The organism is Tepidanaerobacter syntrophicus (assembly GCF_001485475.2).
Classification (GTDB): domain Bacteria; phylum Bacillota; class Thermosediminibacteria; order Thermosediminibacterales; family Tepidanaerobacteraceae; genus Tepidanaerobacter; species Tepidanaerobacter syntrophicus.
Genome location: NZ_DF977001.1, coordinates 288358 through 346028 on the forward strand (window position 1 = coordinate 288358; position 57671 = coordinate 346028).

General features: G+C 36.2%; 58 protein-coding genes, 1 other RNA gene, 1 pseudogene and 1 riboswitch (2 of these 61 only partly in view). Of the genes and pseudogenes, 12 read left to right on the forward strand and 48 right to left on the reverse strand.

Annotation, left to right across the window (positions count from 1 at the left end; translation table 11 throughout):
- The 6 genes from TSYNT_RS06325 to acpS all read right to left on the reverse strand — a co-directional run.
- Positions 1-838 carry the 5' portion of an HD-GYP domain-containing protein gene (locus tag TSYNT_RS06325; protein WP_059032651.1) on the reverse strand. It extends 362 nt beyond the left edge of the window, so only the first 838 of its 1200 coding nucleotides appear in the window; it begins with the start codon at positions 836-838; its stop codon lies beyond the left edge, outside the window.
- A gap of 96 nt (positions 839-934) precedes the next feature.
- A complete protein-coding gene (locus TSYNT_RS06330; RefSeq protein ID WP_083497676.1) occupies positions 935-1318 on the reverse strand; it encodes a type II toxin-antitoxin system PemK/MazF family toxin in 384 nt (127 codons plus the stop codon).
- On the reverse strand, positions 1290-1565 hold the full coding sequence (locus TSYNT_RS06335; protein WP_059032653.1) for a CopG family ribbon-helix-helix protein: 276 nt from the start codon (positions 1563-1565) through the stop codon (positions 1290-1292). Before TSYNT_RS06335 ends, TSYNT_RS06330 begins: the two co-directional genes overlap by 29 nt.
- A 114-nt stretch (positions 1566-1679) precedes the next feature.
- Entirely contained in the window at positions 1680-2864 is a 1185-nt protein-coding gene (gene alr / locus TSYNT_RS06340) for an alanine racemase (RefSeq protein ID WP_059032654.1), read from the reverse strand.
- On the reverse strand, positions 2857-4440 hold the full coding sequence (locus TSYNT_RS06345; RefSeq protein WP_059032655.1) for a bifunctional ADP-dependent NAD(P)H-hydrate dehydratase/NAD(P)H-hydrate epimerase: 1584 nt from the start codon (positions 4438-4440) through the stop codon (positions 2857-2859). The genes alr and TSYNT_RS06345 overlap by 8 nt, the downstream gene beginning before the upstream one ends.
- On the reverse strand, positions 4379-4810 hold the full coding sequence (acpS, locus tag TSYNT_RS06350; protein WP_059032656.1) for a holo-ACP synthase: 432 nt from the start codon (positions 4808-4810) through the stop codon (positions 4379-4381). The genes TSYNT_RS06345 and acpS overlap by 62 nt, the downstream gene beginning before the upstream one ends.
- A gap of 193 nt (positions 4811-5003) precedes the next feature.
- Between acpS and TSYNT_RS06355 the strand changes: the two genes are divergently transcribed.
- A complete protein-coding gene (locus tag TSYNT_RS06355; RefSeq protein ID WP_059032657.1) occupies positions 5004-5444 on the forward strand; it encodes an Hsp20/alpha crystallin family protein in 441 nt (146 codons plus the stop codon).
- A gap of 75 nt (positions 5445-5519) precedes the next feature.
- Here the strand turns inward: TSYNT_RS06355 and ilvA are convergent, their stop codons facing one another.
- The 9 genes from ilvA to TSYNT_RS06400 all read right to left on the reverse strand — a co-directional run bounded on the left by ilvA (position 5520) and on the right by TSYNT_RS06400 (position 15760).
- Positions 5520-6734 (reverse strand): threonine ammonia-lyase, encoded by a 1215-nt coding sequence (gene ilvA, locus TSYNT_RS06360; RefSeq protein ID WP_083497677.1) that lies wholly within the window; start codon positions 6732-6734, stop codon positions 5520-5522.
- Positions 6735-6933: 199 nt separating this feature from the next.
- Positions 6934-7578 carry an energy-coupled thiamine transporter ThiT gene (gene thiT / locus TSYNT_RS06365; RefSeq protein ID WP_059032658.1) on the reverse strand — a complete coding sequence of 215 codons (645 nt, stop codon included), beginning with the start codon at positions 7576-7578 and terminating at the stop codon, positions 6934-6936.
- Positions 7579-7666: 88 nt separating this feature from the next.
- A riboswitch (TPP riboswitch) is annotated at positions 7667-7768 on the reverse strand.
- A 63-nt stretch (positions 7769-7831) separates the two neighbouring features.
- A complete protein-coding gene (locus TSYNT_RS06370) occupies positions 7832-9202 on the reverse strand; it encodes a GlmL-related ornithine degradation protein (RefSeq protein ID WP_114272606.1) in 1371 nt (456 codons plus the stop codon).
- Positions 9203-9259: 57 nt separating this feature from the next.
- Positions 9260-11455, reverse strand: a complete 2196-nt coding sequence (gene oraE, locus TSYNT_RS06375; RefSeq protein WP_059032659.1) for a D-ornithine 4,5-aminomutase subunit OraE — start codon at positions 11453-11455, stop codon at positions 9260-9262.
- A gap of 2 nt (positions 11456-11457) precedes the next feature.
- Positions 11458-11862, reverse strand: coding sequence for an ornithine aminomutase subunit alpha (locus TSYNT_RS06380; protein WP_059032660.1), 405 nt, complete (start codon positions 11860-11862; stop codon positions 11458-11460).
- A gap of 22 nt (positions 11863-11884) precedes the next feature.
- Positions 11885-13297, reverse strand: coding sequence for a 2-amino-4-oxopentanoate thiolase subunit OrtB (gene ortB / locus TSYNT_RS06385; protein WP_202859734.1), 1413 nt, complete (start codon positions 13295-13297; stop codon positions 11885-11887).
- On the reverse strand, positions 13290-13595 hold the full coding sequence (ortA, locus tag TSYNT_RS06390; protein WP_059032886.1) for a 2-amino-4-oxopentanoate thiolase subunit OrtA: 306 nt from the start codon (positions 13593-13595) through the stop codon (positions 13290-13292). Before ortA ends, ortB begins: the two co-directional genes overlap by 8 nt.
- 3 nt (positions 13596-13598) lie before the next feature.
- Positions 13599-14645 (reverse strand): 2,4-diaminopentanoate dehydrogenase, encoded by a 1047-nt coding sequence (ord, locus tag TSYNT_RS06395; protein WP_059032661.1) that lies wholly within the window; start codon positions 14643-14645, stop codon positions 13599-13601.
- Positions 14646-14698: 53 nt separating this feature from the next.
- The gene (locus TSYNT_RS06400; RefSeq protein ID WP_059032662.1) at positions 14699-15760 is read right to left on the reverse strand and encodes an alanine/ornithine racemase family PLP-dependent enzyme; all 1062 of its coding nucleotides are present in this window, start codon (positions 15758-15760) and stop codon (positions 14699-14701) included.
- Between the two features lie 933 nt (positions 15761-16693).
- Here TSYNT_RS06400 and TSYNT_RS11910 point away from each other — a divergent pair.
- On the forward strand, positions 16694-17170 hold the full coding sequence (locus tag TSYNT_RS11910; RefSeq protein ID WP_059032664.1) for a transposase: 477 nt from the start codon (positions 16694-16696) through the stop codon (positions 17168-17170).
- 279 nt (positions 17171-17449) lie between these two features.
- Here TSYNT_RS11910 and TSYNT_RS06410 read toward each other — a convergent pair whose 3' ends face one another.
- From TSYNT_RS06410 to TSYNT_RS06450, 10 genes are all read right to left on the reverse strand, one after another.
- Complete coding sequence (locus TSYNT_RS06410; RefSeq protein WP_059032665.1) at positions 17450-18226, reverse strand: SDR family NAD(P)-dependent oxidoreductase; 777 nt, start codon at positions 18224-18226, stop codon at positions 17450-17452.
- 160 nt (positions 18227-18386) lie between these two features.
- Positions 18387-18536: a hypothetical protein gene (locus TSYNT_RS11830; protein WP_162780992.1), complete on the reverse strand. Its 150-nt coding sequence runs from the start codon at positions 18534-18536 to the stop codon at positions 18387-18389.
- Between the two features lie 131 nt (positions 18537-18667).
- Positions 18668-19030 carry an amidohydrolase family protein gene (locus TSYNT_RS12110; RefSeq protein ID WP_083497678.1) on the reverse strand — a complete coding sequence of 121 codons (363 nt, stop codon included), beginning with the start codon at positions 19028-19030 and terminating at the stop codon, positions 18668-18670.
- A gap of 73 nt (positions 19031-19103) precedes the next feature.
- A complete protein-coding gene (locus TSYNT_RS12035) occupies positions 19104-19532 on the reverse strand; it encodes an amidohydrolase family protein (RefSeq protein WP_059032667.1) in 429 nt (142 codons plus the stop codon).
- 413 nt (positions 19533-19945) lie between these two features.
- Complete coding sequence (locus TSYNT_RS06425; RefSeq protein WP_059032668.1) at positions 19946-20716, reverse strand: SDR family NAD(P)-dependent oxidoreductase; 771 nt, start codon at positions 20714-20716, stop codon at positions 19946-19948.
- A gap of 2 nt (positions 20717-20718) precedes the next feature.
- Complete coding sequence (locus TSYNT_RS06430; protein ID WP_059032669.1) at positions 20719-21432, reverse strand: ABC transporter ATP-binding protein; 714 nt, start codon at positions 21430-21432, stop codon at positions 20719-20721.
- Positions 21432-22208, reverse strand: coding sequence for an ABC transporter ATP-binding protein (locus TSYNT_RS06435; protein ID WP_059032670.1), 777 nt, complete (start codon positions 22206-22208; stop codon positions 21432-21434). Before TSYNT_RS06435 ends, TSYNT_RS06430 begins: the two co-directional genes overlap by 1 nt.
- A complete protein-coding gene (locus tag TSYNT_RS06440; RefSeq protein WP_059032671.1) occupies positions 22201-23109 on the reverse strand; it encodes a branched-chain amino acid ABC transporter permease in 909 nt (302 codons plus the stop codon). The genes TSYNT_RS06435 and TSYNT_RS06440 overlap by 8 nt, the downstream gene beginning before the upstream one ends.
- Positions 23110-23121: 12 nt before the next feature.
- Entirely contained in the window at positions 23122-23997 is an 876-nt protein-coding gene (locus TSYNT_RS06445) for a branched-chain amino acid ABC transporter permease (protein ID WP_059032672.1), read from the reverse strand.
- 79 nt (positions 23998-24076) lie between these two features.
- A complete protein-coding gene (locus tag TSYNT_RS06450; protein ID WP_059032673.1) occupies positions 24077-25261 on the reverse strand; it encodes an ABC transporter substrate-binding protein in 1185 nt (394 codons plus the stop codon).
- A 773-nt stretch (positions 25262-26034) separates the two neighbouring features.
- On the opposite strand from TSYNT_RS06450, the gene TSYNT_RS06455 reads away from it, so the two are divergent.
- On the forward strand, positions 26035-26445 hold the full coding sequence (locus tag TSYNT_RS06455) for a hypothetical protein (RefSeq protein ID WP_059032674.1): 411 nt from the start codon (positions 26035-26037) through the stop codon (positions 26443-26445).
- A gap of 318 nt (positions 26446-26763) precedes the next feature.
- Here the strand turns inward: TSYNT_RS06455 and TSYNT_RS06460 are convergent, their stop codons facing one another.
- The 13 genes from TSYNT_RS06460 to TSYNT_RS06520 all read right to left on the reverse strand — a co-directional run bounded on the left by TSYNT_RS06460 (position 26764) and on the right by TSYNT_RS06520 (position 39584).
- The gene (locus TSYNT_RS06460) at positions 26764-28542 is read right to left on the reverse strand and encodes a M28 family peptidase (RefSeq protein WP_059032675.1); all 1779 of its coding nucleotides are present in this window, start codon (positions 28540-28542) and stop codon (positions 26764-26766) included.
- Between the two features lie 81 nt (positions 28543-28623).
- Entirely contained in the window at positions 28624-29013 is a 390-nt protein-coding gene (locus TSYNT_RS06465) for a RidA family protein (RefSeq protein WP_059032676.1), read from the reverse strand.
- 75 nt (positions 29014-29088) lie between these two features.
- Positions 29089-30216 (reverse strand): M20 family metallopeptidase, encoded by a 1128-nt coding sequence (locus tag TSYNT_RS06470; protein WP_059032677.1) that lies wholly within the window; start codon positions 30214-30216, stop codon positions 29089-29091.
- A 107-nt stretch (positions 30217-30323) separates the two neighbouring features.
- A complete protein-coding gene (locus TSYNT_RS06475; RefSeq protein WP_202859736.1) occupies positions 30324-31001 on the reverse strand; it encodes a helix-turn-helix transcriptional regulator in 678 nt (225 codons plus the stop codon).
- A gap of 225 nt (positions 31002-31226) precedes the next feature.
- Positions 31227-31949: an N-acetylmannosamine-6-phosphate 2-epimerase gene (locus TSYNT_RS06480; RefSeq protein WP_059032678.1), complete on the reverse strand. Its 723-nt coding sequence runs from the start codon at positions 31947-31949 to the stop codon at positions 31227-31229.
- A 53-nt stretch (positions 31950-32002) separates the two neighbouring features.
- The gene (locus tag TSYNT_RS06485) at positions 32003-33094 is read right to left on the reverse strand and encodes an SIS domain-containing protein (protein WP_059032679.1); all 1092 of its coding nucleotides are present in this window, start codon (positions 33092-33094) and stop codon (positions 32003-32005) included.
- Between the two features lie 2 nt (positions 33095-33096).
- The gene (locus TSYNT_RS06490) at positions 33097-33900 is read right to left on the reverse strand and encodes a PTS system mannose/fructose/sorbose family transporter subunit IID (protein WP_059032680.1); all 804 of its coding nucleotides are present in this window, start codon (positions 33898-33900) and stop codon (positions 33097-33099) included.
- A complete protein-coding gene (locus TSYNT_RS06495; protein WP_059032681.1) occupies positions 33893-34636 on the reverse strand; it encodes a PTS mannose/fructose/sorbose/N-acetylgalactosamine transporter subunit IIC in 744 nt (247 codons plus the stop codon). Before TSYNT_RS06495 ends, TSYNT_RS06490 begins: the two co-directional genes overlap by 8 nt.
- A complete protein-coding gene (locus tag TSYNT_RS06500) occupies positions 34633-35145 on the reverse strand; it encodes a PTS sugar transporter subunit IIB (protein ID WP_059032682.1) in 513 nt (170 codons plus the stop codon). Before TSYNT_RS06500 ends, TSYNT_RS06495 begins: the two co-directional genes overlap by 4 nt.
- Before the next feature lie 13 nt (positions 35146-35158).
- Positions 35159-35551, reverse strand: a complete 393-nt coding sequence (locus tag TSYNT_RS06505) for a PTS sugar transporter subunit IIA (RefSeq protein WP_162780994.1) — start codon at positions 35549-35551, stop codon at positions 35159-35161.
- Positions 35552-35621: 70 nt separating this feature from the next.
- Positions 35622-36092 (reverse strand): PTS sugar transporter subunit IIB, encoded by a 471-nt coding sequence (locus tag TSYNT_RS06510; RefSeq protein WP_059032684.1) that lies wholly within the window; start codon positions 36090-36092, stop codon positions 35622-35624.
- A 14-nt stretch (positions 36093-36106) separates the two neighbouring features.
- Entirely contained in the window at positions 36107-36520 is a 414-nt protein-coding gene (locus TSYNT_RS06515) for a PTS sugar transporter subunit IIA (RefSeq protein WP_059032685.1), read from the reverse strand.
- A 208-nt stretch (positions 36521-36728) separates the two neighbouring features.
- Positions 36729-39584: a sigma-54-dependent transcriptional regulator gene (locus TSYNT_RS06520; RefSeq protein ID WP_059032686.1), complete on the reverse strand. Its 2856-nt coding sequence runs from the start codon at positions 39582-39584 to the stop codon at positions 36729-36731.
- 383 nt (positions 39585-39967) lie between these two features.
- Between TSYNT_RS06520 and TSYNT_RS06525 the strand changes: the two genes are divergently transcribed.
- Both TSYNT_RS06525 and TSYNT_RS06530 read left to right on the forward strand, forming a co-directional pair.
- Positions 39968-41161 (forward strand): 6-phosphofructokinase, encoded by a 1194-nt coding sequence (locus tag TSYNT_RS06525; protein ID WP_238142652.1) that lies wholly within the window; start codon positions 39968-39970, stop codon positions 41159-41161.
- A 12-nt stretch (positions 41162-41173) separates the two neighbouring features.
- Positions 41174-43138 (forward strand): BglG family transcription antiterminator, encoded by a 1965-nt coding sequence (locus TSYNT_RS06530; protein ID WP_059032688.1) that lies wholly within the window; start codon positions 41174-41176, stop codon positions 43136-43138.
- A 64-nt stretch (positions 43139-43202) separates the two neighbouring features.
- Here TSYNT_RS06530 and TSYNT_RS06535 read toward each other — a convergent pair whose 3' ends face one another.
- From TSYNT_RS06535 to TSYNT_RS06575, 9 genes are all read right to left on the reverse strand, one after another.
- Complete coding sequence (locus TSYNT_RS06535; RefSeq protein ID WP_059032689.1) at positions 43203-43937, reverse strand: KDGP aldolase; 735 nt, start codon at positions 43935-43937, stop codon at positions 43203-43205.
- Positions 43930-45048 (reverse strand): DgaE family pyridoxal phosphate-dependent ammonia lyase, encoded by a 1119-nt coding sequence (locus TSYNT_RS06540; protein ID WP_059032690.1) that lies wholly within the window; start codon positions 45046-45048, stop codon positions 43930-43932. Before TSYNT_RS06540 ends, TSYNT_RS06535 begins: the two co-directional genes overlap by 8 nt.
- Positions 45049-45114: 66 nt before the next feature.
- On the reverse strand, positions 45115-45771 hold the full coding sequence (locus TSYNT_RS06545) for a DUF4310 family protein (protein WP_059032691.1): 657 nt from the start codon (positions 45769-45771) through the stop codon (positions 45115-45117).
- 48 nt (positions 45772-45819) lie between these two features.
- The gene (locus tag TSYNT_RS06550; RefSeq protein WP_059032692.1) at positions 45820-46539 is read right to left on the reverse strand and encodes a DUF4311 domain-containing protein; all 720 of its coding nucleotides are present in this window, start codon (positions 46537-46539) and stop codon (positions 45820-45822) included.
- A 25-nt stretch (positions 46540-46564) separates the two neighbouring features.
- On the reverse strand, positions 46565-46939 hold the full coding sequence (locus TSYNT_RS06555; RefSeq protein WP_059032693.1) for a DUF4312 family protein: 375 nt from the start codon (positions 46937-46939) through the stop codon (positions 46565-46567).
- Complete coding sequence (locus TSYNT_RS06560; protein ID WP_059032694.1) at positions 46914-47321, reverse strand: SFCGS family glycine-rich protein; 408 nt, start codon at positions 47319-47321, stop codon at positions 46914-46916. The genes TSYNT_RS06555 and TSYNT_RS06560 overlap by 26 nt, the downstream gene beginning before the upstream one ends.
- The gene (locus TSYNT_RS06565) at positions 47318-47713 is read right to left on the reverse strand and encodes a PRD domain-containing protein (RefSeq protein ID WP_059032695.1); all 396 of its coding nucleotides are present in this window, start codon (positions 47711-47713) and stop codon (positions 47318-47320) included. The genes TSYNT_RS06560 and TSYNT_RS06565 overlap by 4 nt, the downstream gene beginning before the upstream one ends.
- Position 47714: 1 nt before the next feature.
- The gene (locus TSYNT_RS06570; protein WP_059032696.1) at positions 47715-48845 is read right to left on the reverse strand and encodes an amidohydrolase/deacetylase family metallohydrolase; all 1131 of its coding nucleotides are present in this window, start codon (positions 48843-48845) and stop codon (positions 47715-47717) included.
- Positions 48842-50755 (reverse strand): BglG family transcription antiterminator, encoded by a 1914-nt coding sequence (locus tag TSYNT_RS06575; RefSeq protein ID WP_059032697.1) that lies wholly within the window; start codon positions 50753-50755, stop codon positions 48842-48844. The genes TSYNT_RS06570 and TSYNT_RS06575 overlap by 4 nt, the downstream gene beginning before the upstream one ends.
- 303 nt (positions 50756-51058) lie before the next feature.
- Here TSYNT_RS06575 and TSYNT_RS06580 point away from each other — a divergent pair, with 303 nt between their 5' ends.
- The 4 genes and pseudogenes from TSYNT_RS06580 to TSYNT_RS06595 all read left to right on the forward strand — a co-directional run.
- Entirely contained in the window at positions 51059-51394 is a 336-nt protein-coding gene (locus TSYNT_RS06580) for a PTS lactose/cellobiose transporter subunit IIA (RefSeq protein ID WP_059032698.1), read from the forward strand.
- 26 nt (positions 51395-51420) lie between these two features.
- Complete coding sequence (locus TSYNT_RS06585; protein ID WP_059032888.1) at positions 51421-52344, forward strand: glycosylasparaginase; 924 nt, start codon at positions 51421-51423, stop codon at positions 52342-52344.
- Between the two features lie 33 nt (positions 52345-52377).
- Entirely contained in the window at positions 52378-53697 is a 1320-nt protein-coding gene (locus TSYNT_RS06590) for a PTS sugar transporter subunit IIC (RefSeq protein ID WP_059032699.1), read from the forward strand.
- Between the two features lie 28 nt (positions 53698-53725).
- A pseudogene (locus TSYNT_RS06595) lies at positions 53726-54037 on the forward strand (lactose/cellobiose PTS transporter subunit IIB); the annotation flags it as partial.
- A 443-nt stretch (positions 54038-54480) separates the two neighbouring features.
- On the opposite strand, the gene TSYNT_RS06600 reads toward TSYNT_RS06595, so the two are convergent.
- A complete protein-coding gene (locus TSYNT_RS06600; protein WP_202859737.1) occupies positions 54481-55332 on the reverse strand; it encodes a methylenetetrahydrofolate reductase in 852 nt (283 codons plus the stop codon).
- Between the two features lie 371 nt (positions 55333-55703).
- Between TSYNT_RS06600 and TSYNT_RS06605 the strand changes: the two genes are divergently transcribed.
- The 3 genes from TSYNT_RS06605 to ssrA form a co-directional block, all read left to right on the forward strand.
- Complete coding sequence (locus tag TSYNT_RS06605) at positions 55704-56354, forward strand: SGNH/GDSL hydrolase family protein (protein ID WP_059032702.1); 651 nt, start codon at positions 55704-55706, stop codon at positions 56352-56354.
- 176 nt (positions 56355-56530) lie between these two features.
- Positions 56531-57433, forward strand: coding sequence for a peptidylprolyl isomerase (locus tag TSYNT_RS06610; RefSeq protein WP_083497682.1), 903 nt, complete (start codon positions 56531-56533; stop codon positions 57431-57433).
- A gap of 111 nt (positions 57434-57544) precedes the next feature.
- Positions 57545-57671: a transfer-messenger RNA gene (gene ssrA, locus TSYNT_RS06615) on the forward strand (it continues 224 nt past the right edge of the window).

Below are 57671 nucleotides of genomic sequence, written 5' to 3' on the forward strand. Positions count from 1 at the left end.
CTGCAACTTTACCGGCATCATGGAGATAAGCTGCAATTTCATATCTTTTAGCCGTTTTTTCTTCAATACCCATACCTTTTGCAATTTCATATGTATAAGACGCTACACGTTCCGAATGGCCTGCTGTATAGCTGTGCTTTGCGTCAATGACTTGAGCAAAAACTTTTGCGGCATTTTCAACATCAGTCTTACAGGACGAAAGGTCAACGGGAGGTAATTCCCTTACAACCTTTGGAAGTATTTCCGAAACTGCTTTTTCGCTGATTACTTTATCAAAAAAATCATCTTCTTCCAAGGTTGCAATCATCAATTCGTACATCAAATCAGAAAATTCACTACCTCTACGTCCCATTAATGCGGTTTTAATGCCATTGAAATCTAGCGGTGGTTTTACCCGCGCAAGCAGGTCAAAAGTATCTGCTATTCTTAATATTTGACCTCCTATATTTATGGCATTACCCTTTGCTCCATGGGGGTATCCGCTGCCGTCCCAGTACTCATGGTGATCCATAATCATATCAGCAGCTATAGACAGCGGCTCAATTTCTCTTATAACTTTGGCGCCTTTTTCCGGATGTTTTAAAAGTATAGGATTTTTAAAATGTTCCTTTTGATCTATATACCATGTAACATGATTTTCTAGTGATATTGCGCCTATATCATGTAAAAGACCCGCATAAAATATTTGAGTCCTATATTCAGGCAATATCTTCTGCGCCATCTTTTCTGCCAGGATACCAACTCTCCACCCATGGTAAAGTTTCCTATTTTCATCCAGATCCATCATTAAGGCCAGCGCCATCATCAGCTCCGTAAAAAACCGCGTCTTGATTTTCATACCATTCCTCCGGTGAAAGTATAGTCTATGTTTTGTTGTATTAAAATATGTAATTGATAACTCGCTGCCCTAATTTCTTTTTTAAATGATCAACCCTTATACTTCATCATCAAGCCCCAAACTTACTTTCAAAGCCTTATCAACTTTCTTCATTATCTCTTGATCTAATATAGTTATTTTTTGTTTCAATCTTCTCTTATCAATGGTACGCAGCTGTTCAAGCAAGATTACGGAATCTTTTTCAAGTCCGTAATCTTTGCTTGGCAGTTCAACATGTGTAGGCAATTTCGCCTTGTCTATTTGAGAAGTAATTGCAGCAATAATAACCGTGGGGCTGTATTTATTCCCCACGTCATTTTGCACAATTAATACCGGTCTTATGCCCCCTTGTTCGGAACCTACGACCGGATTTAAGTCCGCATAAAAAATTTCGCCACGCCTAACCAGCACATTATTCACACCCCGAAAGTCTTGTTTCATATATCACAAAATCCTTAAAATCCTCACATAATCCAATTTCCGCAAACTGCGCATTCAGCTCTGCCATTTGCAAATAGCCATTTTTCAATTGCTCTTTCATCAGGGATTTCTCCATTTCTTTTAAATACGATTTCATTGCATCGCATATAAAATCATTGCGATTTTTGTTCGCCAATGAGATAAAATAATCCGCTTCTTTCAATAAATTATCCGGCAAACTAATGACAATCTGCCTTAGTTCTGACATGATGATACCGGCACCCCCTGCTTATGCTTTAAAATAATGCCCAGGTACGTATCCATTATACATATTCTGGCACTGCCGTGTCAATCTTGTAGAAACACAGCCGCAATGACTGTTTTAGGATTTTAACAAAAAATTTTTGACCTTACTTACTTTTCCGCCGCTAATATACACCCTAGGTACTCGTTTTGAGATGCCACAAGTTATCTCATAGTTTATAGTGCCTATGATGTCTGCAAGATCCTCAGCCGAAATACTCTCATTACCGTAAGAACCTATTAGAATAACTTCATCCCCCTGCATCACCTCTTCTTTCACATCAGTTACATCTATCATGCATTGGTCCATACATATTCTTCCTACAATCGGCGCTCGCTGTCCATTTACAAGTACATGGGCTTTAGACGACAATAGCCTTGAATAACCATCTGCATATCCTATGGGTAATGTAGCTATAAGGCTCTGTCTCTGTGTAATATAGGTTCCGCCGTAGCTTATGGCTTTGCCCTTTGGAACAGATTTAACATGAGCAATCCTGGTTTTAAGGCTCATCACAGGTTTAAGCCTTACCTTTTCTCGGGGCACCTCTTTTGAAGGATACATACCATAAATTATGATGCCCGGCCTTACCATATCAAGATGAGTCTGGGGATAGCTTATTATAGCTGCGCTATTTGCCACATGTTTTATAGGAATCTTTAAGCTGTCATTCTCTATCGCATTTACAGCATTTGTAAAGCTTTGAAACTGCTGATAAGTGGCACTGCTGTCTTTTTCGTCCGCTTTTGCAAAATGTGTGAATATCCCCTCTACCTCAAGTCCTTGCAGTTTGCAAATTTCTTTTATTTGACCAATAGAAGCTTCATCGGTTTGAAAACCGATTCTGCTCATCCCTGTGTCAAGCTTTATGTGCACCTTGGCCTTTTTATTCTGCTTCAAAGCTTTTTCGGAAAGAATCTTCGCAGATTCTACATTATATATAGTTTGAGTAATATCATATTCTATTATTGTATCAAATTGAACAGATGGTGTAAAACCTAAAATTAGAATAGGGATTTTTATGCCCTTTTGTCTGAGCTCTACTGCTTCATCAAGAAATGCCACCGCAAGATAAGATGCTCCTGATGCAATGGCGACTTCAGCAACTTCAAAAGCTCCATGGCCGTATCCATCGGCTTTTACAACCGCACATAGCTTTGCATTTTGCGAGATGGCTTTTTTGATTTCAGCAAAATTGTAGCGCAGGTTATCTAGATCAATTTCAGCCCAAGTAGGCCTGATATTTAAAAGTTCGTCAGACATCTTGATGCTCCTTTTTGATTTTATAAAAAGCTTTATACAAATAGTTGATTATATCTCCCGCCGAAAGATATATTTCGGTTTTATCTAAAGCTGCAAAATCTCCAGCCAAGCCGTGCAAGTATACAGCCGATGCAGCCGCTTCATGAGGCTCCATGCCCCTTGCCAAAAAAGCTCCTATCATTCCAGAAAGCACATCTCCGCTGCCGCCTGTTGCCATACCGGGATTACCGGTAGGATTTATAAAGAGTTCATTGGAAGGTGTAGCTATAAGAGTCCTGGCCCCCTTCAGAACCGCAACACATCCGAATCTTTTTGCAGCAGTTCTCGCTGCGCCTATCCTGTCTTCTTGTATTTGGGCAGAGGTCATGTTTAAAAGCCGTCCCATTTCACCGGGGTGTGGTGTAATAATTACCGGCGCGCTAATATCTTTTAATATGTCCGGATTATCTGCTAGGGCATTTAAACCATCTGCATCGATGACTATAGGAACAGGGCATTTTAAGATAAATTGCTGCACAAATTTTTTGGTTTCATTTTTTTGTGAAATGCCCGGACCCAAAACAACAGCATTGCATGTTGAGGCAAATTCTATGGCTGTATTGAGGGCATCTAAGCTCAAGCAGCGATCAGATGTTTCAGCAAGGGGAAGTTTCATGGCTTCGGTAAGCTTTGTCTCTAAAATATCATCTAAACTTTTGGGAATGCCCACTGTAACAAGACCTGCTCCGCTTCTGACAGCGGCTGTTGCCGAAAGAGCTGCTGCTCCGGTCATGCCTTGCGAACCTGCAATAATAAAGACTTTTCCAAATGTTCCCTTATGGGCATCGGGCGGATAGGCCTTAAAACAGGATGCAACCCACTTGTCTTCTAAAAGTTCAGCTTCAGCTTCGATTGATTCCTCTACAATTTTAGGCATGCCAATATCGGCAATTTTAATATTGCCTGCGTATTCGGCGCCGGGATACAATAAGAGTCCTGTCTTTAAAGCACCCATAGTTACAGTTTCCTCAGCCTTTATAGCAGTGCCAAGAACTTTACCGCTTTCACCGGATATTCCAGAAGGTATGTCAACTGCAATCACAGGAATTTTGAGTGAATTTATTAATTCTATTACGTCGCGTGCTATGCCTTTAACTTCGCCTTTTAATCCTGTTCCGAATATAGCATCGATTATAATAGAAGATTCCTTTATTTTTTCTTCAATCGAGCTTAAATCTGAGGATTTACCGATGATTTCAATCGGAAGTTCCATTTCTTCTACAATTTTAAGATTTAGGCCGGCATCTCCTATGATATCTTCAGGATTTGCAATAAGATATATAGTTGTACCAAAACCCATGTTGGAAAGATGCCTTGCGGCTACAAATCCATCACCGCCATTATTTCCTTTACCGCAAAATACTGCGATTTTTGCTTTGTTTGCCGACATGCCACTATTTTTTCGCTCAAACAAATTTTTTGCGGCTAGCGCAACCTCTCTTCCGGCATTTTCCATTAATATCGCACCGGGAACTTTATATTCTTCTATTGCCATCTGGTCCATTTTTCTCATTGTAACAGGACTTACTACCTTCATCCACCGCACCTCCAAGGGCTACAGCAAAAGCTATGGCATATTCTCTGCTGTGAGAAATAGTAATGAGTATTTTTTCAAAACCCTTCGTTTTAAATATTTCAAAGGCCTTTCCATTTAGGATAATCATAGGCTTGCCTGATTCTTCGTTTAAGACTTCGATATCCTTCCATTTCATACCGGAAAAACCAGTACCTAAAGCCTTTGCCACAGCTTCTTTTGCAGCAAATTTGCCTGCAAGATGGGTATAGTAGCTTTTTTTTGCACTTATTTCAGTAAGCTCGCAAGCTGTAAAAAAGCGGTCCTCAAATTTCTTCCTTCTGCAGGCATTTTTTATTCTATTTATTTCAATTATGTCTACTCCAATTTCCATTTTGACCTCTTTTGATAAACATTTTAGAAAACAATGTGCCAAACATTGGGCACATAGTATTTTATTTCGATATTTGTCCTAAAAAACCTTTATAGTTTAAAAATTTAATACAAATTCATTGACCTTTTCTGACCTTTATGATATAATAGCGTTAAATTTCGAAGTTTAAAAATTTAGTGAGGAGGAGATTTTTATGCAAGACAGAGGTTTAATTCCTTGGAGACGGCGTAAACACTCACTTCCTGATTTGTTAGACTTGATGTTGGACACTGATGATTTTTCTGATTTTCTCGATGAGTTCGAGACAAGGTCTTTTAGAGTAGATGTAAAAGAAACCGACAAGGAATATATAGTTGAGGCAGATCTTCCCGGATGTGATAAGAACAACATAAATGTAAGTTATGATGACGGCGTTTTGACAATTGCCGCAAGCTATGAAGAAACCGCAGAAGAAAAAGATAAGAATTATATTCGTCGTGAGCGCCGGCGCGGTAATTTCTCAAGATCTCTCTCAATCCCTGAAGACGTTAAGGCTGATGAAATTAAAGCAAGTTTTAAGGATGGAGTTTTAAAAGTTACCTTGCCAAAATCAGGAGTGGCAAAATTAAGTGGAAAAGTAATAAACGTCGAATAAATATTTTATTAAGCTGTAATATATAAGATAATTGGGTTGGCTTTTTAGGCCAACCTTTTTTTCAAATTTATCCGTCTATAATATTACAAAACTATAATTGTCTAGTGATAAGAGTTCCTTTATTTCTTCAATGTGTTCTTCGCTCGTGGTTTCTAATTCCAGCTCAACTTTAGCATATCCTATTGGTATATCCCTACTTGAACGGTTGTGGGTAACTGATAGTACATTTGCTCCCGTATCCGCTAAGCGATTAAGCAATATGCCAAGTGTGCCGGGTCTGTCCGGTATAAGTGTATTAATAAAGACTTTTCTACCGCTTTTTACAAGGCCGCTGTCTATTATCCTTGACAACATATTAACATCTATATTTCCGCCGCTTAGCAATGCGACTATTTTTTTATCTTTTAACTGCCCCATCCTATTTAAAAGTGCTGCAACAGACGCAGCTCCAGCTCCTTCGGCAATTACTTTTGCACGTTCCATTAACAGCAAAATTGCATTTGCTATTTCGTCTTCATCAACTGTAACAATATTGTCTACATACCGCTTAACAATTTCAAAAGTAATTTTGCCCGGAGTCTTTACTGCAATTCCGTCTGCTATGGTAGGCATGCCATCTACCGTTGTTATACGATCTTTAAAAATCGACTCAGCCATTGATGGCATATTTTTACTCTGCACCCCTATTATTTTAATATCTGGTTTTATGCTTTTTGTTGCAACAGCTATACCGGATATAAGGCCGCCTCCTCCTACGGGAACAATAATAATATCCGTATCAGGCAAGTCTTCGAGAATTTCAATACCTATAGTCCCTTGTCCTGCTATCACTTCCGGATCGTCAAAGGGATGAATAAAAACGGCTCCTGTTTCTTCTTGGATTTCCCTTGCTTTTTCATAGGCTTCATCATATAAATGTCCGTGGAGTATAACTTCAGCTCCATAACCGCGGGTTGCCGCAATTTTTGACAAAGGCGCATGTTTAGGCATTACGATCGTTGCTTTTATTCCATAAGCTTTAGCAGCCATCGCAACTCCTTGAGCATGGTTTCCGGCGGAGGCAGCTATTACTCCCTTTTTCTTATACTTTTTAGGTAAATGAGCTATTTTATTAAATGCCCCTCTGATTTTAAATGAACCTGTTTTCTGCAGATTTTCCATTTTTAAATAAATAGAGTTTCCTGTCATCTCGCTAAAAGTGGTGTTATGTACCAATCCTGTATTGTACGCCACATTATTTAGAGTTTTTCTAGCCTCTTCAATATCATCTAAACCTATTATATTCTCCATGGCTACCACCTTTTTAAGTATCTACATGTTATATAAATATTTTAACTCATAACAGCAATTTATTCCAGAGTCTCATTGCTAATGTGTAAATCAAGACTTTTAAGTATTCTTTATATAGAAGCTTTTTAAAAATATAGCTGTGCATACAAAAACCGGCTGCAAATAGTCTACAATTATTGCAGCCGGTAAAAATAAAATCTTATTCGCTTTTTATAACTTGCCTTTTTAAGCTTTCAATTGTATTTCTTATTTGAGGAATCATTGCAACTAAAACACATATTAGAATGTTGGTCCCCAGCACTGTTCCATTTACAGCTATAGAATATAAAATAGGGCTCATACCTTCAGGTGCAAAAGATGCAAAGAATATAACGCCTGAAAGGAAGCTGGAAAATATCTGCCCTAAACCTCCTGCAATTATACCGAGAATCAAATTCTTACGGAAAAATCCGGCAATCCCCCAAGCTGCAAAAGCCAATATATAATCCAAAAATACTTGAAAAGGATGTAGGATGTAGGGGTCTTGAACAAGTTGTAAAAGACCATAAGTTGTTCCGGCTATAAATCCTGCAGCAGGTCCAAAAATATAAGCATAAATGAAAATAGGCAGCGGGCTCGCCAGCGTTATCGAACCTCCTTGAGGCCAACGATACAGCCGGATATAGGAAAGTATGAAGGCAACCGCAACGCAAAGACCTCCATATACCATAGCTCTCGTATCAAACTTCGCGTGTTTTCCTATCATTGAAATTATGATAACAAAAGCAACTATAGCCAGTAAAACAACCCATGTAAGCGGAGTTATTTCAGCAAAATCCTCAAACAAACCGGCAGCAAAATTCAAATAAACTCACCTCCTCCCCAAACAAAACTTTATGTCCGGAGAGTAGATGGCAAAAAGCCGCTACACAAGGTCAGCGGCTTACTATATTCAAATCCTAAAACCACTTTCCTACGCTAGTATTACCTAGAACAGGTTCAAGGGTCAGTGAATCACTCACTATCTCAGCTATCTTGCTCCCCTAGTGGACATAAACATATTTAATTTAATTAAACTATAACACAAAGCTAAGGAGATATCAAGTAAAACCGAAAAACTATATACAGAAATTTTCGTTAATACTTAAGTCCTTTTTAAGCAATATTATGCCTTCTGAAGAATAGCGAGAGCAGAGAACCCCTAATGAAGCCATTATATAATTGGAATCTATCAAAACCCTAGCGTTTTGAGTTGGAAGTAATTTTTCACTTTTTTCCGGGCAACGTAAACTTTCCAATATTTTCTTGCCTCTTGGTAATTTTGTAAGTGCGCCACCAGTCCCAATTATCCATTTTACTTTTGTAAGATCTTTGCCTGTTGCTATGGCATATTTGCCAGCAGGTCCAAAAAGATACTTTATTTTACCTGCATGACGTTCAAGTCCAGTTTTGCAAGCTATTTGTGTCAAATACTCTGCAAGTTTTATTTCTTGAGGAGTTGAGGGTATGGGCGGCAGTTTTTCTAGAGCCTCCTTAACATCAAATCCTAAAATTTTCGTAGATTTTTCATAGCCTACAATTTCTATTACATGATAACGGTTTATAAATATTCCTAAATCTCCTTCTACTGTTCTTTTTGCTTCCGGTTCAGGTGCTATTAATATTTTCGCTATTTCTTCTGAGTTTTCAGCTACAGAATGGACATCGGTAGTAGCTCCGCCTACATCGACAACCAATAAATCGCCTATTTCTTCTTTTAGAGCTTTAGCAGCGTTCATAACCGCTCCAGGCGTCGGCATAATAGGCCCATCTACAAAAGTACGAATTTTTTCCATGCCTGGCGCCTTAATGATATGTTCTTCAAATACTTGCTGTATAACCTTTCGAGCAGGTTCCACCACCAATTCATCAATACGAGGATAGACATTGTCAACAAAAAATATCTGATTTTTGTCTTTAAAAATTTCTCCTATCTCATCTCTGGCAGCTATATTCCCTGCATAAATTACAGGAATATCCATTTTAAGTTCTGTAATTTTTTTCGCATTATATATAACTGTATCTTTTTCTCCATAATCTACCCCGCCTGCAATCAATATTATGTTAGGTTTTATCTCTGATATTTTTTTAAGATCGGCCAGTGTTAGCATTCCGGCAGTAACCATCCGAATAATGGCGCCTGCTCCAAGCGCTGCCTCTTTAGCTGCCTTAACTGTCATATCATATACAAGACCGTGCACCGTCATCTTTAAACCACCGGCTGCACTGCTAGAAGCCATTATTTTCCCCCATTGAATCTTATCTTCCACTTGCTGCTCTAAATCTTTTATTGCATTCTTAAGACCAACCGTTACATCTCCATCTTCTACAGTCGTCGGAGCAATTCCCTGTCCTAGAAATTCTGGACAGGAGGTGCGAATACCATTAAAGGCATTAACTATTGTAGTAGTGCTTCCAATCTCCGCTACTAAAACATCTATATTCAGCATACAAAAATCTCCTTAAAACTGAATAGAAAACTTTTTAACAACCAGATTCGACCAAAATCATTCAAGGCTTCTATTTCTTAGTGATTCAACTATAAAACTTGCTACATCGATTCCTTTTGTGCCTCTGCCAAAGCCGGCATCAAGTCCTGCATCTTTTGCAGTTTCATTTGTAATCTGAGTTCCGCCTCCAACAAGAATAATGTTGTTGCGTATACCTTTTTCGATGCAAATATCATTTAGCTTTTTCATATTAATTTTGTGAATATCCGCATGAGTAATTATAGTGCTTATTAAAATTGCATCTGCATCAATTTCTATAGCTGCATCAACTACTTTTTCTATGGGGACAGAAGTGCCTAAATAATGGCACTGAAATCCAAAGCTCTCAAGGCCACCATGTTTTATATCAATAATTTCTCTCATGCCAACAGAGTGCTCATCTTCTCCGACTGTTGCTGCAACAACTTTAATAGGGTGATTGTTCACATAATTTCTAATTTCATCAGCTGAAAGAAGTTTATGTTTTTCAGGTATTTTTAAATCATTGGGATCTATCTCGAAATCTACTTTTCCTTTTATTTCCAAATATGTGCCTTCAGCAGGCTGCATAATTTCTTTGTGAATAACCTCTATTTCAGTAAGGCCAAGTCTTTTTCCTATTTCAAGACCTGCAGCTTCCGCTATCCTTTCTTCTGCCGGCAAAAATACATTAAGGCAAATACACCCATCTCCAAACCATTCCACTTCTGGTTTTAAAAGGTTATTCTCTCGGAGATGCTCTGTTTGTTTAAGTCTTGCTTCTACATTATCATTTTCGTCTAATTCATCTATATAAGCAATCTTATTAGGGTTGCAAAAGGTACAGCCTCCTATAAGGTCGCATGGTTTTTTTGCCCAACTCGGAATATGATTATCTCCAAAGTGTTCACAGACCGGCGCTATATAATCTTCATCACGTTTTACAATTGTACCTGCGCCAACGCCTCCATCTATTTTTCTTGCAATTCCGTCTCCGTTTCTTTCTGGGTACATCCCTGAATCAACAAAAAAGCCCTGTTCCACTGCGCTAAAATAGCCACCAACTTTTATAATTTCTTCAAGGAACAAAACAGCCCTTTCTTTAAGTTCACGTACTTTCGCTCCGAGGGGACCGTCTCTTTTTATTTGAACCATTTCTGTTAGGCTATCCATGCCAACTAAAGCTTGTTTTGCTGTATCAACTGCTTGAACATTATAATAATGCCATGGAACGTTTCTGCCTTCATCTGGAGTTATAGTACTTTGAATGTCTGCACTTGTTAGCCTAGATATGAGTAAGTTTAATACATGAGTGACTGTTGCTTCCCGAGTACTAGATTCAATGTATTTTGTATTCATTTGAGCCCGCATTCTGTAACCGTCGAAAAGTTCTCTTAATGTAACAGCATATGGAAGATCTATTCTGAGATTAGGTGCCGGTGGAGCAGTAGGAGGTACCGTTGAAAGACAAATATTCTCTCGTTTCATACCAATATTTAAAGAATACATGCAATTTATAGCATGTTGAACTATAAGCTCCGGCATAACTTTCCAAGCTTCTCGCGCAGTGGCATTGGCATTGTGTGCACCATCTATTTGAACTATATCCCCCCATGCCATAATCTTTTTAGCTACAGCAGCATCAACGAAAGATCTAACCATATTAATATTTCTATATAATACATTATACTGGGGATCCTGATGTGCCCCATTTACCCCTTCTTCTGCGAAAAGTACAGCCATTTCCGGTCCTGCTACGCCACTGATATAAGAATGGAAATTAATTGGCCTTCCAACTTCATCTTCGATTAAATCAAGAGCCTTTCGAGTAGCTCTTAGTTGTTTACGTGTAATAGGAACTCCTCCAACGCCTTCAGGCGTCCCCTCGATCAATCCATCAAAATGGCTTTGCCCAGCAGTTCTGATTACCATAATATGATCCGCCCCATGCCAAGCGGCCATTCGCATACGTCTAATGTCATCCTCAAAACGTCCGGAAGCAATTTCAGTTGTAATTATGCAATCCGGCTGAGGATCAATATTCCCAAAATATTTTGCGGCCGGCAGAGGAATACTATTCTTTAATCCTGATGATGTTTGATGGTATTCAAAAGGGCCTAATTTTTGATTTTTTACTTTCTCCCGCCAGTGCCATCCTCTGCGCCGAGGTCTATAGTTTTTAAGATCATTCAATATCTCATCTATATCAATTTTCTTATCTTTCTCTAAGCTCATTTTTATATCTCCTCTGATAAAATATTACTAAAAATCCCGGGATTCGAAATATCAATCATAAGCGCTTCTTTTATCCCTTCCCAGCCGCGTCCACTTGCAAGCTCATTTCCAGCTTGTTCCAGAGGAATATTCTTAAAGAGAGAATACTTTAGCACTACGTTGCCTGCTCCTTTTCCTAAAAGGTTTATTTCGACACACTTATCTACTATTGCTTTTGCTGTTAAACTATTAAATCCCATTCGCAATAACACTGAGCGTTCAATAGAAGGAGAAGTATGAGTTTTTGCAAGCTCAATCAAGGGTTTTACAACCTGCTCAGTAAGCTCCCAGAATTTATCTTTTAGTTCTTCCTCTGTAAGGTTGGCTAAGTGCTTTCTGCGTTCTTCAAAATCATCTTTTCGCTGCATATTTTCACCCCTTAAACCTTTTTTATGGTGCTAGCTCATCAAGAGTATTTTTTATATAATTTACATCGCTTTTTGTATCTTCAGCCAAAAATGTAATATCTTCAGGACGAATTTTGCTTTTGCTGTAGGCTGTAACACAATTTTTTACATATGATCTCTTCATTTTATCTAAATCCATATCTTTTACTCTTATCTGTGAAGGATGCTCAGGAATAACTATTCGTTCTCCGGGTTTATCATCAGCAGGATCGCCTCTTCTTACTTCAATCCCCATTAATTTTGCAAAAGTCAACTGCGCGCTTGGCAGTTTTCCCGCTCCTGTATATTCAGTTTCCTGTACCACTATAATTTCGTCTTCATTCATTTCCTGAGCTATTGCAAAAGCCGCTGCCAGGGATGTATTTCCTGCAGGTCCTCTCTCCATTCCTTCTAACTGTGCAAGGGCTTCAGTTATATAAAATACCTCGCCTTGGCTTACCGTAACATATCGGTCCAGGTATCTTAAAGGTCTTGCAGCATTTCTCGGGACATCTGTTCTATCGGGCCAAGTAGCAAAAGGAACACCAAAACCTGTATGTCCAGTTGTAAACGATTTTCTATTGAAATCCCTGTCACTTGCCATATGGAGGCCTTCAAGATTTACGCTCGCTCCAATAACTTTTGTGTTTTTGCACCCTGCTTTTAAAAGGCCGCGAGCAGTACCTGTTACATTGCCTCCACCAGCATGAGTTATTATAACTGCAGTCGGCTCTTTGCCTGTTCTAGTCTTTACTTGCTCGGCAAGCTCATATCCAAGTGTTTCGATACCCGAAATTGCAAAAGGTGTATAAAGGGATGCATTAAAATATCCTGTTTTTTCTAATAAGCATAAAGATGTATAAAAAAGTTCTGGTCCAACTGTAAGTTGTACTACTTCAGCCCCTAATGCCTCACACTTTCGACCTTTTTCCAATATTTCAGGTTGGCCTTTACCTTTACTATCGAACACTTCTTGGACAACTATGCACTTTAAACCGTTTATAGCCGCTTGAGAAGCTACAGCCGCTCCATAGTTGCCACTGGTAGCTGCGATTATACCCTCATAACCCAATGCCTTAGCTCTGTATGCTGACACAGAAGCCCGTCGGTCTTTAAAGCTTCCCGAAGGATTGGCAGCTTCATCTTTTATAAAAATTCTTGCACCCTTGCCGGGAGCCGATATCATGCGTGCGATTTTAGTTAAATTTCGAAGTTCAATCAAGGGGGTGTTCCCTACGCTTGTATAAGATTGAATTTCCCTAATTTCATTTAATGTATATCCTACCTCTTTCATCATTTTTTCATATTCGAATGCAATACTGCCTGATTCAAAATCATTGTAATCTATGCCGACTGCGTTCTTCATTATCTCGTTTTTTCTATTCATAACGGCATCATAGCTCATATCACTATTCATTTTCTTCACCTCCCAAAATCTTCCTAAGCTCAGCACCGATTGTCAATAGTTCAGCTACCGGTTTTCCAAAATTGTGTTCATATTCAGGATTAACTTTAACCAATTCTCCTTTTGCCTTTCTTCCTATAACCGTTTCAATCTCAATTTCATCGCCCATTATGGCATCATGTGTGGCAAATCCCTTTTGCCACACTTCCAAGGGTACGCTTTGCGTATCTTGAGGTAAATTAGAACTTCTTTCTGATGGTTTTAATTCTATGCGATGTATTTGGACCCAATCTCCCTTTTTAGCGCTTATCAATTAAAAACACCCCCAGTGAGCAAGTTTCCTTATGTCTGACATTAACGCAGCAGGCACTGGCAGATCCTTCATTGTGGTAAGCCCTGGTTTTGCAGCAATAACTTGCGGTATCATATTTACTGCTAAAGCAATCGTGCCCACCCCGCCAGGAATTTCCGGTTTTATGGCAAGGTTTATGTTCGGCATTCCTTCAATGATTATGTAATCGCCGGTTTCGACATTTTCTAATCCAGGATGTATTTGTTGAGGATGTTCTAAGACAATAATCGGCTCACCCTTTAACTTTCCTATTGCGGTGTGATAGCATCCCGCAACCATCCCCGGCTCAACTTTAACATAAGGAGTCTCTCTGAAAACTTTAGATATTATTGGTTTTCTCGTCTGTTCTATCTCATCAATCTCAAAACCTAAAGCTGAAGAAATCATCGCAATAGACTCATTAAATCCAATGTGACCAACGATATTACCGTTTTTTAATCCGTTTTCAAATTCTTCTACTGTAGTCCCCACTCCCTGAGTCTTCATCACGGTTGTGCCAAATGGTGAAAGATCATTTACACGACGACCTGTGATTTTTTTTACGTCCATGCATGCTCCGGTTAATGCAATTATTAAGGTATCTAAAACAAAACCTGGATTTATACCGGTTCCAAGTATTGTTACATTATGTTCTTTCGCCAACATATCAAGTTTTTTAGATAATGTTGGCTCACTATAAAAAGGATATGCCATTTCCTCCGCAATTGTTATAACATTTTTACCACTTCCAATTATCTTCTCTATTTGAGGAAATACATCCTTTGTAAAAGATGATGTAGCAAGGAGGACAATGTCTGCTTTAGCGTTTAACACTTTGTCTTCATCGCATGATATCAAAACTCCGCATTTTTGACCTAAATCAATGACTTCGCCTAAATCCTTGCCATTTTTCTCAGGTCTTGAAGCTATCGCTCCAACAATATCCATGCCTTCTTTTTGCAAAATCATTTTTGCCATACCACTTCCCATTGCACCTAAACCCCATATAATAACTTTTACGTTGTCCATATTTTAATCTCCTCGTATAATAAAGTAATTAAAATTTATTGTTTACTTAAATATTAACTACAATCCTTGGTTACATACTTTGAATTCATTAAAGTTATGAGTGCGCTATAATTTAATCTAAACCGGACTTTAGAACCTACGTTTATATTTCTGGATTTTGTAACATCAAGGATAAGATGGTCACTGCTTGATCCAATTATTTCTATTGGATCATTTAATGGAGACAATCCTTCGATAATGCAATCTTGTCTGCCAATTGCTGCTATAGCGCGTCTCATAAGTCCCTTATCTTCAAAAACCGGAACTTTTCCAAAAGCATCAAAAGCTATCTCTCCTATGGGACACGAGGGTTTTATCTTAACTTCTATTATTTCTGCTTCCAATACAAAAGAATCTCTATAAAGCTGCAACTCTGAAAATTTATCCACACGCGTGCCCAGAAGTATTGCCTCGCCTATTCGCAATTGATTGACTTGTGGTGGAAGTTCTGATTCCTTAAGAAGATTTAAAGTATCAGAATTGCCTCCTGATATAGTTTTTAACTTAATGGAATATTTCTTTTCAATGTCATTGGCAAGGTCTGTTAAAATTTTTGTATTCCTATATGTCGGTTTTACTCCCCCAAAGCATCCTGTATTAGTTCCAATTCCCTCGAATTCTATTGCCGGCATTTTAAGTATTTCTTCTGTAATATCTATTACATCTTCAGGCACAACTCCTTCTCTTAAATCTCCCACATCAACCATCAATATAACTTTATGTTTTTTACCTTCTGCACGAGCTTCATGTGACAAAGCTTTAATTACTTCCAGTTCTGAATTTAAACTTCCGTCAGCCAGATCTACTACTTCTTTTATTTCTGAAAGCATTGGGCCCCGTATCAAGTAAATAGGCAAACCAATACCTTCTTTTCTCATCATTTTGATATTTTTAATTCGAGAATCTCCAAGTTTCTTTGCGCCTCCGTCAATCATTGCTCTAACAGCCGGCAAAAAGGCGCAAATACCTTTTGTTATTCCCATGACCTCTATATCTTTTTCTTTGCAAAGACTTACTATGCGATTTGTATTGCTTCTTAGTTTTTCCAAATCAATTTTTACGCTGGGGTATATCATGAAAGCCTCCATCTTTAAGCTAAAAAGTAATAGTTTGCAAATAAGAACTTTATCTATTTACTGTCTATAGTAGATAATAGGGAATATATAGGAAATATTATGATCGCTTTCAACTGCTTCACAAATACTATTATTTATAATTTAAGCAATTTTTATGCCAATCAAGTTTTTAGCTCCAACTTTATTAAATTACATACACAAAAATTGATAAATTTACAATTGATTCCAGTATAGAAAGTCACATTCTATCACCAAAAAATCCATAAAGTACACAAAACCTTACAAACACCCCATAAAAAGCCTATAAACCTAGCAAATCATCATGAATTATGCTATAATATAAAGGGATGTTGAGATAAACGTATCTAAATTAAAATAAACACGATAAATGAAATACAGTAATGTTTAGAGAAAATAATGACCATCTTCAAGGCTCTTTATTCGAAAGTCCCAACTGGATGAACTCAGAAATAAAAGCTAAACTTAACAAGTTTTAGGCTCCTATATTCTATGAATAATATATTATGCAATATTGATGAAACATCATTTTCAGTATTATATAGCAATATAGGAAGACCAACTTTCCAGTAAACACCCTGCTTTTCTTGGAATTTATAAAACACATGAAAAACTACTCTGATGACGAACTCATTGATAACTTCAACTGCCTTGTAAACTATGCAGTAGGAATAAGAGCACGGATATGTGTTAAACATTGCTGAAACCTCTTAGAGGATAACCCCTTTCAAGTAATAACCGATTACCAATTAGATCAAAACATAAAAAGCGATGTAGAATTTTTAAATGACAGACTACCTGAACTAAAAGAAAACACTAATGTAGAAGATCTTTACCTAGACGGTGGATATTATTTTGATAAAATAGCCGAATTTGAAAAAGAAAATGAGGTTGAATTACACTTTACCAACTTAAGTGGAAGAAACCCTTCTAAAAAAACAATCAGTTGCCTACTACCAAATTGATGAAACCACCAACATAATAATTAAATGCCCCAAAGGATACACCCCCATCCATACCGGTATAACCAAAAGTCAAACCGTTGCTCATTTTCCACTTACGGCTTGCAGCACTTGTGAGCTTAGAGGGAAATGCCATTGCAAGAAACAGAAAAGGAGTTACACGGTCCACATAAATCTAAAATCCGTGAAAACTGTTAAAGAAAGGGGAAAGATATTAATCAACCGTAAAGAAAATACTAGTATGAGAGCAGCAATAGAAGGCACCAAGTCTGCTTTAAAACGAGGGCATAATCTTTCAAAACTTCAACTAAGAGGTCAGGTAAAATCCACTACCCATGTAGGCCATAAAGTAATTGCTCAGAACTTCAAGAGATTTTGTAATTATATGCTGGAGCAATCTAAAAAAGTTAAGCCAAAAACCAAGGGATGAGTGTGCCCGTTTTTACTTAGATATTGTACAGAAATAGGGACCCATGGCGGTTTCACATTACGCTTCAAAAATATAATGCTGCTAATCTCTGTAGATCAATTATAAATATAATTATAAATATTCATTGATTACTATTATTTTCACTTTTGCAAGGCCAATTTTTAGAAATAATAGCGTTCCTTCTGCGATACTTTTACGATTTTAATTTTTTGTCATTGCGAGAACGCATTACTTACTCTAAGGTTATCCAAATTAACATATCTTCAATTAAAAAATGTATCAAATTGGTGTCCGCCTGCCACCGTTAGGAGCTAAAACTTGGCCTGTTACATACTCAGATGCATCTGATGACAAATACAAAACCATATTTGCAACATCTTGAGGTGTGCCTATGCGACCCCATGGTATTTCTTTCAGTTCATCTTCTACAAACACGTCAAAATTCGTTTCGGCTAACATTGGGGTTTCGGTTGTTGGAACGGCAATTACATTTGCATTTATTTTAAAAGGTCCTAATTCTTTGGCGATTGATTGAGTAAATCCTATAAGACCTGCTTTCGATGCTGCATAATGGGCGCAAAATTCAGCTCCTATAATTCCTGAACCAGAACTAATATTTACAATCTTGCCATGCTTTTGGGTTTTCATATACGGAATTGTTTCTTTGCAAACATAAAATGGACCTGTCAAATTAACTCGTAACATTTTATCCCATTCTTCATCGCTTATCTGCTCAAACGGAATAGAAACAGAACCTATGCCTGCATTATTAACAACGATATCAATACCTCCAAAGGTTTCAGCAGTAAATTTGGAAAGCTGTCTCACTTGCAATGGATTAGACACATCACACTGAAAGTATGTTCCCTTATCTCCATGCGATGTTATTTCATTTAGTGTAGAATTTCCATTTTTATCATTTATGTCACACACGACTACTTTCACTCCATATCTTGCAAGAGAAATAGATATTGCACGTCCTATGCCTCTTCCGCCCCCTGTAACTATTGCCGTCTTTTCGCCTATTCCTAAGTAATCCAAAGTATCTTTTTTCATTTGCTTTAATTTCCTTCCTTTTTGAGATATGACATTTAGATAAATTATTATATTGATGCTAATGTTAATTGGAAACATCGAAGGCTTAATGCAGTCAAAATAAAATTTTTTCTAGTCCAATTATCTAGTAATTATTACTTAAGAATTTATAAAAATAAATTTATATTTTGCTTTCTTGCATAATTTGAACTATTTCAGTCTCTTTACTTATTATCTTTTCTCTAGCTCTTTTCATTACATTCTTTGCTGTTTCATTTGCTTGTTCAATAATTTCTTGTTCATTAACATTTATCAAACAACGATCTTCCATCACAACTTCACCATTAATAATCGATGTAGTAACTTCGCTGCTATTTGTTGCATAAACAAAATTTTGTACAATGTTTCTAATTGGCTCCAAAATAATCGAAGTAAGATGTGGAACCTTAAAATTGATTATTATTACATTGGCTTTTTTCTTTTTTCAGTAGAACCTATAGTGCTATCCATCCCTAAAGCTTTAGCACTGTCGATTGTGACCATCTTGAGTATTTTCCAGCTAGGAAAAATAGCTGGATTATTATATTTGCATTTATTTAGCAATACCGTCAGTTTCATTTTATTAAACATATTACTAGAATTTCCGCCAGGTGTTTGATCAGAGCCTAAAGCGAGACGATTACTGTACTCACTAAATTTCAAAACTGGTGGAACATTTCCATTAATTATGGCCTCACTCCCTGAACACAAAACCATTGCTGCACCAGATTGTGAATATATTTTTAACTCTTTATTAGTAGCAACTGAAAGATGAATTCCGATCAGTACTTATTTAAAAATCCTATCTCATCCAAAAAGATATAGTGCGTTTATCATACCTTAATATCATCTGATTTGTTTATCGCGTACCACATGCCACATGCATATGAATGTTAAGGCTAAATTTTTTAGAAAGTTCGTTTACTTCGCTCAAGACTCCTTTAGTAACTCTATCCGGCGCCTCAGGACCAAGCATACATGTTATTCGTCCATTATAACTATTGTTATATTCTTCAATAAGTTTTTTGCTTTCTTCAAGTCTTGAATTTTCTATACTTACATCAAGCGGGTATAGCTCACCAATAGGTAGAGGTATTTTAAAAGCATTTAAAGGGAGTATATTTATTTCTTGAGCCACACATGTATGAGTACCTATTTTTATATGATTTTTTATAATTTTCTTCATTGGATTATCATAGTCGCACATAGTTGCTGTCCCTGCTTTTACTGTTTCGGTAATCATAGCCATAGAACTTTTACGGTTTTTTATACATCTATTTTCTTCCAAAAGAGGCCAAATGCACCCTGTAACCAATTATTTGTTCCTGTGCAAGCCTTTTAAACAAAGCTATCCCTAAATGCATATGTGCATTGATTAAACCGGGCATCATTATTTTTCCCTTTGCATCTATGCGCTTTATATTGTTTTAATATATTTTTTGTCTCATCGACATATCGACATCACCAATTGCCTTACCTTGAATAGCTATTGCTCCATCATTAATAACGCCACCATATTTTTATTACTATTGTTACAATGATACCATTATAGATTATAATGTCTTCCATCTTGTATCGTTTAGTCTCTTTATTTATGTATTACTCTTATGTGGTTATTCAAAAGATAAAGTCAATTTTCGTAGGTCATAATGTAAAACAACGACTTATGTATTGAAATTAACTTTTACCTATGAGCAAGAACTACATCCAAGCACCACCATTTGGACAAATTACTTGACCGGTAAGATAATCAGCTGATTCAGAGACCATGTAAGCTATCGCAGCTGCTTGATCCTCAGGTAAACCTATGCGATACCATGGCACCTGTTGCGTTTTTTTATTCCATAAATTAGATCTTGACATTCGTGTATCTGTAAGTCCAGTGCCTAGAATATTCACATTTATTCGATATGCAGTTAATTCATTAGCTAATTCTTTTCCAAGTCCTATCATTCCGGCTTTTGATGCTGCATAATGAGGATCTGAAAAATCTCCTACTATTCCTGCTCCCGAACTGACCATAACTATTTTTCCATGCATTTTCGCTTTCATATAAGGAAGAACTTCCATGGTAAACATATAAGCACTTGTAAGATTGAGTTGTATAAGGCGATTCCACTCCTCATAGGTCATGTCGTCGATTGTTTTGCCTCCACCACAACCAGCAGCATTATTGATTAGAATATCAATATCGCCAAATTCTTCTATAGTTTTATCGATAGTATTCCTTATATCTTCCAGCTGGCATACATCACACCTTATGCCGATTGCCCTTCCTCCATTGTTTACTATTTCTTTTTTAACATTATTAGCGCTCTCATTTTCAATATCGCATACAGTTATATTAGATCCTAATTTTGCCAACATTATAGCTGTTGCACGGCCAATTCCATTTCCTGAACCTGTAACAATTGTAGTTTTTCCTTCAAGACCAAAATAATCAAATTGTGTTTTAGTTATTCTTTCATTCATTTTTATTCCTCGCTTTCTATTTTTTTCTTTCCTAAATAAGCTGCAATTATTTCTTCGTCGGCAGATAGTTCTTTTCCGCTTCCCCTTTTTACAATCTTTCCCCCTTCTAATACGCATGCTTGATGAGCTATCCCAAGAGCTTTGCGCGCATTCTGTTCTACAAGTAATATGGAAATTCCCTGAGCATTTATCATTTTTATTAGTTCGATGATGTCATTAACTATGAGTGGTGCAAGGCCAAGAGAAGGTTCGTCTAAAAGTAAAAATTCAGGATTTGACATTAAGCCTCGCGCAATGGCTAACATTTGTTGTTCGCCACCTGACAAAGTCCCTGCTCGTTGAGTTTTGCGCTCTTCCATCCACGGAAACATATTATATGCCCTTTTTAAGCCTGGTCTCTGATCCTTTATTATGTAGCCTCCTAACAAAAGATTATCTTCAACTGATAAATTTGGGAATATCCACCTACCTTCTGGCACCAAAACTACACCTTTTTTTACAGCTTTGAAAGGTGGGGGCTCAAGTTTGATTTTACCAAACCATATATTACCTGCTTGAGGTTTTAGAAGGCCAGCTATACATTTCATTAAAGAAGATTTGCCCGCACCATTTGCTCCTATAATAGCCATGATTTCACCATCTTTAAGCTCAAAACTTACATTTGTTATTGCACGAATTTTCCCATAGGAAAAACTAAGATTTTCAACTTTGAGCATTATTCATCAACCCCTAGATATGCTTCTATAACTCTTTGATTTTTCTGAATTTCTTTCGGCGTACCTTCAGCTAATAGTGAACCAAAATTTAATACTGATATTAAATCACAAATATTCATAATAACATCCATGTGATGGTCTATTATAATTATCGTAATATCATTATTTAAACGAATTTCCTTGATAAAATTAGAAAGCTGCAAAGATTCGTCTTCATTCATCCCAGCTGCGGGTTCATCTAACAGTAGAATGGATGGATTTGTTAAAAGTGCTCGCGCAATTTCCAGCCTTCGTTGTGTTCCATATGGAAGATTTCCGGCCTTTTGTTCTTTATATTCGCTAAGCCCCACTTCTATCATCATATTTTTACAAATTTTATCTGCTGACATTTCTTGGGTTTTACATTTTGAGGTTCTTAGAAAACCATCAAACAACCCATAGGTTATATTTTTTTGACAAGCTGTTAGCAAATTTTGATACACCGTTAAATCATTAAAAAGACGAATATTTTGAAAAGTACGTGCGATTCCTAACTCAGCAATTTCATGGGTTTGTTTTCCGTTAATTTTTTTTCCATTAAAAAAAATGCTTCCTGCTGTTGTATTATATATGCCAGTTATCATATTAAATAATGTAGTTTTACCCGCTCCATTAGGTCCTATTATCCCATGAATGCTTTGTTTGGCTATACGTATACTTACATCGTTAACAGCAGTAATGCCCCCAAATCGTTTTACAACATGGTCTATTTTTAGAACAACATCTTGCTCAGACATTTTTTCTTTTCCCTCCCTCAGACATTTTGCCTAAAAATCTCTGAGCAGTTCGTAAAAGAACATTTTTTAAATCAGCTAAAGAGAATTCTTTGTTACCTAATAAGCCAGAAGGCTTAAATATTATTACTAATGTTACCAGAAACCCATAAAATACCATGCGCCATTCTTGAACAGAACCAAAACGCAGTATTTCAGGAAGAGGAACAAGAATTAAAGAAGCTATTACAGTTCCTGTTAGGCTTCCACAGCCGCCAAGTATTACAGTCATAAGAAGCTCATTTGATTTTGCCATACTAAACATACTCGGATTTAAATACCGCATATAGTGGGCTAACATCCCTCCTGATATACCGCAAAGTGCACAGCTTATTCCCATTGCCAACAATTTATAGTTTGCCACATTTATGCCTATAGCTGAGGCAGCTAGTTCCTCTTCTCGAACTGCGATGCAATTACGGCCATGCTTAGAATGTAAGAAGTTTCTCAGTAATATTACTAATGCGATAACTGTAACCCATACAACACTAAAACTTGAACCCCTTGGGATATCAGTCATTCCGCGAGCGCCCCCAGTTACACTAGGGAGATTTTCTATAATTAGCCTTACCACTTCGCCGATTCCAAGTGTAGCAATAACAAAGTAATCCCCTTTTAATTTAAGTGTGGGATAGCCGATTGCTAAGCCAACCGCAGTAGCTGCTAGCATTCCTAAAAAAACCCCAAAAAATGGTGAAATTCCAAAACTCTTGGTCGCAAGGGCAGAAACATATGCGCCTATTGCCATAAAGCCGGCATGACCCATTGAAAAAAGTCCTGTAAAACCCGTCAAAATAGATACACCTAAAATTGCTATCATATAGATTCCTGTGAGGCTTAGGACACCAATAACATAATTATTCATGTCTTTTCCTCCTCATGCCTTATCCTCTGATGACTTACCCAAAAGACCAGATGGCCTTATAAAAAGAATTAGGACAAGCAACAGATATGCAAATATATCTCTCATGGTAGAAGATAAATAACCAGAAATCATACTTTCGCTAATTCCCAAAATTAAACCTCCGAGAACAGCACCAGGTATACTCCCGAGTCCACCAACTACAGAACTAATAAAAGCTTTGTTAGTCATTACCGACCCAAGCATTGGGAATGTAGTATACTTTGCCCCTAAAAGTGCACCTGCTAATCCTGCTAAACTACCTGCAATCAGAAAAACAATCCTAATTAATTTTTGGACATCAACTCCCATAAGAGATGTTGCATCAAGATTTACGGCTGCACCTCTAATAGCTAAACCTAATCGGCTTTTTTGTATAAGCAGCTCAACCAAAACAAGAGCTATTACACTAACGCTAAATATTATCAAATCTATAACTCCAGCATTGGCTCCAAATATTTCAATTGTTCTATTGGAAAAATTTACCGGATATACACGAAAACGACTACTAAAAGCTATAATTACAAGATTCTCAGACATAATTGAGATTCCAAGTCCTACAATGAGTAAGTAAATTCGACGAGCATTTTTATTAATTAAAGGCCTATATCCTAATAGTTCAATTACTACAGCTAGTAAACCTGCAAGGCCTGTAGCTATAACTATTCCTAAAAAAAGATTCTTAGTAACCATGGAAAGAAAGTAAAAAGTAACAAAGGCTCCTATTGTAACTGTTATACTATGTGCAAAATTTGTAAAATTTAGAAGACTATATATTAGTGAATAACCTACAGCCATTAAAGCATATACACTTCCTATTGACAGACCGTTAATTAGTTCTTGAAAGAACAAATTCGTATCCCCTTTCAAATTAGCTTTTGCTTCGAGAAAAACACCTCGAAGCAAAAGCTATATCTAAAAATGAAATAGATTATTTAGAATAATCTGGTGTATACTCTTCTACTTTAACAAAATTATCACCTTCTATTTTAAATATGCTAGCCATGCGAATTGGATTGTGAGTTTCAGGGACTATGGTTATTACACTTGTGAGGCACTGCAAATTTTTTGTATTCTCCATAGCATCTCGAATCTTCTGGGGATCTGGTTCTCCTGCTTTTTCAATTGCATTCTTTACTATTTGGAAACAATCATATGCAAAATATGCATTTGTTCCTGCTTTGCCTGGATCCATTTTAAACTTTTCTTCAAATTTATTCTTGAATTCTTCCAAATTTTCAGCATTTACATCCATAGCACATGGAAAATACGTCCCTTGAACAGCGTCTTTTGCAATTTCAAATAAGTCTTCCATCATCCATGCATCTACCCCAAGAAAACTTTGGGTTATGCCCAATGCCCGAGCTTGATTTGCAATAAGGCCTACTTCTTTGTAGTTTGCAGGAATCATTAATGCATCGAAATCGCCTGCTGCTTTAATTTTGGAAAGTTGTGGTCGAAAATCAACATCTCCAGTTTTATAGCCTTCTTGTATTGTTACTTTGCCACCAACTTTTTCAAATGCATCTGTAAAATTTTGAGTTATGCCTAGTGAATATTCATTAGTTATTTCATATATAATTGCTGCTTTTTCTATCCCTAATTTTTCATATGCATATTGCCCCATGATATCTCCTAATTGAGGATCTGATAAGCATGCCCTAAATGAATATTTGCGAACACTTCCATCTTCTTCGCGCTGGGTAACTTTGTAATTAGTGCCACAAGTAGTGATGTGAGGAACTTTATATTCTTCGCAAACTTCATCAAGTGCTATAGCGCATGACGAAGTATTAGGACCTATAAAAGCTATAACGCCATCATTCTGTAAAGCCCTTCTTGCAGCATTCGTTGTCTCAACAGGATCTGAACGATTGTCATATATCTTAAGCACCACTTCTTTGCCTAAGATGCCTCCTTGATTATTAGTCTCTTCCACCAACATTTTTAAAGTATTTGACTCTGCTTCACCCCAAATAGCAGATTCTCCTGTTATCGGACCAATATAACCCAAAATGATTTTATCGCTCAATGAACTTTCATTTCCACAACCTGTAAGCCCCATAATCATAATTATTGCCAAGGTAATCGCAGAAATTTTTTTTATTAATGACATAATATGTACCCCCTATGATTATTTGTAGATTTTTGGAAACTTAGTTTCCTTTATTCTCAAGCCCTCTCAAGAAGGCTATTATTTTTTACCTCCCTTTGTTTCTATTGCAAAAATAGCTGATATTTATAGATATCGTGAGATATTAAAAGTTTGTTAATGGTTATTGTGAATATATGCTTGTAATCATACTTGACTTTTTCAGATCGCCCCAATAATTGGAGTAGATAGTATCTTGCCATTACTTCTATTAAATGAGGGTGGTTCTTCTATGCTTACAAAATGTTCTTCTCACCTTGAGTTTCAACAGTTTTTACGGCAGAGGATTCCTGTGTTGCGGGCTCTGGAGCAAGATAGGCTTAGGTTTTTCTTTAGGTCTTTGTCAAAGGTTTAGTTTTTAAATCTGGATCCTGCTGGCGTTTTTGTCCAAATGTTTTTCTTCTTCTATGAGTAGACCTGTTAAATATGATCCTGTGTGTATTTTAAGGTCTTTGGTGTTGATGTTGGATCTTGGCTGCCATAGTGTTACTAAGTAGGCTCAAGTTCTTCGCTCTGATGATATTTTGGCTGTTTTGTCCGGCTTTGAGCCTGCGGGATCCAGTCTATATGGTGTTAAGGTTTGTGATTGTAGGAAAAAGGGTATTTTTAGTTGTGATTGTAAGCATCGTTTTTCCGATCCTGAGGCTTCTTGGGGCTGGGACAGTTACCGTAATGAGTACTATCATGGGTATTCTCCTTATGTTTTAACGGCTGCATCAAGTATAGGTGAGCTTGTGATGTATATTAGGCTTTTTAGGCTCACCGCCAGATTTTCTACCGGTGTTGTTTCTTTGGCTGAGTTTAAGGAACTTTATCGGTATTCAAAGGTAAATAAGTTTTTGACAGATTCTGCTCATGATGCTTATCCTTTTTATGAGCTTTGCAAGTTTTTGGATATTGAGCCTTTTATCGATCTTAATTCTAAAGGCAAGGGCAATTTTAAGAATTTGCCTTCTGTCAGTGTTAATGAATATGGTATCCCTATTTGCCCCAAAGGATATGCCATGTGTTTTTTTGGTTTTAATAAAAGTCGCAGTCGCTTGAAGTTGCGATGTCCTTTGAAAGCCGGCAGCAGACGTTTGAGAAAGAATATTTCCTGTGATTGCCCTTGTTCTGATTGCTACTATGAATTGTCATCTTGGGGTTAAAGCTGCTCTGGATGATGATTTTGATATCTTGACTGAGGTTTTGGGAAAAGCTTTGGCAGCTTAGAATTTGGAATCCCATAAGTTAAATATGCTCCATAATTTTCCTTTTAAAATAGGTTTTTTAAAGGGTTAGTTTGTTATTGTCTTTTTTTGGGGTTTATTTTAGTAAGTACTGCTGTTTACTTATTTTTTTGTTCTTCACTTCCTTCTTTTGGTGAAAGGTCATGGTTTATTGGTTTTTTGTTGGGTTTGTTAGTTTTTTACAGGGAATTATTAACTGTTTCCGAAATTATTCTATTTAATTTTTTGAACATACATTTAATCAATCCACTGGTCGATCAAAGTCAAATACAGTTCACAATATTTAAGAGCTTCTCGCAGTGCAGTAGAGACTCGATTGCGATTTCTCACGGCGCTTGTATAATGCAATTTATATTCCAATGACGTTGGATCCATATTTGCAAGCTCTACCGCAGAATAGAGTAAGGGAATAGGTTTTGTAGCAGGCGTATAAGCGTACGAATTTTGTTCAAAACGATCGCAATAAGTGTAAAAAGCCCAAGTAAGAGAGCGGCTCAATTTCAGTAATAATTCATTAATGAGCTTAACTTTATTATCAGTTGGAGGTTTACTATTCAAAGAAATCTTTCTTGAGTTTATTATAGCAATGTAACCCTTTAATTTCCTAACGTTATAAAGAATGCTTTTGATCTCAATTTTTGGATCTGCTTTATCGATAATTTCAGTTAATTTTGTCTCTATATCTTCGCATGTTATTAAAAAATCTTGAGGAAGTACTGATGCATTTACATAACTACATATTATAGCTGCGCTTATTTCTAAATCTTTTTGAAGATTATTTTTGTCAACTTTATTTAGATCATCTTTTATAGTATGATTCCACCATCCAAGATTTGCTCCATTGGTTCTTTTTATGTATTCTTCGCTCATACCCATTCGGCCTACTATCGATGGAACTCCTATACCAAAAAAAGATTGATCTCCAAATTTATTAAGCGGTAAAACATTTATATCTTCATTAACTACTTCCTTAATGATATCCTTTACGAATTTCATCACTTCTCTGGAAGCAGTGCATTCATATTGGACAGCATGTAACATTCCTGTAGAATCAATATTGATGCCACCAATACAATTTTCGTCAAGTTCGTCCCAATGATGGTCTACATACCATGTAGAACCAGCAGATTCAGCTATTTCATGACCATTCCAGCATACAAAATAAATGCTTCTTTTAATTTTATCTTGATGTTTTGCAAGCTGTTCCGCAAGCGTTAGAATAGTTCCATTTCCTGTTGCATTACAAGTAACACCAGGTTCCCATGCGTCTATATGACCATTAACAAGTAGAAATTCTTCTGGAACTTCGTTCCCTCTCAGATATCCTATGGGCATCGCCAATATGTCCCAGCTTCTTGTACACTGGACACTTATGTTTACTAAAACTTTTTTTTCACTTTTGCATAGATTCTTTAAATAGGTACCTGCACTGTGTGATATGCTAACTCCTGATATTTTGGGAATGTCTTTGAAGGTTTCTGGAGTCGGATTCCCCCATACAGATTTTAATCCTCGACCACAAATATAATCTTCTTCCTCGTTTTCATCCTCCCCCCAATTAGCACAAATCATGGCAACAGCTCCTTTTTCAGCTGCTATTCTAGCTTTTTCAGGCGTTGCAGGACTATAAGATACCTCAACTAACACAGCTTTGCCTTTTACATCTTTCTCCATGTAATCATCATAATCACCAGCTCCTAAGTATACCAATTCAACATTTATTCCTTCTTTTCGTGTTGATTCTACATGGCAGCACGGCAAACTATCAATTTCTTTCAGTTCTGGTTGTATTACTTTTAGTGATGAACTGACGGGGTTGCTATTATAAGCTTCAAAATTTATAACTTCTGATTCAAGTCCAAATTCTTTAAATTTGCTTGCAACCCATTCCGCAGCTTTTCTGTCATCTCCCATTCCTGAAATTCTTCGCGGATAATGTTCGGTTAGCCATTCACTATACTCGTAATTCTTATCTGCAGATAAATCTTTTCGAATCTCTTCGTATAACTTTTCCACCTTAATGTGCCTCCAGTATTTTTGATAATTTATTATGACTCAAAATTTAAAATAAAAGATGTTCCCTAAGTGAGCTTTAAGCTAGTCAATAACAGTAGCAATAGCTTCAATTTCAATTACTATTTCATCTTTAAATCTCCCAATTTGGACAGTACTTCGTGCAGGCGGATCAATTGGAAAAAATTCCTTATAAACTTCATTAAATTTTTGAAAATCGTTTATATCAGAAATAAATACAAGCGTTTTTACAACATGATTCATATCGGATCCGGCAGCTTCTAAAATGGCTTTCATATTTGTTAAAACCTGTTTTGTCTGGCCAGTAATATCGTTAGGAGAGACAAGCATTTGTGTTTTAGGATCAATAGCTGTTATTCCCGCTGTGTAAATCATCTTCCCTACTTTAAAGCCTTGAGAATACCACCCCCCTGGTTTTCCTGCTTTTTCAGTGCAAATTTTAATTTTCTCCAAGATTTTCATCTCCAACTATGTTGTTATTGTGTAACAGATAAGTCATGCCAAAAAAATGCAATTAAAGGAGTAAATTTAAAAACTAAAAATATATTTTTGATAAATTATATTCATCTCGAACATACTCTTAAGGCTTACCCATTCATTTTCTGAATGTAAGCCACCTCCTTTCGCTCCTAAGCATATAACCGGAATTCCTGTAGCTGGAACTAATTTGTTATTATCACAAACTCCCGTACCATACCGAAACTCCATAGGCTTTCCTATTACATCTTTATATATTGAACACAATTTTTCAATTTGAGGCAGGTCAGTTTGAATTTCATAAGGTTCATAATAAGGCTCATCTATTTTAAAAATAAATTTAGCTTTTAATCCCATATTAATAACAAGTTCTTGCATTTGTTCTAAAATGTATTCTATTGTTTCGGTAGGGACTGTATGTTTATTTACAAGGCAAAAGCAATAATCAGGTACTATAACCGAATATTGATTAAAGCCACCCTCTATTTTAAGAGTAACATACGGTTGTTTTTGAATTTTATGATGCTCCTTTAATGGGATCTTGCCTAATGAAACGAGAAAACGTGCCATTTCTTCAATAGCATTTATCCCTTTGTTTGGCTCACATCCATGAGCAGTCTTACCATAAGCGTCAACATGAATTAATAGTTTGCCTACGCTCCCAATTATTGGAATATACTCAGGTTCTGCAGCAATACCAAAATCAGCATTTATTGTATTGTTTATTAAAGTAGTTATGCCAAGAGATGTTGCTTCCTCATCTGGAACAAGAGCAATTAAAATATCCCCTTTCATCTTATCTTTATTTTCTATAGCAAATTTTACTGTACTTAAAATGATAGCTATTCCGCTCTTCATATCAAGGGCTCCTCTGCCATAAACCTTATCTCCCTTTATCACGGGCACAAAAGGATTTGTTTCCCAACCATTGCCAGCTGGAACGGTATCTAAATGTCCTGTTAAAAGGGTAGTAGGGCCTTTTTTATCTCCTCGAACCCTTGCTATTATATTAAATCTATCGTTGTCAACATTTTGTTTTTCAATTTCATCTACACCTAAATATTTTAAAATCTCAAATATTTTATTGCCTATTTCGCTTTCGTTACCAGTAACAGAATTAATTGTCACCAGTTTTTTAAGAATATCAATGGTAAATTCCTTATTTTCTTGAAATTCCATTTTGATCAAGCTTTCCTTTATGTTATTTTAAAAGATTCGCATAATACTTTTACTTAGGCTGAGCACTTATATAAAAATTATTTTTTCTATCAATCATAACTATTTTTTTAACTTTTAGTCTCAATTTCAGCTTCGGTTTCTAAGTCATTTTTACGGGCAATATCTAAATAGTTATACATCGTATACTTTGAAATACCTAGAAACTCTTGAACTCGTTCACCAGATTTCGTAATAAGAAAAGCTCCTTTACTGTCGATATATTTAAGAAACTCTATTTTTTCTTCTCTTGTCATTATAGCTGCAGGTTTACCAATTATACGCTCTCCTTCACATAGAATATGTTCTAACAATTGATTTACCTCGCTAACAAAAATTTCGTTATCCAAATACTCATTGATATTATAATTGTTGTATTGCCTTAGAAACTCTTCAAATTTCAATGACTCGGTAATATCTGTATTAATGCATATAGAGCCAATTACCTCGTTGTCTTCATTTCGTATATACATAGAAGAAGATCGAATGACTCTATTATCCTTTAAGCGAGTAATATAATTATAGCGATTGCCATCTTTGACTGTGCCCCTCAGAACTTCAAGACCAAGATTGCTTCCTACCCCTCCAATTTTTCTATTTGTTATATGGCCGTTTCGTATATCAACAATTGTTTTGTCGTAATCATGCTTTAAATCATGTAAAACTATCTCAGTATCACCTCCTAAATGTTGCTCTAACATGTTCAGCAACTGTGTGAAGAATTTTTTTTCTTCTTGAATATTATTCAATATTATCACCTCCTCGAATTTCATGAATTTATTGTACATTACAATATGTATTTTGTCAATACTGTTTGTTAGAAAAACTTTTTGTTTTATTTATATTAATACTTAGCGAAAAAGTTAGTATAAAATATAAATATATTAAGAGAATAGCCAGAAATCATATCTCATTGATTGAAGGTTTCGGGCTATTCTCTCTGATTTATTTAATCTAAAATTATATAAAAACTTCTATCGATATTTATTGATTGCGTCAACAAATCTCTTTGCCGTTATATGTGGGCGAGTAATAGCGTTTCCTACAACAACAGCATGGGCACCCATATAAAGGCACATAACAGCTTGTTCCGGTGTATTAATTTTCCCCTCCATTATTACTAAAGAATTTGTTTTTTCTGTTGCTTTAATAACAGATGCAAGCAATTCTAAATCTGGTCCAAAATTGTGCTTTACTTTCACTAATTCTTGAGGTGTACTTGTATAACCATAAAGTGTCGGTGCTATAAAATCTGCACCATATTCTGCAGCAATTTTAGCGTCTTCTGCATTTCTAACATCTGCAAATATCAATGCTTCAGGTATTTCATTCTTTATCTCCTTAATAATTTCATAAGATTGCTTTCCATCATCGCGAATATGTGAAGTTGCCTGGACCGCAATTATTTGTGCTCCTGCATTATATAGTTCTCTTGCAGCATTGATATCAGGCGTTAAATATACCTCTTTCTCTCCCCTTCCTATCTTCCATAGCCCTATAATCGGGAGAGGAACTTCTTTTGCTATAGATCTTACATCTTGTGGTGTATTTGCTCTTATCCCAACTGCACCTGCCCAATAAGCACATTTCGCCATCATTATAGTAATGCCATTCATATAGTGTGGTTCATCCGGTGTTGCTTGACACGATACAATCAATCCATTTTTCAACTTATTAATAATTTCTTCTTTATCCATTTTTCGTCTCCTCTGGTTTTTAAACTAACAGATGGCTATTAACTCATTCTATCTTATTTACTTTCCATAAGAGAATGAAAATTTTCGATTTTAGGTATGTTTGGATTTATACCTAAGTCTTTTGACAGGTAATACGCTATGCATTGTAAAGGTAATATATACTCAAAAATTGAAAAATCAGGATCGTCTACAAAACTAATATCTAGCGCTTTTGGATCGTTTTTTGTTTTTAGATTTCCGATAATAAAGTTGTGTTTAGTATAATTGGATAGGAAATCCTTTAATCTTATAATTCTGCTTTTATAATTTCCAGCAGATGCTAGGTAAATTATAAATACATCCTCATTAATTGAATTGTAGATTCCGTGCATAAATTCTTCGAGTTCATAACTTTCTATACCATATCTCACAGTTTCTTGAATCTTAAGTCGTCCTTCAAGAGCAGTTCCGTAATTCGAATCATAACCAACAATGATCATTCTACGGCTTTTAACAAGCTCATCTTTGTTTGTCTCATACCAATTTTCTGATGATCTTATAATATTGTTTTGATTAGTTACAGTTACTTTTAGCCGGTTAATTATTTTGTTGTACTCACTATCATTTATTTTCCCTTGCCTTAATGCTAATTCTATACCAAGGAGTAATAAAATTAGCAGCGTTGCTTGATAACCTTTTGTTTTTGGACCAGCATGTTCCGGACCACAAGAAAGTAAGATTGTCATATCGCAATGTTCACTTAGTCTTGTTCCATCGTCATTAGCTGTTATTGCAACCGTGTAACACCCTTTGCTTTTTGCATAATCAATACCTGCAACGGTCGACAAACTTTTTCCGCCTTGTGAAATGCCAATTACCATTGTTTTCTCGTCTAATACTGTTCTGCTGTCTTTAAATGGTATTGGATAAAATGCATCTACTGGTATGCCTAATAATTTTTCTAAAAATCCTCTTGTAGCATATCCGCCATGAAACGAAGTTCCAGATCCTATAATCTGTATCTTATTTATATTTCTAGTTTGAAACTCATTAATGAATTGTTCGGTAATATCCTTGCGTTTTTCTAAAATATTTTTTAAAGCCTCAGGTGTTTCATAAATATACTCTAACATCGCTTTTTCTGAAAGATTTTTATATATACTCAATTTTATACCACTCCTATATATTTTCCTAAAATACTTAATGCTATTATAATCAAAAGAACCCATGTAGTAGATATCTTTCTCTTTAATAAATTCCATACACCTAAAGTTGCAAGCAATGGCAATAAGCACGGGAAAATACCATCGATAATTTCTTGAACAACTACTTTGCCCTCATCTATTTTAAGCACGAGGGGTGTTGAAAGCGAAACCATGCTTGCTATCATGCCGCCAATTACAACCAGCCCAACAATCTTTGCAGCTTCCATAAGATTTTCAAACAGCCCGGCTTCAGAAGCATTTGTTATAAAATTCATGCCTTGTTCGTATCCTATAAAAGTTCCCTTCCATCTTACATAGAAATTAGGGATATTATATATAAGTATAAACATTATTGGTCCTAGTATATTGCCTTTAACAGCTAAAGGTGCACCTACAGCAACTCCAATTATTCTAAATGTTCCCCAGAAAAATGAATCTCCTATTGCTGCCAAAGGTCCCATTAATGCAACTTTTGCAGCATTTATTGTTTCAACATCAAAACCGTCCGGATTTTTTGCATACTCTTCTTCTAAAGCCAACGTAGTTCCTAAAATAAATGGGGCGCATTGAGGCGTTGTGTTAAAGAAGGTTAAATGCCGCTTCATCGCTGCAATAAAATCTTCTTTTTTCGTATAAAGATCTCGTAAAAATGGCATTAAGGCAAAAACAAATCCTTGAGCTTGAAGCCTCTCATAATTAAAGCTCGCCATAATCGGCCATGAGCGCCAAAACAATCTTTTAAGATCTTTTTTTGTATATTTAGCCATTATAAACACCGCCCTTAGACTTGTTTTGGTAAATTATATAAGCAATTATTCCACCTATAATAGCAATAGCAAGAATGTCAAGTTTTAGATATGCAACTAGTATAAATCCTAATGCTAGATACCCTGCATACTTTTTATCAAAGGTCATATCCAACAATAGAGCCATTCCAATCGCAGGAAGGACACCACTTGCAACTTTTAAGCCGTCCATAATTTGCATTGGAACTGCTGAAACTAGAGTTGCCGCTGCATTACTCCCAAAAAGAACTCCGAAGAACACTACAAGGGCTGGACATATAAAAAACAAAGCTGCCCCATACCATAAGGTTCTTTCAACACCTTTATAATCACCCTTATCAGCATATGTATCAGCCATATGTTGAAATGCTATGTTTACAGTTCTTATAAAAATGCCTACAAAGTTTGCTAACATCGCTATAGGAATTGTCAAAGTTACAGCTGCTTGAATATCTAGTTTTGAAATAATTGCAAATGCAGCACCTAAGATACCGCCAATATTTACATCAGCAGGTGAAGAAACGCCTATTCCCACAAACCCCATCATTACAAGTTCTAATGAGCCTCCCACTATAATGCCTGTTTTTATATCACCTAAAAGCAAACCTACAAGAAGTCCGGTTACAATTGGTCTTTGTAGCATATTGTCGCCTGCTATACGACTATCAAGTTGAGTAAGTCCGGCAAGGATGCCTAATATAATAGCTTTTCCTATCATAATTTACCTCCGCCTTTTGAAAATAATTTTTGTATATTTTCCCAGTTTTTTTTGGGATCTAATGGTGCAATTTGTTCGAAAATTTCAACATTCTTTTCAGCCATTCGTGAGAGAATCTTCATTTCTTGTTCATTTAGAAAAACTTGTTTTGATATTTTTACTTTATCTTGATTTTGACTCTGCCGAATCCCTCCCAAATTTACTTTATTTAAATCTTTTACGTGTTCTACAAGTAAAGCGGCGTCTTGTATTGACTCTGTTATAATAAATACTCTTCTATTGGCTAGTTTTCCGTCTTTATCATTTAAAAACTCTATTGCTTGATTAATTGTTAAAATTTTTAAATCAACTCCTGCCGGCTTAGCTAAACTCATTGTCATTTTCAGCATAGAGTTATTGCTTACCTTATCATTTGCAATTATTACCATATCTGCTTGCAATTTTGGTGTCCATGCAGTTCCAACTTGTCCATGCAATAATCTATCATCAACTCTAAGTTGTAGTAACATCTCCTTGCTCCTTTTAAGTCAAGTTATTCCTTAACAATTCTGTAAGGTTTTTGTAGTTATTAATTGATGAATTTAAGAGTTTTTCCCATATTTCTTCTCTTCCATATTTCCCTCTAACTTCACTTGCGGTTATTAACATAGCAATATTAAGGCCTGTTACAGCTAGTATATTATATTTGCTTGACAATAAAGCGGCTATATTGGATGTTGTTCCGCCGAATAAGTCCACTAAGATAATGCTGCCTTCGGGAGCATTTCTTAGAATTTCTTCAATTGGTTCGACATACTCTATTAAGGATTGATCTGGCATCAGAGGAAACGCAAAAATATTTTTTAAGCTTCCGCAAACCATTTCCGCAGCTTCTATGAGTTCAGTGCCCCATTTGCCATGCGTTAAAATTAGCAAGTATGGTATATCTTTATTTTTTTGAGTAATACAATCATCCCCTTTCAAGTAAATTATTAAAGGTTGGTTTCTAAACTCCCCAAATTAAATCATAAATCGAAATTGGATTACTATCAGGCACCATTTGAATGATTATCGGTATTTTTTCTCTCCTGAAATAATCAATTGTCTCTATATCTGCATCGGATATAAAAACATTTGAATAAATTTTCTTTTTCCCAACACCACTTGGCATTCTTCCAATTATAATTTCATTTATTTTCACTCCCTTTTCATGCAGATATCTTACTATCTGCAAATTTTTAACTAGTATAATAGGAGAGCTATTTAACTCTTTATTATTTTTTAATATTTCGGCTCCTTTTTCTAAGTTATAAATTTCGACAATCATATTTTGAGGAATAGAAAGTTCTAAAATATTTTTTAATATAGGATTATTTGATACTTCATCATCTATAATTATTATATAATTAGAATTTTTTGCTTCCAGCCATTTAATTAAAATTTGTCCATGTAAGAGGCGCTCATCTACCCTCATCATGCTAATAGCACTCCTTATATAGAATTTGCCTTGTTACCTAATTCATTTTTTACGTTTTTTATCCCCTCAACGCCACTTTGAATTGTTTTGGCTGTTAGTTCCTCTAAGGGCATAAATTCCCTAGAATCCAATGCTTCTATTAACATAGGTAAATTAACGCCTGAGACACTTTCGCATTTGTAATCACTTATACTCGCTGCTGTGACATTTGTGGGACTACCACCAAATAAGTCAGTTAATATTAGAACCCCATCTCCCTTATCTAATTTTTTAATAGAGCTTCTTACAGCAATGTATAACTCTTTTATATCGTCACTTGGGTTCAGTCCTAATGTTTCAACGTTTTCTTGCTTCCCTATAATTAGTTCAGCGCTTTTTAAAAGTTCAGTTCCAAAATTGCCATGTGTAACTATTAAGATACCTACCATAAATTGTCCTCCTATATACATGCAAAATATTTGATGTGAATACAACTACTTAGCAATTACCTATTGTTAAATGCAAGTTCGGTGCCAAATTAGTGTGTCATGATAAATATTAAAAAGGCGAGGGCTTGCAAATGAAGCATTTCTCGCCTTTTTAATATAAAGTTTAAAAACTTTTTTCAATTTAATTTTTCTTTTCAAGATTAGTGTGCTACTGTGTGTCAAAAATATCCATTATATAGCCGATTTCTGTGTCAGGTACTTTAATGCCAAAAGCTTCTTCTATGTCTATCAGTGTGTATTTAACCTTTTCATATATATCACGTTTTTCTTTTATTAGTTTTTCTATGCCACTATATGGAAGTATATCATTTTGGATAAGTCTTTCTATCATGCAGCAGTTATGGAAGATGTATCTTGTCTTTAATTGTCGTGTATCATTAATTCCTAACATCTTCACTAACATAATATAAGAATCGTTTACGAATTTAAAAGCCTTTTTTGCATCTAAAAACGTAAGCATTCCTTCCAATAGTTTGACGAAAACACTATCTCCGGATATTTCCTCTTTTTCATAAGGACCTGCGTTTAAACCACTTATACTTTTTTCTATTTTCTTAATCCCATCTCCAATTATTAGTTCATCTATTGGAATAAATGGCACTCCGGAAAGTTGTAGATCTACGGTCCCCACCACTGCTATCAGATCATTTATTGTTCCCTCATAAAGAGTTTTATTGCCGGCTTGATTTACCTTTTCCGTAATATCGACCGGTTTTATTTTAACATTATATTCATCTAAAAAAGGCAAAGTATTTCTTAACAGTTGCGCAATTTTTACAGCAGCTCCTTTTCCGGAGATACATGTAGTAAGTATTACCTTAGGCTCTGTAATATCGGCTTTGTTTATTACTTCGCCGCTGACCATTCGGCCTATATAAGGATTCGCATTCTTTATATCTTCTACGAGGGTGTACAGGCTCATTTCCGGTAAAAGGCTTTTTCTTACTGCTTCTATAACTATTGGTGTTGAAATATTTTCTATTGACTTTGTTGGTATATTTGTCTTCTTTGTAATTATCTCTGAAAATGCAATAAGAGATCCCATATCCACAAGAAGCAATACACCTTTGCCTTCATCTATGGATTTCACTTTTTCTATAGTTTTGTTTAAAATTTCCTCAACTTTAACATCAAGCGGCATATCTATTGCTCGGCAATGATCTGTTCCCAATAAACTATTTGCAACATTTGCTATGCTAGAGGCGGTAGATTCTCCATGAGCTAGCACTATAACGCCTATTTTCTTATAGCTCGTATCAGAATCTACGGTGCTTAAAAACATAGTTAAAAAACCAATTTCTTCTTTTGGTATATTAATTTCCAGCTCTTGCTGAAGCACTTCCCTTACCAGCTTTGCAGCTCTAAATTCTTCCGGATTGTTTAAAGCAATTTTATTTATTTCTTCAGAGTAAATAATTTCTCCACTAGATATTCTTTCTATCAATGCACTAATATGCATGGCAAGTCCAATTACGGCCCTTGTGCTAAATGTTCGATTAAGCTTCTGCTGAGCAAGAGTAAGCGCCATTTCTGCTGCATTGTACACCTTCGGACTTATAATCTTGAAAAGCTCTTCTTTGACCGGAAGCTCTTTTTCAGCATTGTATTTTTTCATAAGTTCTTTTAAATACTTTTCAATATCTTCGCTGATTATTTCATTTATTGAACTTCCTGAATACCCAATCTTGAAATAGTGATTATACTTATCAGTTATTTCTTTATATAAATTATCAGATAGATCGTAATTATCTACGGTCAAAAAATTCTCTCTATCCTGAGGTGTAAAAGTATAATAATCTTTTTCATATCGTAATAGATTTATTATCTCATTTCTGCTTTTCTCTTGGTTTAACAAACCAGTGTAAACATGCTCAGGCAAAAAATTGATGTTTATCTCTATTTCTTTTTTGCCATATGTTTTGTAATCAAGAAAACCTCTGGCACACAAGAGCTGGATATCACCTTTTAGTTGACCTATATTACCTGTGCAATTATATTGTAAAAACGCTCTTATTACATCTTTATGGACTTTAACAGGCACATTAACATTATTTACTTCATTTATAAGAAATTCCTCTATAAGCTCCATCCTTTCTTCCATAGGTCTTTCTTCCAAGGACGGAAGATTTATTGTCATGGGCACTCTGCGCAGAAAAGTTTTTAATAATGCAGAATTGATATTTTCTGTTGTAGCTCCGATTATAAGCACAGTTGCTTGTCTGTACTTATCCGTCTCGCCAAGTCTTCTGTAAATTCCCTTATCCATAAGTAAAAATAGCATTTCTTGGGCTTCCGGTGGCAGTCTGTGTATTTCATCTAACAGTAAAATACCTCTATCAGACATTTCCACAAGTCCTGCTTTTTCATTTATAGCCCCTGTAAATGCTCCTTTTGTATGTCCAAAAAGTTGCGATAAAATCAATTGAGGATTATCAGCATATTCGGAACAATTAAAAATAACAAGTTTCGCATCATTAGGTATACTTCCTGCATAGAGGGCATATTGGTACATCATTTCTGCAAAAGTTGTTTTGCCCACGCCCGTAGGACCGGTTATTAATGTGTGAAGGCCTTTTGGCGGGTAGAGAATTGCAGCTTTTGCCTGCTTAATAGCAAGCGCCAAGCTTCCTCTTGAACCAATTATTCTATCAAAAGGATCGCTCATTTTCTCTATCTTTTCTTTTTCGGCAGTATCGGCAGTATTAAAGAATTTTAAAAAATCATTTAGTGTGTCAAATATGTACCCATTTTCAAAATCTAATTTCGCAATTTGCTCTAAATGAGATCTGTCAAGAAACTTTACCGGCCTTCCATTTATTTTTATCGCTTTTCCTTCTCGCGCTAATTCATTCAGCTCTCGACTGGCGTTGCTGCGATCAACCTGTGCAATAGCGGAAATAGTTTCTGCGTCAAATCCAATATCGGAATTTTCCGTTAAATCTTTGAGTAAAATATTCTGTGTCAACTTTCCTAAAGCATTGTATACTTTTTCTTTTCTATTCATAAATCCTGCTCCCTTAGCATGAGAAACTAAAATGTCTTATTGGTTATATCCAAAATGCTAAATTGTTTTTTAAAAATTATCTAATTAACATTATAACATTTACCACAATATAGCACAAATAATATCTTTTTGCCTTATCTGTGCTATAAACTTCTAAGGTAAGTTATGAGATCGGCCGCCATTAGGTTTCATAAATTCCTGCCATTTTCAATATACAAATTAAAAACACGAACCTTGAATAATTGTTTTTTGTAATTTGGCATTTATTATATAGCTGTTTTTGCCATATAACATCTCCTCCTTGTAGGTCTTTGTGTCAAATGTTATAATTTAAGAAAACTTTTCCCGAATATAATATTGAGGCTAAATAAATTAGGAATGGAGTGGATTTTTTGAAAAAGAACCTTGCCTTTGCCCAGTCAGGAGGACCTACTTCGGTCATAAATGCTAGCTGCTACGGTATTATTAAGGAAGCTTTAAAATATGGTATTAAGATTTATGGAGCAAAGTTCGGCATAGAAGGCATATTAAACGATAACCTTGCAGAAGTAACAAATATCAGCGAAAACGATTTAAATCTTTTAAGGTATTCTCCTTCGGCAGCTTTTGGCTCTTGTCGTCATAAATTGAAAGACGAAGACTTTGAGAAAATATGTTCAATCTTAGATAAACATAATATAGGCTATTTTATTTACATAGGCGGCAATGATTCAATGGATACAGCTCACAGGTTATCCGAACATATGAAAAAAACATGTAGAGATATAAAGGTCATCGGTGTTCCAAAGACCATAGACAATGACTTGGTAAATACTCATTTTTGTCCGGGCTACGGAAGTGCTGCAAAGTACATTGCGTCAAGCGTAAGGGAGATGGCTCTTGATGCAGAGGTTTATGCAAAAGACATTGTTACAATTGTTGAGGTAATGGGAAGGGACAGTGGATTTTTGGCGGCTTCCAGCGCTTTAGCCCGCGATAATGTTGTAAATTCTCCCCATTTAATATATTTTCCAGAAATGTCTTTTGATGAAAAGGAATTTTTGGACGATGTTAAGACAGTTTTTAAGGATAACCATGGCAAAGTGTTTATAGTAGCTTCTGAAGGACTTAAAAACAAAAACGGCAATTATATCTATTTAAAAGAACAAAAAGCTGATGCTTTCGGAAACATCCAAATGGGCGGAGTAGGCAGCTATATGAAGCAACTTGTAGCTGAGAATATATCAAAACGCGTCAAAGTTGTCGAGCTTTCAATTCTCCAAAGGTGCGCTGCCCATATAGCATCTCTTGCAGATAATGAAGCAGCTGTTATGGTAGGTAAAGAAGCCGTAGATAAATTAATGAAGGGCATTTGCGATGTTATGATATCCATAGAAAAAACAGATAGCATCTTTAGCGCCGGAGCAGTTCCTTTATCCGAGGTTGCAAACCGCACAAAATTCTTTCCCGACCAGTGGATAGACAAGACGAATAGATGGGTTACCCGGGATGCCCTCGATTACATGCTGCCCCTTATTCAAGGCGAGGTAAAAGTTCCTTTTATAGAAGGGCTGCCAAAATACATAAGATTTATATGAAGGAGAATTTGCTTGAGTAAACTTAATATATCTCCCCGCCAAAAATTCATACTGGAGATGTTATATAAGCAAGATCGCTGGGTAAAAGGTCCGGAAATCGCTATTGAAGCAGGTGTTTCTGCGCGGACTATAAGAAATGACATACAACAACTTAACGCAGAAATTGGCATTGACCCGCCTTTGATCATTTCTTCTAAGCGCGATGGCTACATTATCTCAGATCGCAAAAAAGCATTAGAGTTGCTAAAACAAATTGAGACGTTGCAGAATACTTTGCCGATTTATCCAGATGAACGAGCGAATTTTATCCTTAAAAGATTGCTATTTGAAAAGGCGGCAATTAATATATATGATTTAGCTGACGAGCTTATGGTAAGCGACTGTACTATCGAAAGTGATCTTGTAAAAGTTAGAAAAATTGTTGAGGAGTTTTCTTGTAACCTAAATCTTAAGAGAAACTCAGATAATATCTTTTTGGAGGGTTCCGAAGAAAGCAAAAGAAATTTGCTCAGTCAGTTGCTCTTTAAAGAGGCAGGCAATAACTTCCTAAACATATCAAAATATGATAGCTATTTCGAAGATTTTAATATGTCCGCGATACAGGACATTGTTCTATCGGCAATTAGGAAGAACGATCTTGTAATAAATGAAATCGGCTTATTGAACCTAGTTATTCACATAGCTATTTCTCTTAGAAGAATTAAAAATAATTATTTTATCGAAGACTCTCCATACCTTGAAAGTTTTTTAAACACAAACGAATATAAATTGGCAAAAGACATTGCTCAGGGGTTGTCTGAAAGATTCGGCATTAATTTCCCGAAAGAGGAAATTTTATATATTGGTTATATGATTTTAGGAAAGCGAATTTTAAAAAGCAAGAGCAGTAGCTTTCACTATTTAGAAAATGTTATTGAAACAAAATATATAGATATTACTCAAAAGCTAATTAAATCTGTCTATGATAACTTCGGAATAAATTTTTCAGAAGATGAAGATTTGCTTGTAGGTCTTGCTATGCACATAAAAGCTATGGACAGCAGAATTAAAAATAGTATTATTCTTAGAAATCCCATTTTAGAGGAACTAAAGCATAGATACCCATTTATTTTTGAGCTTGCAGTGTTTTTATCAAATGAATTCTACAAACTTACAAATATACAAATGAACGAAAACGAAATTGGCTTTTTTGCGCTTCATTTAGGAGCTGCGTTTGAACGCCTTAATCAAAAAACTGCATCAAAGAAAAAAGTTATCTTAATTTGCACCGAAAATCTAAGAGATATCCTAAGTTCAAAGATAAATTCCGAATTCGGAAGCAAGCTTGAGATAATAGATGTTCTATCAATTGTAGAATATAATATGGCAAAGGATATGAAACCTGATTTTATTATAAGCACAGCAGATTTACAAAATCATTTTGACGTACCTGTAATTTTTATTTCCCCATTTCTTGATAAAAAAGATATTCAAGAAATTAATAAACAGTTGAGCTTTTTTGAAATTGTTATGAATGTAAGGGCAGTTGTAAGCAGAATAGATCGTGCTATAGTCGAAGAGTTATTTTTTCCGGATTTAGATATAGATGACAGCTTCGAAATCATTAAGTTTATGGCAAATAACCTGTATGAAAAAGGCTATGTTCCGCCAACATATTTTGATTCTGTCGTAGAAAGAGAGTCTCTTTCTCCCACATCTTTTGGCAATATGGTGGCTTTACCTCATGCTTTAGTGATGAACGCCTATAAGACCGCAATATCTGTTGCAATTCTTAAAAAACCTATCGACTGGGGCGATTATAAAGTTCAGATTGTTTTTATGTTCGCTATCAACGAATCTGATGTAAAAAGCCTCCAGAGCCTGTACAAATACCTCATGCAGATCTTAGATGACCCTTACGCCGTAAGCCGGCTAATCAAGGCGAAAAAATTTGATGAATTTAAAGGAATAATACTTGACTACTATGGAACGCAATAAATAAATATAAAAACTCCCTGTGTACCTTCTAAGTTCACAGGGAGTTTTTATCTTCTTGATATTCCTACACTATCTTTGATAATATTTCAAATATCTTCTTTACGCTTTCTGATTTTGTTTTGCCGGTTTCTTTTTCGACAATGAAACTGTATATATGGGGCATGACTTTCTTGCATCCTGCATCAAGACATGCTTTTACTATTGCCTCTATGTTATCTTCATTTATACCGCCTGTAGGTTCAAATATGTCAATTCCCGCTTTGCTTGCAGCTTTGGCCATAGCAATCATATGATTTAGCTTTTCTGTTCCATGCATGGGGAAAAACTTTACAGAATCAATTTTTGCTTCTTTTATCATAGCGGCAGCAGTAGAAACATCGACTAACGTTTCGATGTTCTTTTCGCTTAAAGGCCCAGTGGATATCACGACTTTTCCTATTTCATCAGATGGCTTTACCAATGCATTTACTATCGTGCCGGTATATCCTGTCGCCGTCAAAAAGCCTTTTGCGTATCCGGCTGTAGGATATGTCTGGTTTACATGATCCGGATTTGTCGCTTTTGCAATCTCTAAACACCTTTCCCACTGGGATGCGCTGCCGTCGCCAAGTCCGACTGAAATCGCGCTGTATTTTTTAAATTCATTAGCTACTTTAATGGCATCTTCAATTTTGGCATAATGTTGCGCCATTATGCCTACGGCCATATATCCATTTGCAATCTTGTTTAATTCAATAAGGTTGTCTGCGTCATGTGCTAATATATTTATAGCAATGCGATCTTTGTAAAATTTAAGCATTAGTTATTCCCTCCAGTATTTCATGCAATCTGTCAGCTATTATTTCATCATCTTTTTCTTTTAAATTTCTTGGGTCGATACTTATTATTCCTAAGTTTGCATAGTGGTCTCTGACATATATTGATGGATTGCCGCATTTAAGTTTTTCTATAATTTCATATGCAGTAATTTTAGCCGCTTTTTCATCGATCTTTATTTCGGCCCTGTATATTTCTCGTCCGGCTTCATCTTGTTTTATGCTAACATTTATGTTTTTTAGGTCGGCTAAGTTTTGTGCAAGTTTTTCCATCTTTTGCTTGTTTTCTAAAGCAATGGCATGATTATCCTCGTTTACGTATAGCTCTATAGCTTTTAAAAGTCCCATTATGCTTTCTTTGCTGGCTTTCATCGCTCTGCCGATACCTTTGTACTGTTTTTTGCACCAACTGATAAGTTCTCTTTTTCCGCATATAAAGCCGGAAGTCGGACCGCCGATTGCCTTACCTCCGCTATATATTACAAGATCGGCTCCTTGTTGATAGTATTTTTTAATGTCTTCTTCTGCGGCTGCATCTACAATAAGGGGAAGATTGTGCCTATGAGCTATGTCCGCCATGGCTTGAAATGAAACCATGCCTTTTTGAACGGTATGATGAGATTTGATAAACAGCAGTGCCGCTGTTTTTTCATTAATCGCGCCTTCTATGTGGAAAGACTCTGTTTTGTTTGCCTGTCCCACTTCTATAGGTCTTCCGCCGCCCAGTGATACCATTTGGACTATGGGAGCTCCAAAGTTTACGCTGTGTCCTTTTTGAATGATGATCTCGTTTTGCATGCCTTCGCTGTTTGGCAATTGTTCTGCTAATTTCATGTTTCCTTTTGTGATGCATGCAGCAACGCTAATCGCTATACCAGCCGCAGCTCCCAAAGTGACGCAGGCATCTTCGGCTTGTGTATATGATGATATGATTTCTCCGGCTTTGTCGATTAATGAATCTATCTCAACGTACTCTTGGGCAGCCTGCGCCATGTATTCGGCAACTTCCTTTTTCACGGCGCTTGCTCCAAGCGCCGTCATTTTACCGCTTGCATTAATTACTTTCTTTAAACCTAAACTTTCATAAATTGTCATTTACTTTAAGCACCTTACTTTCAACTGTTTAAGATAAAAATATATTTTGCTTGCCCTCCCAGAAGCTTATGCTACCGGAACCGGAAACACTATTCCTAATATCATAGCTCCTAAAATTGCGCCGCCGGCTATCGGTCTATCATATTTATAAAAAAGAGCTGCGCCGACAAAAGCTCCTATGCCTGCCGGAATACTATATTGAATGGCTGATAAAATAACAAGCGGGCCTAAGAATCTTCCGGAAGCATTACCTGCTCCCATCATTACGTCGGTTCCAAAAGAAGTGGTAGTTTCAGGCATAATTTTCCTTATAGCCATTATAATTATTCCTAATACTATACCGATTCCCGCACCTGTAAGAAGAGATAAGCTAAAATTGTATATAGGGGCTTTAATGCCGGATGCCATAAGCATGGCAGGTATTCCAATCCCGACTCCTGTCATAATCGAACCACCAATATCTAAGACTCCAACCAGCGGACCTTCCAAAATTCTCGCTAGAAGGAAGCCACCTGCAAAACCAGCCGCGGCAGCAAAATCTCCGGTTTTTAATCCTTCATCAAACATTTGAACTACAAAAATTTCATTGAACGCCCCTACATGATACATCACAAACATATGCGTGCCGGCAAAAACTGCGGCACAAGCAAGTGCGGTAATCACGGGAAAAGCAAGGGGGCTCATTAAAAAGCTTTTTGAGTTTATCGTTTTCTTCTCTTCCATTATAAATCCTCCATTCTTTCTAAAGTATTTTATTAATGCAAAACAATCTTAAAAAAACTTTAAAAGATTAGCATAAAATCCACGGAAATACGCAATAACCGCAAACAGCGCAATAACTATTAGTAATAATGCCCAGTTAGAACTTTGGTTTTCATTTTCTTCAAAAGATTTGCCGATTAAGATGCCAAGCACAACGCCGGGCACAGCATTGCCCATTATCATATGCGCTAATCCACCAAATATAGTTCCGAAAATCCCGGTAGTTTTACCTGCATCAAGTGCAGCAATCCAAAATATTATCGGCATTACAGGATTTATCATTAAATTTGATGCAGGTCCTAATATCTTTTGGGCAACCATCGACATAGATTCTGGAATGGCAGATGCAATGGTATTCAAAAACGTCACTACAACGGCGCCTACTATGCTACCGCTAATTGCCATGGCAGTAGGATTATACATGGTCTCTTCCGCTTTTGGATTTTTAAGCAGCAGTAGAGCTTCTGCCCAGTTTGGCACTACTCTGTGCAGCACATCTTGCGTCAAGGCGCCTGCTCCGACAACAGAAGCTGCAGAGTTAAAAAGAAAACCAAGACCAAAAGAAAAATGCGTAATCGGATCTCCTTTGCATGCGTTAAGTTCTCCGATGGTTCGGAACGACCCCATAGACTGAACTTCCGGAGCAAAGAACATTCTTGCAGCGCCAGCTGATACCGCAGCGCCAGCCAAAGCTCCGATTATGATTGATTTAATAATAATGACTAACATGGCTTGGAACCTCCTTTATTTTTAGTTATAGACTATTTTCTTGAAGGCGATTAATTAACCTTTTCTTACCATCTCGAATTACCTCAACACTATCTTCTTTGTAATCTATATATCTAATCCGAACTTGAATAGTTGATTTAACTAGATATTCCCTTTTTATCTTTGGCATAAAAACCCAAAGAAATTTTTCTTCCCTTTCTTTTATTGTCATTTTGTCAATGCGAAATGCTTCGGGTTCCATAAATACAATACACCCATCTATTGATGCATATACTTCTTTTCTTAGATTTGTAAAGGCGTTTTGAATCGCAAGAGTTTCGCTTTTGCCTCTTCCCGAGATATTAAACTCTTTTACTATTTCTTTTAACTGATTTTCACTTTTTGCCTTTAGATTTTCCATTTTCTTTCCCTTCTTGAAGAATTTTCTTATATTCTTCAACAATTCTAAAACCAAGTTCTTCTACATCCATAAAGCCAAATCCTAATACTCTGGCTCCCTCTCTTAATGCAGTTATGCCTGCGTCTATCGACCTTAAATGATGAGCAACCTTGTAGCCATATTTGTTCGCCGCCACAAGAGCTCCTGCGCCTCCACTGCCGCAAAACGATAACCCTATGTCAGCATTTTTTTCATGCATAACATCAGCCAACTTCATATCCGCTGCCATCCCTGGGATTACGTATGCTTCTGCGCCTGCCTTTTCAACTCCCTTTGCCACCTTCTGGCCCTTCCCGAGCCTGTCTCCTATAACTACCAAAATCTTTTTCTCATTATCACTCATAATTTTCCCTCCTCTAAGCTATTTATTTCACTTTTATTTTGTTCCTCTTTAGCGGCTCCGATATGTGTAGCAATTAAAATTACTTCTCGCTCGTCAACATCTAAGTTATACTTGCTGAAAATAGGCTCTGCTGACTTTAGTGCTATGTCCATTATCTTGCCGTCAAGCTGCGACTTAACTGCGCTTAAATCCATCTCCGGTAAGTATTCTCCTGCTTTTAGTCTTCTTATCAGACTTATATAATGAGCAGCGACTGCTATTTTTCTAGATTCACTAAAATGAATACCCTCTTTTTGTGATTCGCTTATTAATCTTTCCATAAATGACTTTAACTCTGAGATTTCCTCTGTATTTAGCTGCATTTCTTTTTGCACAACTGACATGTAGTCCATTTTACTCTCCTTCTGTATTAATTAATTCTTCTCCTGTAATTAAATATCTCGGAACAAGTTTGAAATTGCTTTTCATTTTATTTCCATCTGAATCTATAAGCAAATATTGTTCATCAATTTTTTGCATAACCGTAATTTCCGCCTTGTAGCCTGTTTCTATAGGTTGATTTTCTATGCCCAGTATTGTCCTTGGATTTATTGTCGCCAATGTTACGACTTCACCTAGGCTAAGACCCAAATTTACAAGCTTAGTCAATGTAGTAGTTAGGCTGTACACAGGACCATTAATATTTTGATTGTATATATCGGTGCCGGCTGTATAGGGTTTTATATCCAGGCTAAAAGCTTTTTGCGCAACCTTAAAATTAAAACTAGATGTTCCGTGGCCTACGTCAAATAAGACTCCTCTTTCATATGCATCTAAAGCCTCTTTTAATACTGTACCATCCGGGTTGAAAAGACCGCCCTGCTTGCCATGATAAATATGGGTTACAATATCTCCCTTGTCTAGCAGATTCAGAACATCCTTAAGCTCCGGCGGAGCATTTCCAATATGCACCATTAAAGGTAGTTCCATCTCTTTAGCAAATTCTTTAGCAATTTTTACGGGACCAATTCCTAAATTGCCTACTACGCTGGCACTTGCTCTTACTTTTATCCCCTTGATAACTTCTCTATTATTTAAGATAACTTTTTTATTAGCTTCAATATCGATATTGTTATAATCTGAAAGCTCTCCCGTTCCCTTCTTAAGTCCATCTTTGGCAATGTTTAAAAATTCATATACTTTCGTTCTGCTTTTGCAAATTACATTCTTTTTAAAGTCTTCAAAGGTATATGCCCCTGCGCTGCCGGCATCTACCAAAATACCCACGCCCATATTTACTCCTACTGTGTCCGGCAATACCCCAAGAGGTGTTACGTCAGGAAAGACATGGGTATGCATATCTACTAGAGAAGGTGTTACTATTATATTCTTGTCTTCGATCACGAACGACGCATTTTCTTTATAAATATCATGATCTATTTTTGAAATTTTACCATTTTCGATTAAGATATCGCCATTAAAGTCAGCGCATTTCATTGGGTCAATTATCCTTGCATTTTTTATAACTAAAGTTTGGGCTTTCACTTCGTCACATCCTCACTATTTAAACTCATATATGCTTTTATTGCTAAAATATCCTCATCCATTATGGTAAAGGGATACTTTTTACACAAATCTTTCATTTCTTCATATATAACGGAATCGACCTCTGATTTATCATTTGTCAATTTAAATGACTGCCCTTTAAAAAGGTCCTTCTCTTTAGAACTTAAAGAAAGTCTCAAAGCTAAGTGAATAATTAGCCCTAAATAAGTTTCATTGCTCATTTTGATTGCAAGTTTATTTTTAAGCCTATCAACGAAACATGCTAGATCGGAAATTATGCTTATAAATGCCGGGATCTCTTCTTTGTTTGCTATTTTTAAATTATTGGCCGATCTTTTACTTTGAAACTTGCTGGTTTCCACATTTAAAACATTGTATATGCGAACCATATCAGTTTCTGATACAAATGGGCTTACGGAAATGACCGGAAAATTATCGTTCTTAAAATTAACTGTAGAAATAATTGCATCTACTTCAGGATCATTTAATGACTCGGCTTCAGACATCGAAATCGTTCCCTTGACTACTATATCGGGAAATTTATTTTTGAGGTTTGCTACAAGTAACTGGGCTCCTCCTAAACCGGTGGGACATACTGCGTATACTTTTTTTGTCTGTGTTCCCTTTGCCCTTTCTATGGCAGCTCCCAGATACATCATAATGTAGCTTATTTCATCATCATCTAAGGAATATCCGGTATCTTTTTCAAAAACCTCAGCCATTATTTTGGCGGTTGAATATAGCTGTGCATATTTTTCTAAAACAATATCTTTGAGAGGGTTTTTTTCCTCCATTCCCAGCATTAGCCTGTTGTATGTGGCAGATAAATGAAGATTTAATCCTTTAGATAGTTCTTCATCATTCGAAAGGTCCATCCCCAAGATGCTGCCGGCTGTCTCTATCATAGTAGCAACACAATTATTTAACGACGGATTTAATTCCTCTTTATAGCTCTGATTAATTTTTCCGCTTAAAAGATGTAATGTTATATATCCTACTTCAGCTTCAGGAATAGCAACTTCATATTCTTTCTCTATTTTTTTGCTCAAAAGTTTCGATATCTCATATTCAGGATTTTGCTTTAGGAAATTTAGTTTCTGCTCATCAATAGTTATATTAAAACCATCTTTAATCCTTTTTACCGCCATTGCTATATGGACTACTAATGCCAAAAAAGCACTATCGGTAAACCTGTAACCTAAGGCCTTTTGCGATTCATTCACGAAGATTTTTATAGGTTCTAAGTTGATATTAGACAAATAGGTGGAAAAAAGGTCTATAACAATATTGTCTCCTGGTTTTTTCATTGTATTTGCATAATTATTATTTATTTCTAGAAGACTTAACATTTGCGATTCATCGAGATTTTCTGTAAGAAAGCTTATGATAGCCTCTCTTTTATTATCTTCATCTCCTTCTAACGCCACACCTTTTTTCTGTGTCCTGACAACATCCAGGTCAAACCTTTTAAACCAATTTTCAACATCATTTAAATCATTATAAAAGGTGGTTCTGCTAATACCGGTACGGGAGCATATATCGCTTATGGTAACAGTATCGCTTTCTTTTAAAAGAATACTTATAATTGCTTTCACTCGTTCTTCTTTCGATAACGGAGTTATATATGGCTTAAAATCAGAGAGTTCATTTTTGATTTTACAAATAGTTTCTTGATCGTTTTTCTCCCTATTTACCCAGATACCCGTACCTGGCTTAATACATAATTCCAGCCCCTTACTGGAAATCCACTCTCTAATGTCCTGCAAATCATTATATATAGTTCTCTTGCTCACTTTATACTTATTAGCCAACTCTTCTGCCGTATACATCTGATTTTCTTCATTTAAAAATTCATACAGAATATGGCGCTGTCTCTCTGATAAATCCATAAAATCACCTTTATTTATATTCAAAAGTATTATTTTTGCAAAACCATTGTTGAAATAAAATACTATATCTATATACTTTCCAATTAACTTTTGATAATAATATTCGCTATTTCCTTGGAATATCCTTTAATATAATAAGTTCAATTTATTGCACCATACTAATTGCAATTTAGTACTTTATTTTTAAAACCAAACTATGTTTTTCCTTTCTGTTAGGAAAATATTTATTTGAAGAAGGTATAACTTACTTTATAAAATAGTTTTAGAAGCATCAAATTAAAATAATGTAGAAAGGTGGCAGTCATGCAAAACATAGAAGAAGTTTCTGTTAAAATTATTGCTTCCGCCGGAGATGCCTTAGCGCAGATGGTGCAGGCTTTAGATGCCGCACGAGTAGGCGATTTTGAAAAAGCTGACAGCTTAATGCAGCAAGCAAGTCTTTCTATTACCGAAGCTCATAAAGTTCAAACGGGTCTTATTACTCAAGAAGCACAGGGCATTAAAAGTGAATATTCTATATTAATGGTTCATGCACAAGACCATCTGATGAATGCAATGCTTGCTCAAATATTAATTAAGGAAATGATACAGCTTTATAGAAAGCTTGCAGAAGTTTCAAAAGGAGGCAAATTTAATTGAGCTTTGGAATAATTGCTACATGGCGCATGGCCCTTGAAGGCGTTGAAAAAGCTGCAAAAATGCTGAAAGACGGTTCAAGCGCAGGTGATGCATTAGAAAATGCTATAATGGCGGTTGAAGATTATCCCTTTTATAAGTCAGTAGGTTACGGCGGATTGCCCAATGAAAACGGCGAAGTGGAACTGGATGCAGCTTTTATGGATGGAGATACTTTATCTATCGGTGCAGTTGGAGGAATTCGCGACTTTAAAAATCCCATTAGCATTGCCCGCCATCTTAGTCGAGAAAGATTTAATATCTTTTTAGTTGGCATTGGCGCTGAAGAATATGCTCATAAAAACGGTTTTGAAAGAAAAAACATGTTAACAGAACGTGCCAAAAAGATCTGGGACAAACGAATTAGGGAAATAAGAGAACAGAACCTTAGCCCGTACGATGGTCACGATACAGTAGGTATGGTTTGTCTTGACAAAAATTCAAGTATGGCAGCAGGAACTTCTACCAGCGGTTTATTTATGAAAAAGCGGGGACGTGTAGGCGACTCGCCGTTATCAGGTTCGGGGTTTTATGTAGATTCACAAATCGGCGGAGCTGTTGCCACAGGTCTCGGGGAAGATATCATGAAAGGGTGCCTGTCTTATGAAACTGTAAAACTGATAGAAAGGGGTCTTAGTCCACAAGAAGCTGCAGAAAAGTCAGTATATGAGCTTACGCAAAAATTATTGCAAAGGAGGGGAAAATCCGGAGAAATATCTGTTGTATGTATGGACAATAAGGGACGTTGGGGCGTCGGAACAAATGTAGAGTTTTCATTTGTTGTATCTTGCGAGGATGATAATGTTCCCAAGGTATACCTTGCAAATCCTCATGGCAGCAAAACCTTGTACTCTCAGGCCAGTCAACAATGGCTAGAAGAATACCTTAAAAGAATTACAAGCCCCATAGTGTAAAAGTTAAAGCCAAAAAATGAAAGGAGATTTTATATGAATAAGGTACAGGATTTTCTTGAAAAGAAATTATTACCCTTTGCTGTAAAATTAGCAGGTCAACGGCATTTAGCCGCTATTCGCGATGGATTTATTTCATTTATGCCCTTCTTAATCATAGGTTCTATATTCATTATTATTCAAGATTTTCCTGCTCCCGGATGGCAAGAGCTGCAGACAAAGCTTTTTGGGCCGGGATTCAATCAGTTTATTATACTTCCAAAAAGAGTCACTTACGATATAATGTCAATATATATAGTCGCAGCAGTAGCATACAAGCTAGCCCAATCTTACAAAATTGATGCTTTCTCGGCATCCTTATTAGGAATTGCTTCATTTATACTTGTAACGCCTATTACTACGACGATAGAAATTGATAATACAGTTCATACCGTAGAAAAGGTCATAACAGTTGGTGGCTGGTATGGAACCCAGGGGCTGTTAGTAGCACTTTTAGTTGCAATTATATCCACTGAAATATTTAATTATTTTATCAAAAAGGGTATTATTATACGAATGCCTGAAGGTGTTCCGCCGGCAGTAAGCAGAGCTTTCTCAGCTCTTATTCCCGGATTTGCAGTAATCGTATTTATGTTGCTGGTTCGTCTTGCTTTCCTTCAGACGCCCTATGGTTATATTCATGATTTTATCTATAAAATTGTTGCTGCACCGATGACTGCTTTAGTAGCAAATAATCTTTTAGGGGCAGTTGGGACAGTTTTTGCTATTTCCCTCCTGTGGTGCATAGGTTTAAATGGCGGAGCAATTGTGAATGGCATTCTAAGACCATTCTGGGTGCCTTTGCAGGAAGCAAATTTGGCCGCAATTGAACAAGGCCTTCCTGTTCCAAACATCATTACAGAACAGTTCTTTGATATGATTTGGATCGGAGGTGCCGGCGCTACTTTACCTGTAGTATTCCTGCTTATACTCAGAGCAAAATCAAAACAATATAAAGAACTTGGCAAATTATCTCTTGCACCTGGCTTGTTCAACATAAATGAACCTATAATGTTTGGTCTTCCTGTAGTTCTTAATCCAATAATGATGATACCCTTGATTTTGGGTCCTGTGACAATAACTATAGTAAATTATCTTGCGATGGCAGCCAACATTGTTGCAAGGCCTACAGGTGTCATTCTTCCGTGGACTACACCGCCGATAATTCAAGGCTTCCTTATTACAGGTCACTGGACTGGGGCAGTGCTTCAACTTGTAGATATATTAATTGTCGGAGCAATCTGGTGGCCGTTTATAGCGATGGCAGACAAGCAAAGATACGAGGAGGAGCAAGCGCAGGCACAAATCGAGGAGTAAAACTACTTTTGTAAGTTCGGAGGAAAAAACTATGAAAATATATCTTGTATGTTATGCGGGCATGTCCACTAGTTTGCTGCTTACGCGGATGGAAAAAGTTGCAAAAGAACAAAATTTAGATGTAGACATTCAGGCAGTTGCGGCAACACAGATTCACGAAGCATTAGAGGATGCAGATGTTATACTTTTAGGCCCTCAGGCTCGATACCTTTTGAAAGATGTTCAAGAAATTGCATCGAAGAAGGGAGTGCCAGTAGAAGTTATAGATTCTGTAACTTATGGGACCATGAATGGTGCAAAGGTTCTTGATATGGCTTTAAATCTTATAAAGAAAAAATAGCAGCAAAATTTATGCCTACCAATGGGTAGATAAAACGAATAGAGGGTTACACAAGATGCTCTCAATTACACGCTACCGCTTATTCAAAGTGAGGTAAAAATTCCTTTTGCAGATAGATAAAAACTCCCTGCGTTCCTTCCAGGTTCGCAGGGAGTTTTTATCTTCTTGATATTTCTATACTATCTCTTCCATGAGTTCTTTCATAGTAACAATTCTGGCAGTTCCTTCATATTCATTAATGGCCATATGGACTTTATTTTTTGTAATTTCCTAAAAAGTTCATCCGTTTTTGTGATTATATCATTTTCTTTGTATGGATCTATCCCGAATATCTCAACAAAAAATTAGTATATAAGCTCAGCAGTTTGCTAACATACATTAACTTGCAGCCTTTATAAGTTAATGATTTTACATATCGTAGCATTATTTATAAAGATAGATGTTTATTCCTTTATACTTCTTATTCCTGCATTTTTTATTATATCTGCAACATCTTGCCATTTGTTTAAAGTGTAGATATGGAGGCCATCGATTCCCATATTAATATAATCGTAAATTAATTTTACAGTGTATTCCTTACCTGCTTTTTTGAAATCTTCAGGGCTGTCGCCATATTTTCCTATGATTTCCGCTAATTCCTTCGGAATCGAGCATCCGTTAGATACCGTCATTCGAATCGTAGGATCCTTTGAAAGAACCGGCATAATACCGGCATCTATAGGTAATGTAACTCCGGCTTTTCTAATTTGTTCAACCCAACACTGATAGTTTTTGACATCATAGCATAATTGGGTCATTATGTAGTCTCCACCGGCGTCCTGCTTTAATCGAAGGTGAGCTATATCTTCTTTAAGAGAACCAGCTTGAATATGCTTTTCCGGGTTCCCTGCTACTGCAATGCAAAATTCAGGGAAATTTGTCCTAATATATTCTACTAACTCATTGGCATGATCAAAATCTCCTCTTGTTTCCTGCCATCCCTTGGGGAAGTCTCCTCTTAATGCTAGAATGTGGTTAACCCCCATTTTTAAGTATGTCTCTAGCTCTTCGCGTATTTTTTCTTTTTTATTGCCTATGCATGTATAATGAGTTACCGGAATTGTTTTGCCGCTTTCTTTAATGGCCTTGCATATTTCCATATTCCGGCCTACATTCGTTCCTCCCGCACCGTATGTACAGCTGATAAAATCCGGTTTATAAGCGTATAAATGCTCTAATGTGTCAAGAAGAGGTTCCATGGACTGTTCAGCTTTAGGTGGGAAAACCTCGAAAGAAAAAGACATCCTTTTTTTCATAATATCGGTTACTTTCATGTTGTGCCGTTACAGAAAACTTATAAAGCTTTATATGATATAAGGGAGTCTAGCTTTTTAATGTTTTAAGTTTTTTCTGTAACGATATTCACCTCCTGCATTATTTTTTGATCATCTTCGGTCAGTTCCTTAATTATTTTCTTAGCTTTATTTGTTTTCTAAATTCTTCTTTATATTGTTTTCTTGTCATTTAAGCAAGCCCCGTGTTTTTATACTATCATATACAAAAATTTTCTCCAAGTTGATTTTATGGGCTATAGGAAAACAACCTAACGTGTTAAATAAGTATCCCTTACTTCATTTTCATGTTATTATATAAACATAGGCAAATTTTTTATGAGGTGGGTAAATTTATGAAGACTATACTTTGTTATGGTGATTCCAACACATGGGGTCATAATCCTGATGGTACAGGTAGGTATCCAAAGCATATAAGGTGGCCAAGTGTGCTTCAAAATGAGCTCGGTCAAGGATTCGAGGTGGTACCCGAGGGTCTAAACGGCAGAACCACTGTCTGGGATGATCCTGTCAGAGGGGAACATAGAAACGGCAAAGCTTATCTTTTGCCATGCTTACATACTCATAAGCCTTTAGATCTTGTAATATTATTTCTAGGCAGCAACGACCTAAAAAGTAGGTTTAGTGTAACATCTAATGAAATAGCACAGAGCGTAGAAATGTTGGTAAATATAATCAAGAAAAGTGAAACAGGGCCAAATTTAGGATCCCCGGAAGTCATGGTAATAATTCCTCCGCCGATTTTGATTCCGGAAAATGCGCCAACTATAAGTTATTTAGCACCTGAGCTTGAAAAAGCTATAGAAAAGAGTAAGCATTTTTCAGAGCAGTATACGATGGTATTAAGCGGGCAATGCCATTTATTAGACTCGTCTAAATATATCTCAACCAGCAAAATAGACGGTATGCACTTAGACCCTGAAAGCCATGCTGTTTTAGGTAAAGAAGTTGCGGCATACATCAAGAAACATATATTCACGGAATAAAGAGAAAAATCCCCCTTTATTTCATACACTTTCACTTATTTTACCCATTGTTATACATTTTTTTGATAGCATAATAATTTACAAGAAAGCACTCCATCAATAAGTTGTTTGTTTGCCAGCTCATAGACATAACCGTCTAAAAGCTGATATACTATTACTAATAAAGATTGTAAAGGGTGAGGACAATTTTAATTAAACACAAAAAATTTATAGTAAGCATTTTAGTTTTGTCATTGGTTTTCGCATTGATTTTATCGGCATGTAATACGAGCACATCGGCTAAAAAGGCTGATGACAATGTAGTTGCGCGTGTCAATGATGAAGTTATTACGAAAGATGAATTGTATGATGCGTTAGTTCAAGAAAACGGCGACGCAGTGTTAAATTCCTTAATTGCCAATAAAATAGTGGAACTCGAGGCTAAAAAACAGAACATAACTGTGTCAGAAGAAGATGTGCAAAAAGAAGTTGATAAACTGGCCGAGCAATACGGCGGTGAAGAAGCATTTACTCAGTTTCTTGATATGTATGGCTATTCTTTAGATGGAATAAAGGATAATATTAAAATGAACTTATATGTCAAAAAACTCCTTGAACCTACAATTAAAATAGAAGAAAGCGAAATAAAGAGCTATTTTGATGAGAATAAGGCAAGTTTTGACACGCCGGAGCAGGTAAAGGCAAGCCATATTTTGGTCGACACTGAAGAAAAAGCAAAAGAGGTTAAGCAGAAATTGCAAGACGGAGAAGATTTTGCAGAACTTGCAAAGACTTATTCTACCGACACCTCAAATAATCAGCAGGGTGGAGAGCTTGGCTACTTTTCAAAAGGGCAAATGACCCCAGAGTTTGAAGCAGCTGCATTTTCTTTAAAGGTTGGAGAAATAAGCGATCCTGTAAAGACAGAATTTGGCTATCATATTATCAAGGTTGAAGACAAAAAAGAGGCAAAAGAAGCAACTTATGAAGAAAGCAAAGATAAAATAAAAGAAGCATTATTGGAAGAAAAACTTTCAACCGCTTTTAGTACTTGGATTCAAGAAAAATTTAGCGAATACAAGATAGAAACGCTTATATAAAAAATTAACAAATTTACCCAGCGCCTGCAAGCTAAAAACTTTTGCAGGCGCTGCACTTCTTGATATTTTGTATTATTTGTTATATAATAGATTTGTAGTATAATTTCATATGGGGGCGTTTGGTTTCGACGGGGGTAGCAGGGATAAGAGCTGCAGGCCGAGCTTTCCGACTCGTAAATCCGGAAACAATAATTAAACGCCAATAACGATTTAGCTTACGCTGCTTAATTAAAGCAGC

What these genes read in the sequence shown, in the direction of transcription:
- TSYNT_RS06330 (WP_083497676.1), bottom strand. Translation starts at nt 1,318, where the DNA reads ATGAAACAAGACTTTCGGGGTGTGAATAATGTGCTGGTTAGGCGTGGC.
- TSYNT_RS06335 (WP_059032653.1), bottom strand. Translation starts at nt 1,565, where the DNA reads ATGTCAGAACTAAGGCAGATTGTCATTAGTTTGCCGGATAATTTATTG.
- alr (WP_059032654.1), bottom strand. Translation starts at nt 2,864, where the DNA reads ATGTCTGACGAACTTTTAAATATCAGGCCTACTTGGGCTGAAATTGAT.
- TSYNT_RS06345 (WP_059032655.1), bottom strand. Translation starts at nt 4,440, where the DNA reads ATGAAGGTAGTAAGTCCTGTTACAATGAGAAAAATGGACCAGATGGCA.
- acpS (WP_059032656.1), bottom strand. Translation starts at nt 4,810, where the DNA reads ATGGAAATTGGAGTAGACATAATTGAAATAAATAGAATAAAAAATGCC.
- TSYNT_RS06355 (WP_059032657.1), top strand. Translation starts at nt 5,004, where the DNA reads ATGCAAGACAGAGGTTTAATTCCTTGGAGACGGCGTAAACACTCACTT.
- ilvA (WP_083497677.1), bottom strand. Translation starts at nt 6,734, where the DNA reads ATGGAGAATATAATAGGTTTAGATGATATTGAAGAGGCTAGAAAAACT.
- TSYNT_RS06370 (WP_114272606.1), bottom strand. Translation starts at nt 9,202, where the DNA reads ATGCTGAATATAGATGTTTTAGTAGCGGAGATTGGAAGCACTACTACA.
- oraE (WP_059032659.1), bottom strand. Translation starts at nt 11,455, where the DNA reads ATGAGCTTAGAGAAAGATAAGAAAATTGATATAGATGAGATATTGAAT.
- TSYNT_RS06380 (WP_059032660.1), bottom strand. Translation starts at nt 11,862, where the DNA reads ATGCAGCGAAAAGATGATTTTGAAGAACGCAGAAAGCACTTAGCCAAC.
- ortB (WP_202859734.1), bottom strand. Translation starts at nt 13,297, where the DNA reads ATGAATAGTGATATGAGCTATGATGCCGTTATGAATAGAAAAAACGAG.
- ord (WP_059032661.1), bottom strand. Translation starts at nt 14,645, where the DNA reads ATGGACAACGTAAAAGTTATTATATGGGGTTTAGGTGCAATGGGAAGT.
- TSYNT_RS06400 (WP_059032662.1), bottom strand. Translation starts at nt 15,760, where the DNA reads ATGATATACCCCAGCGTAAAAATTGATTTGGAAAAACTAAGAAGCAAT.
- TSYNT_RS06410 (WP_059032665.1), bottom strand. Translation starts at nt 18,226, where the DNA reads ATGAAAAAAGATACTTTGGATTACTTAGGAATAGGCGAAAAGACGGCA.
- TSYNT_RS11830 (WP_162780992.1), bottom strand. Translation starts at nt 18,536, where the DNA reads ATGGAAGATCGTTGTTTGATAAATGTTAATGAACAAGAAATTATTGAA.
- TSYNT_RS06425 (WP_059032668.1), bottom strand. Translation starts at nt 20,716, where the DNA reads ATGAATGAAAGAATAACTAAAACACAATTTGATTATTTTGGTCTTGAA.
- TSYNT_RS06430 (WP_059032669.1), bottom strand. Translation starts at nt 21,432, where the DNA reads ATGCTCAAAGTTGAAAATCTTAGTTTTTCCTATGGGAAAATTCGTGCA.
- TSYNT_RS06435 (WP_059032670.1), bottom strand. Translation starts at nt 22,208, where the DNA reads ATGTCTGAGCAAGATGTTGTTCTAAAAATAGACCATGTTGTAAAACGA.
- TSYNT_RS06440 (WP_059032671.1), bottom strand. Translation starts at nt 23,109, where the DNA reads ATGAATAATTATGTTATTGGTGTCCTAAGCCTCACAGGAATCTATATG.
- TSYNT_RS06450 (WP_059032673.1), bottom strand. Translation starts at nt 25,261, where the DNA reads ATGTCATTAATAAAAAAAATTTCTGCGATTACCTTGGCAATAATTATG.
- TSYNT_RS06455 (WP_059032674.1), top strand. Translation starts at nt 26,035, where the DNA reads ATGTATATTAGGCTTTTTAGGCTCACCGCCAGATTTTCTACCGGTGTT.
- TSYNT_RS06470 (WP_059032677.1), bottom strand. Translation starts at nt 30,216, where the DNA reads ATGGAATTTCAAGAAAATAAGGAATTTACCATTGATATTCTTAAAAAA.
- TSYNT_RS06480 (WP_059032678.1), bottom strand. Translation starts at nt 31,949, where the DNA reads ATGGATAAAGAAGAAATTATTAATAAGTTGAAAAATGGATTGATTGTA.
- TSYNT_RS06490 (WP_059032680.1), bottom strand. Translation starts at nt 33,900, where the DNA reads ATGGCTAAATATACAAAAAAAGATCTTAAAAGATTGTTTTGGCGCTCA.
- TSYNT_RS06495 (WP_059032681.1), bottom strand. Translation starts at nt 34,636, where the DNA reads ATGATAGGAAAAGCTATTATATTAGGCATCCTTGCCGGACTTACTCAA.
- TSYNT_RS06500 (WP_059032682.1), bottom strand. Translation starts at nt 35,145, where the DNA reads ATGTTACTACAACTTAGAGTTGATGATAGATTATTGCATGGACAAGTT.
- TSYNT_RS06510 (WP_059032684.1), bottom strand. Translation starts at nt 36,092, where the DNA reads ATGATGAGGGTAGATGAGCGCCTCTTACATGGACAAATTTTAATTAAA.
- TSYNT_RS06515 (WP_059032685.1), bottom strand. Translation starts at nt 36,520, where the DNA reads ATGGTAGGTATCTTAATAGTTACACATGGCAATTTTGGAACTGAACTT.
- TSYNT_RS06520 (WP_059032686.1), bottom strand. Translation starts at nt 39,584, where the DNA reads ATGAATAGAAAAGAAAAAGTATACAATGCTTTAGGAAAGTTGACACAG.
- TSYNT_RS06535 (WP_059032689.1), bottom strand. Translation starts at nt 43,937, where the DNA reads ATGCTTAAATTTTACAAAGATCGCATTGCTATAAATATATTAGCACAT.
- TSYNT_RS06540 (WP_059032690.1), bottom strand. Translation starts at nt 45,048, where the DNA reads ATGACAATTTATGAAAGTTTAGGTTTAAAGAAAGTAATTAATGCAAGC.
- TSYNT_RS06545 (WP_059032691.1), bottom strand. Translation starts at nt 45,771, where the DNA reads ATGGAAGAGAAGAAAACGATAAACTCAAAAAGCTTTTTAATGAGCCCC.
- TSYNT_RS06550 (WP_059032692.1), bottom strand. Translation starts at nt 46,539, where the DNA reads ATGTTAGTCATTATTATTAAATCAATCATAATCGGAGCTTTGGCTGGC.
- TSYNT_RS06555 (WP_059032693.1), bottom strand. Translation starts at nt 46,939, where the DNA reads ATGGAAAATCTAAAGGCAAAAAGTGAAAATCAGTTAAAAGAAATAGTA.
- TSYNT_RS06560 (WP_059032694.1), bottom strand. Translation starts at nt 47,321, where the DNA reads ATGAGTGATAATGAGAAAAAGATTTTGGTAGTTATAGGAGACAGGCTC.
- TSYNT_RS06565 (WP_059032695.1), bottom strand. Translation starts at nt 47,713, where the DNA reads ATGGACTACATGTCAGTTGTGCAAAAAGAAATGCAGCTAAATACAGAG.
- TSYNT_RS06575 (WP_059032697.1), bottom strand. Translation starts at nt 50,755, where the DNA reads ATGGATTTATCAGAGAGACAGCGCCATATTCTGTATGAATTTTTAAAT.
- TSYNT_RS06580 (WP_059032698.1), top strand. Translation starts at nt 51,059, where the DNA reads ATGCAAAACATAGAAGAAGTTTCTGTTAAAATTATTGCTTCCGCCGGA.
- TSYNT_RS06585 (WP_059032888.1), top strand. Translation starts at nt 51,421, where the DNA reads ATGGCCCTTGAAGGCGTTGAAAAAGCTGCAAAAATGCTGAAAGACGGT.
- TSYNT_RS06590 (WP_059032699.1), top strand. Translation starts at nt 52,378, where the DNA reads ATGAATAAGGTACAGGATTTTCTTGAAAAGAAATTATTACCCTTTGCT.
- TSYNT_RS06600 (WP_202859737.1), bottom strand. Translation starts at nt 55,332, where the DNA reads ATGAAAAAAAGGATGTCTTTTTCTTTCGAGGTTTTCCCACCTAAAGCT.
- TSYNT_RS06605 (WP_059032702.1), top strand. Translation starts at nt 55,704, where the DNA reads ATGAAGACTATACTTTGTTATGGTGATTCCAACACATGGGGTCATAAT.